Raw genomic sequence first — 57,671 nt, 5'->3', positions numbered from 1 at the left:
TCTCCTGCGCCGCAGCCCGGTCATTATCGGACCCGGACACCACCAAAGCGATCAATCCCGCATCGTTCAGCACTTTGCCGCATTAGAAATTAAGGAATTGTCCACGACTGCTCTCATTGATTAAATATTTGATAATTCGTTTCACTACATAATTTGCAGCTTCCTCGATTGAAAACTTGCTTATATCGACTTCGATTTCCGGGTTCCCAGGCGTTTCATTTGTGCCCGGGCTGCCTGCAAGCGGTCTGTTTACATAAACTTCAATATATTCTTTGCCAATGATGTCGCGCGCGGTTTCTCGGTCGTTTTCGGTAGGGGAATCATTCGATACCAATGCAATAAGTCCAGCATCATTCATCAATTTTGCAACCTCTGCTAACCGCTGCAACGATTCTCCCCGGCCATTCTCGAGTAACATGGTATGGTGGCCTGTCGATACCAAACGTTTTTCAACTTCCTTCGCAAGGGTCGATTTATCCGAAACCGAACCGGTGAACCAGAGCGTTAACGGATTCTGCCCTTTTTGCTGAGCACGAACATCTCTCGTCACTTCCGCTTCCAGCCTTACCAAGTTGGCAGAGCCTTGAAGAGCTTCGTCGATGACACCGCAAGCGGAGGTCATATTCGTTACGCGATCGATCAGAATAAATCCGCCAATGCTTTTATATTGATCAAAAGAATCAATAACAATGTTGTCCGATAAAGAAAATTCACATTTTGCCACTTCATTTTTGACGATATGATCGGCTGGAACTGTCTTTCCAGTATTAATATCGATTTTATGCGTAATTGCCGTTACAGTACCAGGCAGAACTTTCGTTCCTACTTTGACCAAATAATTTTTGCCCGGCGTCAGCACGGAGTCATCCATCCATAGAATCGTGGCGGTGAAACTGTCAGCCTCTTTGATTTTATCGTCTTTGGTAAAGACGCAGCCGCGCGATACGTCAACTTCACGATCCAATTGAATCGTTACAGGCTGTCCGGCGTAAGCCACATCGCGATCTTGGTCCGTCACCAAAATCCGCTTCACTTTCGCTTTCTCATGACTTGGCAGCGTCGTCAGCTCATCGCCGACTGCGATGCTTCCGGCCTCAATCTGGCCTTGGAAACCGCGGAACGTATGGTCCGGCCGGGATACACGCTGAATGGGCATCATGAATTGTTTCGTGTCGTCGGTTTGATGAACATCTACCTGTTCCAAATACGGCAACAAAGCAAGATCTTCATACCAAGGTGTGTTTGGCGACTTTTTGGTAATGTTATCCCCTTCTGTTGCAGAAACAGGGATCACTTGGATGGTTTGAAAGTTGAATTCAGCGGTCATGCGGGAGAAATCCTCTCTGATCTCTTCAAATCTCTTCCGGTCAAAACCGACCAAATCCATTTTATTCACAGCTAATACAATATGTTTAATCCCCATGAGTGCGCAAATCCGGGAATGGCGCTTGGTTTGGGTAATGATCCCTTTGGTCGCGTCCACGAGAATGATGGCAAGATCCGCGAAGGATGCACCAACAGCCATGTTCCGTGTATATTCTTCATGCCCCGGCGTATCCGCTACGATGAACGAACGGTGATCCGTCGTAAAATACCGGTAGGCCACATCAATCGTGATCCCCTGTTCGCGTTCGGCCAGCAATCCGTCAAGAAGCAACGAATAGTCGATCTTGCCGCCGCGGCTGCCAAGTCGGCTGTCCAGCTCCAACGCTTTCTCTTGGTCAGCGAACAAAAGCTTCGCATCATAAAGCATATGTCCAATTAATGTGGACTTCCCGTCGTCTACACTTCCGCAAGTGATAAATTTAAGCAGACTTTTCATCTTAGAAATAGCCCTCCCGTTTACGTCTTTCCATACTTCCAGCCGCCTCTTGGTCGATAACCCGGGTTGTCCGTTCGGATGAAACCGCACCAAGCGTCTCTTCGATAATGGTATCCAGCGTATCCGCTTCCGACTCGGCTCCGCCCGTAAGAGGATAGCAGCCTAAGGTGCGGAACCGCATCTTCTTCATTTCAATTTTCTCATGCGGCTCGAGCTTCATCCGGTCATCATCCACCAGGATGAGATGTCCATCGCGTTCAATGACGGGTCTTTCCTTTGCAAAATAGAGAGGCACAATATCAATATTTTCTCTGCGAATGTATTGCCAGATATCCTTCTCCGTCCAGTTGGAGATTGGGAATACGCGGATGCTTTCGCCTTTGTTGATTCTAGTGTTGAAAAGCTTCCACATTTCCGGGCGTTGATTTTTCGGATCCCAGGCATGGTTCTTATTCCGGAACGAGAAAATCCGCTCTTTCGCACGCGACTTCTCCTCATCACGTCTTCCGCCCCCGAACGCAGCTGTGAATCCGTATTTGTCCAATCCCTGTTTCAGCGCTTGAGTTTTCATAATATCGGTATAAGCGGCACCATGATCGAATGGGTTGATCCCCTGCTCAATACCTTCTTGATTCGAGTGAACGATCATTTCGATCCCGAACTCTTTCGCTTTGCGATCGCGGAACTCGATCATCTCTTTGAACTTCCACGTTGTATCAATGTGCATGAAAGGAAACGGCGGCTTCTCCGGATAGAAAGCCTTCAGCGCCAAATGCAGCATCACGGAGCTATCCTTTCCGATCGAATACAGCATTACGGGATTTTCACATTCCGCCGCCACTTCTCTTATAATATAAATCGCTTCAGCCTCGAGTTGGTCCAGATGCGTCATTTCATGTATAGAATCAAGCATCGGTTTTTGCATGGAAAGGTGCCTCCTTTTAATCCTCACTAAATCTATCGGTATTTCTTATATACTATCAGATTCTAGCTTTTATGCAAAGTGGAAGAAAGTAAAAAATCTAATTTTCTGTGCTTTTCGTTGAATCTAACCGAAAATTACCTATCTTATAGGAACAAATTGGGTTTGTTTTATAATGAAAATTGGGGACGCGATGGTTCGCGGCCCTGGGGAGTTGCATATTTTGTTAGCTTTAATTCAATATTGGTGTAAGTTGTGAATAAATTCCTCATCGTTCTGGAATTATGAATAGGATTAGGCATTCAAAGATCCGGATTAAACCTCATGCTCTCCAGTAAAGCTTGAAACTCCTGAATCGATCCTTTATATGTAACTTCGTAGGAAGAATTCCGTATGCTGTAAAATTGAGATCCTGACTTGAATATGATCAGAGTATCAATTCTTTTGTCCCAATCATGTCTATTTACATACGTTAATTGAATAGCATCCAATCCAAACAACTGCACTTGTTTTTCATCAAGAAAATTAAAAGAGATATGGCGGCTTTTGGATACTTGAAAAAAAACCGCAGAAAAGGAGCCCTCCCTTCTCTGCGGTCTTTCTATCGATAGGTGGATTCGAGCTATCCAACAACGGCCAAATTTGCCAACGGCTGCACATACTGACGGCTGTCATAAAGCGGAATTCTGACCTCAAAGGCGCTTCCGACCCCCAGCTCGCTTCGCACGCGAATGCTTCCATTGTGAAGCTCGACAAGCTCTCGCACAATGGCGAGCCCCAAACCGGATGAGCCTTTATGCTTCACGGGTCTGCCTCTCTCCACTTTGAAGAAGCGCTCCCAGATGAGCCCTTGATCCTCCGGTGATATACCGATTCCCGTATCGGTTACCGTGATGAGGACACACCCTTCCGACGGAACCGCCATCGCCTTCAATTCTATCGTCCCGTTCTCGGTGAACTTAACTGCATTTTTGATCAAATTATTAAAAATTTGTTCCAGTCGATCCGGATCGGCGTGAGCCTGTGGCGAATTTTCATCCACAAGGCAGTGAATAACCGTCCCGCGGAGTTCTGCTTCCGGTTGGAATTTAAAAGTCAGCTTGGACAGCATCGCCTGAACATCGACCGCCAACAACACAAGATCGATTTCCTTATTTTCCAGCTTCATTAAATCGGTAATATCATCGACCAGCCGGTTCATATGAAGGGTTTCGTTATACATGATCTCGTAATATCTTTCCCGCGCTCCTTCTTCGATCAAACCATCCTGAAGCGCCTCCAAAAAACCCTGCATCGCCGTAAGCGGCGTTCGCAGCTCATGGGAAACATTAGCCAAAAAGTCATGCCGCAGCTGATTCAGCTGTCTCTTTTCCAGATCAACGCGCGCAAGCTGCTCCACCATGTGATTAATGGTTGTCGCCAGCTCACCAATCTCGTCTTTGGAATCTATTTGAATTCTCTCGCTGTAATCACCGATGGCAATCTTGGCTGCCGCCTTGTCGATCTGTTGGATGGGTCGGGTAATGGACCAGGATAAATAGGAGGATACACCAAATGAAAAGAATATACCGAGCAAGGTAACCCAAAGAATGGTTTCTCTAAGCTGAGCGATGGTCTCATTCATCCCTTTAAGAGGCGAATGCAGTACAATACCACCGTATACGTCGTTGTCTTTTCCCCATGGGACGGCAATCGAAAGCATGCCTTCCTTAAACCCTTCGGATAGATTCCATATGGCGGGTTCACCATTCAGGACTTGGTTTACAACTTCGGTGCTGACGATCTTGCCTACGTTCACCTCATCCTTTGAAGATGTAGTAACGATGTTTCCGTTCAAGTCAAATATCCAAATACGCGAATCAAAGGCTTCATCGAAAAAGCGCAGCTGCTCCTTAAACCCCTCACTCGGTTCAGTCTGATTTTGAATGGCGAGATTAACCTGCTTGGCTTGCCGGATCATCTCTTTACTTTTGGAGTTGACGATATAATCCTTGGCAAACAACGAAATAACGAGCCCCACCGCACATAGCCCAAGAAGCACCGTAACGATGGAGCTGGTCAACATTTTGCGGAGAATGCTTTTATTTGGATTTAGGAACATGCTGCTACCTCAAATTTATAGCCCACTCCCCAGACCGTATGAATGCAAACATGCTGACACGGGCTTAGCTTTTCACGAAGTTTTTTAATATGAACGTCCACCGTTCTCATATCGCCTAAAAAGTTATATCCCCACACCTGCTCCAGCAGCTGTTCTCTTGTAAACACGCTGCCCGGAGATTTCGCAAAAAATGCGAGCAGTTCAAACTCCTTGGGGCGCATGTCAATTTTCAAACTCCCCGCGAGCACCTCTCGGCGGGTCACATGTATGACTAAATTATCAAACTCATATTGGACAGGTGCATCCACCTCAATAATCGACTGTCCCTTCTGCATTCTGCGAAAAATCGCTTTAATGCGCGCCACCAGCTCTCTCGGACTGAAGGGCTTGGTCATATAATCGTCGGCGCCCAGCTCAAGGCCCAGCACCCGATCAAACTCATCGTTCTTCGCCGTCAGCATAATGACCGGCACATCATAACGCTTGGTAATCTCCCGGCACGTTTCATAACCGTCGAGCCCGGGCATCATCACATCTAGTATCACGATATCAGGCTTAACTTCCGCTAACATGGTCAGGGCCGAGACGCCGTCAGGGGCCTCGATTAATTCGATGAGCTGCTGACGGAAATAGAGCCGGATGATTTCTCTCACATTCGGATCATCATCCACAATCAACACTTTCCAAGGCACAAGCGGTTCACACCTTTCTATGATCCTCTCATAGACTTCTGAAATCATTTCCATTTTAAGGGGGTATTCGAAGTTGTATGATTTATATTGCATAGTAGAAATCACATAACAACCTTTAAGAAATGTGTCAAAAAGCCGCTTTGGAAAGCGCGTTGAATGCCGTCAGACCCCGCGTCATACAAGGAATTTTCCGCTTATCTCTCAAAAAAAAGCCCTCTATAAAAATAGAGGGCTTTACCTTCTGAACAAATGTGAATGAAAAGTGACTCGCTGAGGCTAGATGCTTTGAATGTTTCGGAAAGAAAGGAGTTATTTTCACCACGAGGATAGTGCCGTTCTTTTCCATGTATTAGGTGCCACACAAACATATACATACCCGTCATCCCATGCCATCTCCCCCACTTCTCCGGGGGCAGTAGACGAAGCCGGCGTCATAGATTTCCGGATGCGAATGCTGTCATCACTGACGTCCAGCTTGGTCTTGGCGTCCGAGTTTCCAATACCGATATTGCCGTTGCCGCGGTTAATAGTTAACGGATTGTCCAGTGCTTTACCGTCATCCGAATAACGGATAATTTGCAGATTGGAGCCGGCATTTCCTCCTGTTTCCTCGGAAGTATCTGCACGCATCGCCCAGCGAGGCGTCGTCACATTCCCATCATCCGATTTGGCCCAAGTCAGATCACGATTGACGCCACCGGTTCCGGCAATCCGTAAAATCCCGTCCATCACATTGAAATTAGAGGAATGCGTGCGAATTTCGGCCACATCCTGGTCGAACGGAATTTCCAGACGCGTAAACAGCTCATTTGCGTTTTTGCCGTCAGGTGCCATCGTCGTTTCGAACGACATATGGTTATGATCGTGCTGCTCCGGGTTATTCGCTTTGGCATGCGCGATGATAGCCGCCTTGTCCTTTCCATTCTCATCCAGCCAAGCGATAGCCGGCTTCGCTCGGTCTTTCGTCCACTGCAGCCGAATGAGATCCGACAAATGACCTTCCGAGGAGATCCACTGCTTATCGGTAGAAAGATGAATCCGATCATTATGAGGGACTTCAAGTCCTCCTCCCGGTAAAGACGATTCCTGAAAGGTTCCAGCCGTCTCATGGCCGCTTGCGAAAACAAAAGCCACTCCTGAGACACCGAGCGCCGCACCAGCCAACAGAGTGATCACCAAACCCGTTTTTTTCATTTTGCATCCTCCTCCTTCTTGTTCATCGAACCCGTTCAACGATTAGCGTTCAATAGTTCGATCCATCTCACGTAATCATGGACAGCGATGCCGATATAGCTCGGATAAGGGGAGAGGCTTTCCTTGACCTGTTTCAATTCCGACTCCATAATCGAAGCGTCCGACTTATAAAAGGTCGTATAATCGGCTTCCGTACTGGGCAACGTATCCACTGCAATGACCGCCTGTTTCTTCAGCGTAGCTGCTTCTAAAATGATGGATTTGGCTCTGGCAATGATGCCGTTGTTGCCGAGTGCCGTATTACGATAAGCCATAATGACGACACTATCCGCCTTTTCCAGCAGCCAAGCGCTAAAGGAGTAGCTGGATCCCGGAACGGTACAGCTGTTGATCCAAAAGGGAATATCGTAGGCCATCGTCATGCTGCGATCAGAGCTTTTCACTTCCGATTCAATGAATCTGATTGTATCCATCCACCGTTCGAGCACCCAGGTCTGATTGCTCTTCCACATGTCCAATGTATAGGGCTCAATATCAAAGTGAAAGCCTTGGAAGCGTTCTAGCGCACCTGCCGAAGCGTTATATTGCGTAACCGCTGCAATCCATTGCCGGATATAAATATGGTTGCCTTCATATATCCAATCCGATTTGCCGGCCAGCGCCTCAACCTTGATGCCCTGACCACTCGCTCTGCGGATGAAATTCCGATAAACGTCTTGACCCGGATACGTTTCATAGCGCAGATAAATGGAAGTCAGTTTTTGGTTCGCCGCAAACTGGAGGATACGGTCACCATCCGTCTCAATCAGCTTGCTGTCCCAGATCCAAGTGGACTTTTGCGCTTTGTCCGCCGAAGTTATCAGTACCAAATTCCGTTCTCCCACCCAATCGACATCGGCTCCGAGGCTCTCACTAACAGCTCTCAGCGGAACCATGGTTCGATCATTTTTAAGGACAGCCGGAGAGTCTAATTCCACCTGCTTGCCGTCAACCAAAGCAATCTTCTGGCCAATTGTTAATAATGATGTAGCGTGCTGATTGCGAAAGGTTACCTGTTCCAGGGAATTATCCCATTCCACTTCAGCACCCAGTTTTTCGGCAATTTCTCTAGCCGGCACCATCGTACTACCCGTCTCATCGATGTAAGGCTGGACATCCGTAAAGGCTATCTTTTCCCCGTTGACCACCACCCCAAGCTCAGTGATAAGAGAGTATGCCGGGAGAAATAAAGGAACACTTGTTAAAATTTGCAAAAGGACCAAGCATACAATTGTCTTTCTCATAGGGACTAACGGATTAAACCATGCTATATTCAAGCTCTTCCTTTACCACCTCTACAATGCCTTCAATATAACCGGACAACTCCCTTTCATCCGGTCCTTCCGCCATCACACGCACCAGTGATTCCGTGCCCGAAGGCCGCACCAATACACGGCCGCGACCGGCCATCTCACTTTCCACCCGACGGATTGCGGCATCAATTCGGCGATTGCCTTCCAGCTTGTATTTATTCATCACTCGTACATTAACCACCAGCTGTGGGTATTTGACGACAGGGGACACGAGTTCCGACAGAGGCTTCCCTTCTTGAAGCATGACCTGCAGCAGCTGAACAGCCGATAACAGGCCATCCCCTGTCGTCGATTCATCCAGTAAAATGATATGTCCGGAAGACTCACCGCCCAAGTTGTACCCGCCAATCCGCATCGCTTCCATGACATGCCGGTCTCCGACCTTGCTCTTTAACGAGTCGAGACCGATGGTTTGCAGCGCTTGATGAAAGCCAAGATTGCTCATGACGGTAGAAACGACGGTGTTTTGCCTCAGCCGTCCCTGCTTGGCCAGACGAGCGGCAAGGATATAGAGGATGTGATCCCCGTCCAGAATTTCGCCCCGTTCATCAACCGCAATCAGCCGGTCCGCATCACCGTCGAACGAGAGTCCCGCATGGGCTTGATAGTCCAGCACAGCTTTACGCAGATGTTCCGGATGCGTTGACCCGCAATCCTGATTAATATTTAAACCGTCCGGCTGATGATACAAAAGAATGGTCTCTGCACCCAATTCTGCGAATAGCTGCGGAGCTAGCAAGGAAGCCGCCCCGTTCGCGCAATCAAGCACGATCTTGCAGCCTGACAGCGGCGCCGCAGCCGTCGACTTCAAGTAGCTCACATAGTCCTGCGCACCCTGCGGATCATCACGCAGGGTGCCAATTCCCGCTCCCGTAGGGCGGGAAATCCAATGTTCGTCACCCTCCAGGCGGCTCTCTACCTCCGCTTCCCACGCATCCGGCATTTTGAATCCGTCCCTGCCAAAAAATTTAATCCCGTTGTCCTCCACCGGATTATGAGATGCCGAGATCATCACCCCTGCATCCATACCTGAGTGCCGTGTGACATAAGCCACACCCGGCGTCGGTAGTACGCCCAGCCTTACGACATCCGCTCCAGTGGATAACAACCCGGCAGCCAAAGCTGCTTCCAGCATGTGCCCGGAGATGCGGGTATCCCGTCCGATGACGACGGTAGGCCGAGTACTTTCACGGCTGCGGGATAGCATGTAGCCAACAATAAGCCCTAATTCAAAAGCCAGCTCTGGTGTTAACTCGCGGTTGGCAACCCCTCTGACGCCATCCGTACCGAAAATAGCTCCCATATCTGCTTTCCTCCCTATGACTTATTATGCAAAAATCCCCATGTGTTCATAAAAGGCACGATTCGCCTCCTCCAATTGTTCAGGAGTGTTAATCCCCATCACCTCTGTCGGATCCCCGAGGATCATCGCCTCAAATCGCTTTTGGCCGCCGGAAATACCGGTCTGTCGCATCACCTTCACGACATCGGTCAAGTAGTACTCCTGCTGTGCATTATCATTGGCAATGCCAGGGAGCGCTTGAAACAAGCTTTCATTATCGAAACAGAAAATCCCCGTGTTAATTTCGTTAATCCATTTCTGCTCAGGCGTTGCGTCCTTCTCTTCAATGATATCGACAACTTCGCCGCTCGAAGGATCCCGGATAATTCTTCCGTAACCGGTTGGATCCTGAACGATCGCGGTCAATACCACACCAGCGCTTGTGTTTGCCCGCTGGGCCGCCAGCAGCCGTTCGATGGTAGATTGCCTGATAAGAGGCGTATCGCCCGTAAGCACCAAGGTCGATCCGCTGCGGTTACTGAGCAGACGCTCAGTCTGATGAACGGCGTGTGCCGTTCCAAGCTGATTCTCCTGCTGTACGTAGGTAACCCGCGTTCCCAAGCACTTCTTTACCAGCTCTCCCCGATGCCCGATCACTGCCAAAATCCGAGCGATAGGCATCGCTTCCAGCTTGCTCACCAAACGGCTGATCATCGGTACGCCTCCGACGGGATGAAGCACTTTGGGCAGCTCCGACTTCATCCGTGTGCCTTTCCCTGCAGCTAACAAAATAGCGAATGCTTCCATGTGGTGGTTCAGCTCCCATCCGGATGGTTATTCAACCGTCACGCTTTTGGCCAAATTGCGCGGTTTATCAATATCGTTCTCCAGAGCCAGGGAGGCGTAATAGGAGATTAACTGAAGCGGCACGACGGCCAATATCGGTGCCAAAAGCTGAAGGGATGGCGGGATGAAGCAGATTTCATCGACCGCATTAAGCAGCCCCACATTGCCTTCTACCGTAATCCCCATGACATGTGCTCCGCGGGCCTTGACTTCTTTAATATTGCTAACTGTTTTTTCGTATAGATCCATTTGTGTAGCCAGCGCAATCACCGGCGTATCCTTCTCGATCAGCGCCAATGTGCCGTGCTTTAGCTCACCGGCTGCATAAGCCTCCGAGTGGATATAAGAGATTTCCTTCAATTTGAGAGAGCCCTCAAGCGCAACGGCGTAGTCCAAGCCCCTTCCGATAAAGAATAAGCTGTCCGCATCTTTGATCGATTCTGCATACAGCTTCACTTCGTTGGCGTTTTCCAGCACCTTCTCCACCTGAACGGGAAGTGACTTCAAGCCTTTGACCAGCTCCGTATGAAGCTCGGAAGACAGCGTCTGTCTTTCCTGGGCCAAGTAAATGCTGAACAAATAGAAAGCGAGCAACTGAGCGGTATACGCTTTAGTCGATGCCACTGCAATTTCCGGACCTGCCTTCGTTGCGATGACATAGTCCGCATCTCGCGCAATTGAACTGGTTGGCACATTCGTAATGGCTAATACTTTAGCGCCTTGCCTTCTGCTCTCTTGCAGGGCAGCAAGCGTATCCGCCGTTTCCCCAGATTGGCTCACGACGATGACGAGCGTCCGGTCCGTGATGATCGGATCACGATATCTGAATTCCGATGCGATATCGCACTGCACCGGGATTCGCGTTAGCTTCTCAAGGACCGTGCTGCCGACAAGTCCGGCATGATAGGCGGTGCCGCAAGCCACGATAAAGATTTTATCCACATGTTGGAACGTGCCTGCTGCGTGCGCCAATTCCGGGAAACTCACTTCGTCCTGGTCATTGATGCGCCCGAGCATCGTACCCCGCAGCGTTAACGGCTGTTCGTGAATTTCCTTCAGCATGAAGTGCTCAAACGGCCCCTTCTCCACCTGATCTGCGCTCCAATCGATATGCAGCAGCTTACACGCCGCCGGCTCCCCTGTCTCGACCTTCGTGATGGAGACACCCTCCTGTGTAATGACGGCCAAATCGCCATCTTCCAAAATATATACCTCACGGGTATGCTCAATAAGAGCAGAGATGTCCGACGCAATGAAGTATTCTCCCTGACCCGCACCAATAACGAGCGGACTCGATTGTCTGACTGCGATAAGCTTATCCGGCTCATACTCCGTCATGACACCAAGGGAATAAGCCCCTTGCAGTCTCTGAATGACCGCAAGCATGGCGGTGAAGATGTCGCCTTCGTAATGCTCGGCCAGCAAGTGAGCAATCACCTCGGTGTCGGTCTCGGAAGTAAAGGTGACGCCGTTATCCTCCAGCTCTTTCTTCAGCTCCATGTAGTTTTCCACGATGCCGTTATGTACGACAGTGAATTTACCCGACATATCCGTATGGGGATGGGAGTTGACATCCGACGGTCTGCCGTGAGTAGCCCAGCGCGTATGCCCGATACCAATCGATCCTATCAACGGTTGCTTATCCAGCTGAACCGATAAGTTGGCCAGACGTCCTTCCGCCTTGCTAATCTTGACCTGATCCTGCACCAGCACCGCGATCCCCGCGGAATCATACCCTCTATACTCCAGCTTGCTTAATCCGTTCAACAGAATTGGCTGTACGTCTCGCCTTCCAATATACCCTACAATGCCACACATCGTTGTTTTCTCCTCTCTCTTCTAGGATGAGTTTAAACGCCTACAGCAAGCCTCACTTCTTGCTTGCGAATACCCGTACCCAATTTATAAATATTGTCACCTTGAATATCTACAAAAGCGTTGCGCGTATCGATGATCGGCACGCCCAGCTCCGCGAGTTCACGGTTATTGAAGATGCGGTGATTCGTGATCAGAACCATGCAGTCATATTCGGTAAAAGCGGACAGATCATAGTTCACAGATTGTACCGTATCCTCTTCTTTATCGAGGAAGGAAACGGCATGCGGATCATAATAGTCCACATGTGCTCCGCTCTCCCGAAGAAGCTCGTACAGCTCCAGCCCCGGCGATTCACGGAGATCATCCACATCCGGCTTATACGCCATGCCTAGAATAAGAATCTTCGAATTGCGGATGGATTTCGCATACATATTGAGAACCTGCGAAGCTTTATACCGGACATACTCCGGCATATTATCATTGATGGATTGCGCCAGCTCGATAAACTTGCTGTAGAAGCGGAATTCCTTTGCTTTCCACGATAAATACATCGGATCCAGCGGGATGCAGTGACCGCCGATGCCAGGTCCCGGATGAAATGGCATAAAGCCGAACGGCTTTGTCGACGCAGCCTTAATGACCTCCCAGACGTCAATGTCCATTTTGTCGCACATCATGGCCATTTCGTTAATGAACGCAATGTTAATACTGCGAAACGTATTCTCCAGCAGCTTGGACATCTCCGCTACTTTCGGCGAGGAGACAGGTACGACGTCCTTCACTACATGGCTGTATAAGGTTACGCCGAGGTCGATGCACGCTTCCGTCGTACCGCCGATAACCTTTGGCGTATTAAAGGTGTTGAATTTGGGATTACCAGGATCGACCCGCTCCGGCGAGAAGCAGAGGAAGAAATCCTTGCCTACCTTGAGTCCTTGCGCTTCCAGCTCGAACTGGATGAGCTCCTCCGTCGTTCCCGGATAGGTGGTGCTCTCCAGGATGATCAAAGCTCCTCGCTTGAGATTTTTCTTGATTTCCCGGACTACACTCTGAATATAAGAGGTATCCGGATCTTGGTTTTCACTGAGTGGAGTCGGTACGCAGATGCTGATCGCATCCAGCCTTTGAACCGTATGGTAGTCGTCAGTCGGAATAAACCGGCCGGACTCGATCGCTTTCACCACTTCTTCGTTCGGAACGTCTTGAATATACGATTGGCCGCTTTGAAGTGACTCTACCTTCCGGAAATCGAGATCGATGCCGTATACCGTAAACCCGCCCTTCGCCATCTCCATGCATAGAGGCAGCCCTACATAGCCGAGGCCGACGACCCCGATCTCGGCTGTTTTTGTCTGAAATTTATGTTTTAAATTGTTATATGCGTTCATTATGATTCTATCCTCCTATGTTTTACACGTTTATTAGCCCAGACGGGAAATCAGCTTTTTAATTCTCCACTCCAGCTCCGAAATGGAGAAGGGCTTCGTCACATAATCGGATGCGCCCAATTCAAAGGCACGGTCCATACTTTTCGGCAGCTGCTTATCCGTAAGAACGATTACTTGTCCTTCGCTGGCATAATCCCTCTTGATTTTGTCGATCAACTGGTACCCGTCAAGAATCGGCAGGTTCAGCTCCGTGATCACCAAGTTCGGCATTGTTTTCTCAAATTTCTCGAGCGCTTCACCGCCGTCCTTGGCCTCTTCTACCTTGTAACCGTTGATCTCAAGCCGCAGCTTGACAAACTCTCTGCTCACCTCGTCCGGATCGGCAATGAGAATCGATGTAATTCCCTGCTGAAGCCCATGATTCATGAACAGGTGAATATCTCTGCTCTCCCCTTTCCCTTGCAGCGACGTATGGAGCAGCTGTGACATCGACTGTTCCGTCAGTTCTCCACTCTCCGGGAAGCTGGCGACTACCATCTGGCCTTCGAGCAAGTCTTGCTGTTCCAGGAACTCTTTGAGCACGAGCGATGTATAATGGGTATTGATGAGCTTTTGCCCAGACAGAACGACTCCGAGAAGCCCGCTTTGATCCAAGTAGAAGCAATGAAGCGGTATTTCCGGCTCAAAGCCGCTCATATAGGACTGCATTTTTTCCAGCACCTTCTGGCCCACCGCTGCGCATGGCGCAAGAATCATCCCGCATTGAGCACCCTTTTCATAGGAAGCCTGAACTCTTTCTGCTAATTGCAACACTGCTTCTTGAATCGGATCATGAACTAATACCGCCATCTTCTCCACTCCTCTTGTCTTTGTTTAGGATTGCTATTTATTAAAATTGGTACGGACCATCGTTCCCCACGAGTTGTTATTACGCAGGAATTGGACATGTCCGCTTAACCTCCACCAAACACCAATTTGCCGATACCCTACAAACATTAAGAGAGAATACAAGATCATTTTGTTCAGGTCACCCAGCTTGGGATATCGGCTGAAGGCCGTCTCTTCAATAAACAAGGCCCCCAGGCTTAAGGCAAAGCAGGAGAATAAATTGACTAACGAAAAGATAACAACGGTGTACCAATCCGTCATATTCAGCATCCAGTAGCCCAATATCGCCAACAGGCCGCTGAGGCGGAAATACGGGTTCAGTGTTTCAAACACAATGTTATAGGGAAGTGTCAGCATCCCGAATATTTTGTATTTCGGGCGCAGCACCATGTGAATCCCTTCCTCAATCATATTCTTCAGATTTCCCCGCCCCCAGCGCTTGCGCTGGCTGCTCAAGATCCGGTACGAATCAGGGGCTTGTGTCCAGCAAACGGCATCCGGGCAAAACGCTACCCGGTATGGGATTTTATTCTCCAAGCAGTGACGGTGAAGCTTAATCACAATGTTCATATCTTCACCGGGGTAGCCCCCGCGGTAACCGCCGACGGCGATGATCATCTTCTTTTGAAACACGCCGAAGGCTCCCGAGATAATAATGAGACCATTGACGGCGCTCCAGCCGATCCTGCCGCCGAGGAAGGCTTTCGTATATTCGACATGTTGCAGTGCCGGCAGCAGCTTACGAGGAAATTGAACATCCTTCACAATGCCGTCTTCCACCGTGCAGCTGTTCACGATTCGAACATTGCCCCCAACGGCGACCGTCTCCTCGGGGTTCTCCATGTATACCCGGGCAATCCTTGTTAAGGCGTCCTTTTCAAGCAAAGAGTCCGCATCAATCGTGGAGATCAACGCATAGTGGGAAAGGTTAATGCCTGCGTTTAACGAATCCGCCTTCCCTCCATTTTCTTTATCAACTAAATATAGATTGGGATACTCGGGATTATGGTACACTCCTCTAATTTTTCCGGTCTTAATGCTGCTGGAATGCACCGGATGAATCAGCTCCAGCTTGAATTCTTCAAGCATGCACTTCAAGGTCTGGTCCTGAGAACCGTCATTGACGACGATCACCTCATATTCCGCATAATTGAGCGCCAGCAGCGACCTTACGTTCTCAATAATCGTTAACTCCTCGTTATAGGCCGGTACCAACAGGGAAACCGGCGGGAGCTGACTGGAACTGGATAGCTTATTGATCCGATTGTACTGGATTCCCCGCTTGATTGAGAAAATATGCCGAATCGAAAATCCGAAAATAAAATAATAGAGCAGTGTGACGAGAACAACGTAAAAGAGCGCAACGAAGCTGTAATAGAGCAAAAACTCCCTTAGTCCTTTCAGGAATGAATCCAACACCACTTGATATCCAAAAACCCACATGTCTACACAACCCTCCTATACGACACGATATATACGTTTAGACCTGCGAAATATTTTGTCATAGGTGTACATCAGTGTGTTATATTGCATGAGCTTATCCCAGTTGTGCAGCTGCATAGACAGATGCTTGATCTCATCATCAATCAGCTGCTGCATGAACTGCCCGCGTTCCGTACCTTGAACCGCTGCTGCATGATCACAAAGCGCCACCATACCTTCTTCTCCCATACGGAGCAACCCTTTGGCCGACGCATACACGATTCGCTGATCGGTGTCGCTCAGACTGGTTCTCATCAGCTCAACGTAAGCCGTATTTTTGATGTCGGCCAAAGCCTCTATCGTCAATCGGCGAATGTTGAGATTTGGATGACTCAGCAGCTTGCTAACGACGTTTCTAGGCAGCAGACGGGAGCTTTTCAGGTACAAATCCACCGCTTTGATTTGAATGTCTTCATGCTCGGAATCCATGAGACGATAGACCGCAGAGGCCGCTGCCGGATCGGTGTAGACATGGAGCCCGATCAGCCCAATCCGAACGTAAGCCGGATTCTCATGACTCACATAGCCCGTGTATAAGGAACCGGCATCCACTTCCGAATCGGCTATCATATTCACAATCAGCTCGTAGCATTTCTTGTTGTGCTGAAGTAGAATCTGAACCATTGCTTCGAGCTCCTGCTGGCTGCGGGCACACTTGGCGACCGCTCGGGCTACGACAAACAGAGCCGAATTGAGCGGATGCTCCTTTAGCATGTTCAGTAAAGCCGGCACCGCCTCCTTCACCCGCATGCATCCCAAATGATAAGCGGCATCTAGCTTCACCCGATAAGATCGGCTGTTAAAGCGCTCCAGATGGTGCTGCACGAGCCCCAGATCTATGCAAAGTCGCACCAGCTTACGCCGCTGTTCGTCCGAGAAGCATTCCATCATATCATTCAGCTTCTCCTGCATCGCCTCCCTTTCCACCATGTTCATCGTCCAGGGAGGGACCCTTAACGGCTCCATCCCATCCAGATTGGCTTGAACATAAGTCAGGTAATCCTTGAACTTCGTTTGGAATCGGTCGTTCAGTTTTCTCCTTCTAATACTTCTCAACTTGATGACATAAATGATGACCACACAAACCAGATTAAAAGCCAAAATGAGATATAAAGCTTGTATGGCTGCATTAAGATTGGTGTACACTCCTGCACTCTCCTCTGCTTCAGCTGCCCGATTGACCGGTACTGGTAACGGGACCGTTAATCTTATGCAACGCCTCTTTCATCATGTAGTAGCTTTGTTTCGGCCGTTCCACGTAATCAACCTTATCCTCCCAGCGCTGCCATGTGTATAACGGCATAGCGGACACCTGCACCGGCTGCGCCGCGGCCGAGTTGTCCTGGCCAACGACTTGATCATTCTTCACAATCCACGGAACAAGGCGAACTCCTTTCACTTGCGTCACTTCAAATTTATTCTTGCTCGGCGGGTTATAGTTGATAACGCTCAGAGAGCTTGGATCGCTGAATCCCAGAAGCATCCACGGTATACGCATTTCGAGCACCTGCCCTTGAACCTGCCACATCGCCTTCGAATTGTATTCAGGACGCGACGGATCGCTGTAACCTCTCTCTAATATGCCAACCTCTACATCCCCGAAGGGGTGGTTCACCCGGGAGTCCGGATATTCCAGCAGATAATTGACAGCCATCTTCCAAGGCTTGAAAATCCCCGAGTCATCCTGCTTCTCCTTCGGATCGATGTCCGGCAGTCCGGAACGCTCATACAAGCGGGCATGAACATCGTAATTGGAAGCGATCGTCATCCGTCCTTTATTTTCATCCGACAGCTCAATTAATGTTTCCAATCCTTCATCAAGTGTCGTGCCGTGAAGTTCCGGTCCGTGACGATTGCCACCGGGAAGCGTATCCGCCCCGAAATAGATGCTTTCCTTTGACGGGTCAAATGGCTCGGTTAGCTTGGCCATCAAGTAAAGGTAGCCTTCGTCATGCGTGGCCCAAATCTCCTCAAAGCCGGGAACCTGCACATCGAGCTTCTTCTTTTCCTCCAGCTTGTTCCAATCCGTGGCGTCCCCATCGATGTGAATATCATCGTCTTTGCCTGGGAACATCCCGAGTACCCCGAAGAAAGACTCATTCGTCAGCGTGTTATACCAGTACGATCGGCGATCCGCTTCATCGTAACGTTGGGTGTTCCACGTCTTCTTAAACCATTCGTCCTGCCACGTGAACAAAACCGCTCCGGAGTAGCCGGACCCGTGGATCTGCTGAAGCAATTCCGCATCGATCTCTCCCTGCTGCTTCTCGTTATGACCGCCTTGATTGCGGCCGAGCGTGCCCAAGTGGGCTACGCCCAAGGAAGCCGGCACACCATATTCCGTAATCATGACCGGCAGATTGGGATGCGCTTCTTTTAATTTATTCAGATAGGTGTAGTAACTATCGATTTGTCCTTTGCTGTTGGTCATTTCCTGAAACGACTTATCAAATGTAAAGAAATCCGGATAATACGGATACACATGATACGAGGCAAAATAGCCCGCCTCCCAATCCGCCGCCTCAATATGCGTTGGATCGACGCTAACCAAATCCTCTTCAACGAGCGGCTCGCCCGGATGCTTGAGCGGGTCCGTCGTCACCCAATTGGCGAAGGCCACGGGATGCTGCCAGCCATACTGAATTTCCGTTTGCGCCGCCGTGTCGACCATCAAGGCCAGCCACTTCTCAAAAGCGTTCGCTCCCGGTTTATTGCGGAAATATTTCCCCGCATAGTCTGGGGTGTCCGCGTGCAAATCATTGGTCCCCTTCACCATCTTCGGATCCCATTCCGTCCCGACAATCCAGCCCATGAGATAAGGACCTGCATTATATTTATAAGCACCTCCTGCTTTTCCCGAGTGCGGCTCGGGCGTGAGTGTCGTTTGTCCATAAACCGCCGCAACCGCGTCTTTAATCTCTTGCTCGAATTTCTGCTTGATCTTGGGATCGAAGGCATCTTGCCCTTCAATCAGCTGTTCCTCGGGGCTCCAAATGCCCTGAAGGAAGAAAAGCGGATTTTTCTGATGTTTCATGTTGTATTTGGAAAGCGCCTCATAAAACTCAGGCATCATGATCGTATACACACGGATCACATTCGCCCCCATGTCCTGAATCATGCCGAACCATCTCTCGTATTCGTCCTCCGAAATGGCAAGTTCACCGGGAAAATGCCCGGGGATCGTCGCCCCCATATTAATCCCTTTGGCGAAATAGGGCTGCCAGGCTTGATTCGTGTACTCTTCTACATTCGTTCCTACGGTCCTAAACTTGACATGTATGCCGCTAGCCAACGTCGTGCTTTCGATTCTGACCAAAAGCGGACGCAGCCAATAATAAAACGCACCGGCTACAATCGCAATGACAAGACCTATCTTTACCAACAATTTGAGCCACCGGCGCATTCTATTCACCTTCGATAATTTGCTGTGAGTTGTGCTGTCTATTGTCATGTTACGACAGGAAAGTACAGTTTGTCTGTTTTCAAAGTGTTAAACATTATGATCATTTCAAAATCATTGTGTTCCTTATTTGAATTTTGTTATCAAAGATTTAAAAGATTGTGAGAAAATCGTTAAAATATGATAATTTTACTTAAATAGAATAGTTACAGAAAAATATAAGGAGTAAATTTAGCGGATATTGCGTTAACGCTTTTGGCAGGATTGCATGGTGGTTATTATTTTGACAGGGGGCGAAAATATTGGGGGAAGTATTCTATGAGAACGCCTAGCTAAAAAGCAAAAACACCTGATTTGGGCATCAGGATTGGCAATTTCATTATCAGAACCTCTTTTAATGTATACCTTCATATATATCACACGAATGAAAAAATAAAAAAGCCAAAGATGAAGGTTAAATTCCTCTTCTCTGGCTGTTCAAATTAAATTCATTAAAAGCCGGGCTGTGCGCGCATTACCATCAGAAAATGGATGGATATAAACATGAAATTCCGCGGCTAGTTCAACCGGGTGCAATTTATTTTCAATATACCATTGAACCAATTGTTCTATTTTTCCCATTAAATAAAAGCCTCACGCTAAGTAGAATATAAATCCATTTAACTACCTGTACGTAACTTGGAACATATAGAAAAGGTTAAAAAGCAGGCCGGCTTAATTACTCGCTTTGTGTAGTTAAGCTTTTAGCTTATTCTCGAGTATCCCCTTCTCCAGTCTCAAATGAAGCAGCTCCGTCTCCAGGTCCTGCCCGATCGTATGCACCGCGGTGACAATGTCCTCTGCCGTGAGGATGTGAATCGAATCTGCTTTATGAGTGATATATTCTAATATGATGTCGATGAATTCTTTGCAGAGGCTGATTCTTTGGGTTAGGATGGCTTCTTCTTGCAGGGCTTCATCGTATTTGGTTTGGGTTTGTTGCATGAACGTCACCTCATATTTTATACGCATATGCGTACCAGTTTAAGGAATATTATATGGTACGTTATCGCGTATAGTCAACAATTGATCTGATCGAAGGGTGACCAATCATGGGAAAAAAGGTAGTTGTTAAAATATCCGAACTTATTAGGAAACACAACATCTCTTTGCGGGAGCTTTCCAGGCTATCCGATGTCAGACATGCCGCGCTAAGCGAATTGGCGAATGGGAAACGGGAGAATATTAATTTTAGCCATATTGTTAGGATTGCTGAGGCTTTGGAGATTCAGGATATTCGGGAGATAGTGGATTTGGTTGAGGATGAGGGGTAATGACGGAATATTAAGATTTTGGCTCCACTGTTGACTTTGACTAAAAATAATTATATGGTTCACTTTGTAAGTTACCTTGTGCATTAAAGAATCTTTATAAAGCATAATCCTATAAATACTGATAGTAACATTAGGAGGCAAATCATGAAAAAGCTCGTAAAAGTAGTTGCAGCAATTATAGAAAATAACCAAGAAGAAATTCTGTGTGCCTTAAGATCCCCTGAAATGGCGATTCCAAATATGTGGGAATTCCCTGGCGGTAAAGTTGAAGCAAATGAAGACATATACTCCGCCCTTGAAAGAGAAATTGCAGAAGAGTTAGATTGTAGAATTGAGACATCCAAAGAAGTATTTAATGAGAACGTACATGAATACGAAAAATTCATTATAAATCTAATATCAATTAAATGTAGAGTCGTCGAAGGAACTCCAGTCCCCAGTGAGCATTCCAAGCTAATCTGGCTAAAGAGGGAGAATTTAGCATCCCTTAAGTGGGCTCCGGCAGACATTCCAGCCGTTGAGCAACTGATAAATGAAGAGTAGTCCTCTCGAAATGAGAAGACTACTCTTCTTATTATACTCTCTTAGTAAACTCGGTAAATAAGGTTGAGGGTATTTCGTTATCTAGCTTGATTTTAACTGTAATTGGTTTTTCTCCTTCATGGTGAACAGCATCCCCTGTTCCAATATAAATAAAAGGCTCGTTCTTTCCGTCGATTTCTCTGTACTTCCTTACAAACAAATGAAGTTTAATCCCGCGGCGTTTATTATTAATAATATTTTGACCTCTATCCGTGTTCTGAGAGGTGGTATTTGGAGTCTGCCACTGAAAATAGCGCTCATCTATAAACTTATCCTTATAATTTATGCTTTCTTTAATGTCATCTTCCTTGTGAAGATCTATGAATAAGAAATAATCGTTTCCATTTGTAAGAAGCCCTGATCCCCTATATGAACTATGGATTTTACGAAAATTAGAAAGTAATGCAGCATCGACCATTGGGTATTGTTCATAAAGCTTAAAATGTGGGACACCGTAGTATTCTTTTTTATATTCTTTCTCATATCGAAAAATTCCGTAAGAAACAATATCCTCTATGTATTTTCGGTACTCCTCATTAACTAATAACTCTTTAAAAAGCAGGCTCCTAACAAGACTTCCATCGTTGTATTGAACTAATTTCGGCTTGCTCTTTGATTGAACACTATCATAGTAATCTTGATTCAAGCATTCAAATGCATGTAGAATGCTATCGTCATCGACGTCATTAACCATCTTAAGAATCTGGTGCTTTGCAATTTCCAGACTAATTTCCTCGTGGTCTAATAAATATCGAATAATAACAAATTCATAAATCCTTTTAAGCGGCAGTTTACTAGATAGTTCCTTTAAAGTTCCTTCAAATGTTTCACTTTGTAAAAGTTCCTTTAAAGATTCATCTTTCTCTACACTGGCCACGAATTGCAAGTACGTTTTATCGCGATCAATGAACTTAACTGGATCTGGTGCACCATCGAATTTCATAAAATCCATTAATAAATAAGGAACTCTTCCTTGATTTAGCTTTTTAAATTCAAAATACTCTTCCTTTAAATATTTCAATGAATTGAAGTTTTCCTTATCTATCTGCGCCAAAATTCTTTCCTGAGATATCTTATCCATCTGGATATGTGTACACCCCGGTATATTAGCAAACCCAGTAGCTATTGCCACCTTTAAGCTTTCTTTATCATAGTAGCGACTTCCATTCAATGCCAAAGCAATAAGAAAGGTTTTATTATGGTTGCCGATAAAATCAAGAACAGTTAAAAAACTTTATTCTGCATGTTTCCGCAATCCTCTCCCTAGTTGCTGAATAAACACAATCGGTGAATTAGTTGGCCTTAACATAAGTACAGAATTAATTGATGGAATGTCGACCCCTTCATTAAATATATCAACCGTAAAAATAAATTCTAAATCATCATGGTCGCATTCTAATTGATTTATATATTGCTCACGTGTTGCCGGCGAGTCAGAACCAAGCAAACAAACACTTTTATAGCCCCGTTTATTAAACTCACTAGCCATATATTGAGCATGCTCAATACCTGCGCAGAAACCAAGACCTTTTCTTTTTTCTCCATCATGTCCATAGAAATTCATTTTTTCAATAATAAAATCGACTCGTTCATTAACCTTTAACCTTTTTGTGATTTCGGCAATGTCGTCTATATTCACATCACTTAAATCAATACCTTCATAATCGGTTATTCCAAAGTAATGGAATGGAACAACCAGTTCGTCCTCTAAAGCCTCATGCAAGCGGACTTCTATAGCAACATTATTATCAAAGAGATCAAAAACGTTGTAACCATCACTCCGCTCAGGAGTAGCTGTCATCCCCAAAGTAAACTGTGGCTTAAAATAATTCAAGACAGCACGATAAGTCTGACTAGTAGCATGGTGGGCTTCATCAATAATTATATACTCAAATTCGTCCTGCTCAAACTCTTGAAAACATTTAGAGATAGTCTGAATAGTTGCAAACACATAATCCACATTTTTTTGCTTATGATTTCCTGTAAGTAGACCAAATGTAAGACCCTCATTAGGAAGGAGCCATTCAAAAGTATCCTTTGCCTTCTTCAGAATCTCTTCTCTGTGTACAATGAATAGAAGTTTCTTAGGCTTTACGTTTTTTACATCAAACGCTGACATATACGTTTTTCCAGTACCAGTAGCAGCAATAACAAGTGCCTTTTTCTCCCCAAAGCTTCTTAGTCTTTCTAAATTCTCTGTAGCACGCTTTTGCATCCTATTTTGAACAATATATTGTTTATTTTCAAAGAATAATGAGTGATTCTTTTGTGTTTTCTTGAGACTTTTTATAAACTCTTCATACCGCTGAATAAAATCTTTGTCAGCCACTGCGCACCTGTTCCACAGATAGTCATATTCTTTTAACACATCTTGAATAAAGCGTCCATTTTCTTTTGTAATTATCTCGACATTCCACTCAATATTACTTTTAAGTGCACTTTGAGTGATATTTGAAGAACCAATAATTACCTTGTAGTTATCTTTGTTTTCAAATATGTAAGCTTTCGTATGAAAGCCAATCTCTTTATCTGTAACAAAAACCTTTAGATCAACATTATTAAATTCTCTTAGCTTTTCTAGTGCCTTCGCATCAGTAAAATTGAGATAAGTTGAAGTAATAATTCTACCTTTAATCCCCTTTTTCTCCGCTTCCTTTAACGGATCAAGAAGAAGCTGTAACCCACTGTAATTAATAAAAGCAACACTAAAATAAAACCGCTCACACTCATTCATCGATCTTACTAGCTCTTTTAATAAATTACCTTTATCGGAATTAACAATTAGCTTTTCTTTTATGGCTTCCATATAGTTTGCTCCTGCCTCTGTATGCTGTCTTAATTTTATGTAGTTAAATACTTTCGTAAATAATCAATCAGATGTGTTCCCCCGCCGCTCAAAATGAGCATGCAACCTATACTCACAAATCTCCCTCGTCCAAGAATACAGAATCTCCATATCCTCCGGTAAAACATCAAAATTCAATGTAAAAACACCATTCTCAAAAGTGATAAGTCCCTTTGAACTCCCGCTCCACTTGCTCATAGGCATAGTTGCAACAAGCTTCGCCACTCTGTTCTCATCGTAATTCCAAAGCTTTGTGCTCTCTGAATCAGAAAAGTCGATACGTTTACGGTATTCTTTCTCCATATAAAAATGATGAAAGTAAGGCGCAACCTCCACTGAGGTTACAGGCTTCATCCATTCTGTAACGCCACGTTCAAGCATGTAGAGTAAAACCGTCATCTTATAGCTCTTGGTCATGACCGTACTTTCTGCTTCCTTCAGCCAATGCTCGTAACGGAGGAACACCTCCTTTTCCTGAGCATCGAGTTCGTCTGCCCAAGATAGAAAGCCCACGTATGAGCGAAACTCTTGCCAGTACTCGCGGCTTGGTTCTTTGCCTTGCAGATGCAGCTCAAGGTAAGTCGGTCGTCTCCCTAATTCATGTTTCAAATCAAAATAGGCTGCGCGCAGCTTATCCTTACGGGGTTGCTTTTTCCGGGATAACTCCTCCAATAAATTAATTACATTCAAATCGATATGGAGCTCACAATCAACGGGAACCTCGGGGATCACTTTTGATTTACCCTTTTCAACTTCACCACGGCCCGTATCAAAAAGACTCAGCTTAATATCCGCATTCCGATAATTACCTATAAGGTCAATAATCGTGCAGTACTCCTTACCTGCATGCAGCCGTAAACCACGACCAATTTGTTGTGTAAATATCGTAAGAGACTCTGTCGGACGTACAAACAAAAGCGTGTCAACCGCCGGAATATCTACGCCCTCATTAAAAAGATCGACTGTGAAAATGACTTCCAGACTGCCCTTCGTAAGCTTGTCGATCGCCTCACTCCGGCTCATCTCAGAGGTTCGCGAGTGAAGGCTAATACAAGGTATACCCTGGCGTATGAAATAGCTAGCTAGAAAATTAGCCTGTCTTATAGAAGAGCAGAATGCAATCGTTCTGGTCTGTCTATGCTGCTGCCATGCATGATAAATGTTTTCCGCCATCTCATCACGAAGCTGAACCGCAAGCAATTCTTCTTCGTCGTAACGCGAACCGAGCCACGGAATAGCCGAATAGTCAGTTTGATCATACACGCCATAATAACGAAACGGACAAAGCCACTGACGTTGAATAGCCTCTAGAAAATGCAGCTGGACAGCCACATTACCATCACAGAGTGCGAAGACATCTTTACCATCCATCCTGTCAGGAGTAGCCGTTATGCCGAGCATGAAGGCCGGTCGAAAATACTCTAAAATAGACTGATATGTCTTAGCCGCGGCATGATGAAACTCATCGACAACGATAAGGTCAAAGCTGTCTGGCGCAAACCGTTCCCGATGCTTTTTCATGCCAAGTGTATAAATGGAGGCGAAAATGGAATCCGATGTCAGCTCCTTTTCTACACCATTGTAGAGTCCTACAGTTCTCTCCGGCATAACATCTTGAAAACTTTTCTGCGCTTGATGCAAAATCTCCTCACGATGAGCAACAAAAAGTACCCTTCTATACTTTTGAGCAAAAAAAGCCGCTAAGTACGTTTTACCAAGCCCGGTCGCCATGACAACCATAGCTTTGTCATACTGTTCTTCTAGCGTTTTCTCTAATGCCTCCAAAGCTTGCTTTTGCGCTGGGCGCGGTTCAAGAATATGTATATGTGCCTGCTTTTCATCATGTTGATCAGCGACCTGTAATTTTTTATGAGGAAGCATCAACTCTGATTCTTCTATCTCTGTAACGGTTCGGACCAACTCGGGATTCTTCTGTTTATGGGCTTGGTAATCTTTTTCATATAAAGCGATCGACTCTTGATGTAGAGTAACTGTGCACTCATCGTAAAAGTGGTTCATGAACTTATCCATGGCCACCTGGAACGTATATGGCTCCGCTTCGGCATTCATCGCTAAGTTCCACTCAACCCCCATACGAAATGCCGAGCGCGATAGATTGGACGAGCCAACAACCAGTAATCCTTCTCCATTCTCATAGTCCATTAAATATGCTTTTGGATGAAAGGATGCACCTCTGCTATGCCACAGCCTTGCCTCTATTCGATCATCGATATCGACCAAAGCCCGCAGTCCTTCTGGTTGAGTGATAAATAAATAGTCACCGCACAGGATTTTAATATCCGCTCCTCGATCCGCAGCAGCTTTCAAATAAGGGGCAAGAATTTGTACCCCTGACTTCATTACAAAAGAGGTCATGATGTAAATGCCCGTTGCCCGCTCAATCCCAGGGATTAATTCATCCACTAAATTTTCCGTAATCAGTTTAATGTCAGGCATCTTGAACGTCGATAAGGAAAATCTTTTCCTTAAACCCTCCACGTTTCTCTGCTTTATTTGCTCGTATGGACTCGAGTTGTTCCACTGTTGATCCGTGGATAGACGTTAATGCATGGAGAAGCTCAAGAATATCTGCCAGTTCTTCCATGGCGTTTTTATCGTCAGTGGCTTCGAGGTATTCGTTCATTTCCTCGGCTAACTTAGTTCGGAGTTCCGTCTTGTATTCGGCTTCGTCAAGGATTCGGGTGTTAGAGACACTCCCATTCCTCGAGATGATTTCCGGGATTCGGTCGCGGACTAGTTTGTTGTAGATTGGCATATTAAAATTTTCCTTTCGTCTGAAGGTTCATAAGAGGAGGATTATGACTCTAGAAAGAATTCCGAAACATGACTGCGAAGTTACCACGGTTCTATATAAAGTCTTTCATTAGTTTTACCACGGGTAAATTGTACCATGACTTCTGTCTTATCTGGTAGGATTTTGTAAGATGCAAGGAAAGAAAAACAAGTGCATTTGTTTAGATCGCACTTGTTTTTTGGGATATATAAACGATTTAATTTGTAAAAACGCTACCGATCCAACATGCACCGTATGCGGGAACAGATTGGATTCGGATCTGGTCTGTTGTAATCCGCAAAAGCCTTGATTTGACGGGATTTTTGGTAATTGGCTTCCGTTCTGTTTGGGTGCATTCCGATGGTTTCTGTTGATGTTTTACATCAATTTTACATCAACTACAATCCCGTTGAAGTCCTTGTGTTAAAGGTTTCATCAGCTTTTTTTTGACATCGGAAATTGGTCTAGAGACTACAAGCTCAAACCTCGATACCTCATTATCTGATAGCCCTCATCAGCATTCGGACTTGCAAATCTATGTAATCGTAGATCTGTACATCTTGTTTATTTGGGCGATAAGGTGCGCACTAAAAATAATGTACCCAGCCTCGCATCGTCGAAGTTCTCGCCAATTAATTCAAAAAATCGAAAAATCACGAAATCGCCGCCGAGCTTTGAATAGCTAATCGCCTCTGCAAATACGCCTTCAAATGAGGGTCTACGCAGTAAATGAAGCATCCCTTCGTGCCCCAGGTCATTAACGTCCTGTAGGTGTTCCGTATAATTTGATCGGCCACTCGGAGCGCCTCGTCCTTATCCTTCTTATACAAGCTCTTGAAGCCTGAAAGAGACTTGTCCGTTTTCGCACGTCTGAACGGGTCGGTAACAATACGCTATATCTTCGCCAATGATGACCCCGACATAATCAAACTCTAGCCCCTGCGAGGTATGTATATGCAGCCGACGATCCCCAGGTTGTCGTATTGCTAAGGTTCCAGCTCATAAAAAATTGATAACGATCCAATTGAATATCGTGAACGCCAGGGTTGTTTTTTCCATCCTCTTCCAATCCCAGCAGTATCCAGCCAGCATTCTTGCCTTATTATTCATCTGATTCTTGCTAAAGATCTCATCTCGCAATTCATTCGGGTCATCATAGAGTCGAATTTCATAATCGAAATCGAATCCATCCGCATTGAGGGTACAACCGCAACAAACGGCTATTAAGTTAGTCATCGTTGGACAGATACCAGCCGTGTTCACGATGTCTTGCTTTTGCGTTCGGATGCTCCTTTTCGTATTTTTCATTCGACCGTCTAACCATTTCATCGTTTAATCTTTCCATTTCATTGGTTCTGTCGCCGCCACCATCTTTTAGCCATTCTAACCTTCTTGTTTCATACTCATCTGCAAGTTCTTCATCTGACGCTGTGTCAAGCAAGTTTTCGAAACCGCTTTTGAAAAGGTCACCAAATAATCCCATAATATTCTCCTCCATAATACTTTATTGTCTGCAAAAACAAATATGTTGTTGTGACTATATCAGCAAATTATCCCTGTCGCTTTATAAATTCCGCAACAGCCTCAACAATCTCCGGATGCCAGAGATCCGGCCGGTATACCGGGCACCTGTAAAAAGTATATTTCATACCTTCTTTTCCAGTGAGCCAGCCGTTCCCGGTTTTTGTGAGGACGCCCATCTTCTATAAGATCAGATTGAGGCGGCGAACATTTTAAGGTCACAATTTGCCCAATACAGCTTAATCTTCATAGGCACCCCTCCTTGACTTGAGATAATGCTATAAGCTCACAATAGTTTAACCCATGCTGGCTTCAGAGCTTTTTAACTTTTTTTCTAGGATCGATTGAAGTTTTTTAATTCTATCTTCTGTGTCAATGCTTTTATCGCTTTGTGCGATTTCTATTCTTTCGACTTCCACATTTGTAATAGTGTTTTTTACAACAAGCAAGCCTTGGAGAAGAAGCCGTTATTCGACATCCTTAAGCACCTCAAGATACCCACCTAATTGACTGAACCACCGATCCTGCTATTGGTCTGTCCATTTCCATCGCTTTGTCTATGAAACTGCAACAGTCGAGTTATTTACCTAAACTCTCTTTAAATTCAAAGATGGCATTTCCGATCTTATCACCCAACTCATTCACTTTGCCCATAAGTTCATCCAGCTGATCAGTCGTATAAGAAGTATTATGTTCAAAATCCATCATCTCTTTAGCTTCCCCAATAAGATTTTCCATGATATCTACATCAGCTCCAATTGGGGCTCCTGCAATAACTAATGATTTTGCTACACTAAGCATTATCAAGTTTGCTATAAGAATATCTTTATAATTATCGTAGACTTTAAGCAGTTTCATTCGAAGCTCATGTGTAACTTTATCGATTCTACCGTTTCTAACCCATTCACCATATGATTTCGGAAAATATATCTTTGCCACTGCTTCTCCATCTACTGAGCTTAAAAGTACCTGTTCGATATTGCCACTATGATATCCCTGATAATCTCTCAATTTTTTGAGTTCTACAAACTTCCTACCATAAGCATTTAGAGTACTTGATTGAATTGTCGAACAGAAACTCATAAACCCATCGCATTCATAGTAGAGAGTTCTATCAATAATGTCACGTTCATCCCCCTTACCAACAGCGCGGCCGTCTCCATCACGCGCATTTGCAAAATGCTTGCAGCTAATGAGCCATTTAGTTATTGATGCACCTTGTGAATCCGTTGCTAATATGTGATGTACCTCTTGACCAAATGGTTGAACTAACTCTTTCTGTTCGCCATCTTTAATTATTTCTGCTTCGGCAAGCAAGTCTCTCCCTTGATCTGGTCCACGATCCGGGCCATCGATTACTCTCAAACCTATTAAGGGGAGAAAGGCACATGCAAATTTTTCAAATGCTTCTCCGTCTGGAATTTCAGTAAAGTCAAGAATCCCCATGTCTTCACCATCCACGAAAAATTTTCTAAATGAATAATTGTAACTTTTGATAAAAACTTTTTCGTCCAACCTCGAGTTATTTAGCCTTGGTAAAATGTGTTCGAAATCACGACTTAATACTCTTTTAAGTGAATAATTCAGGGAATCAGCCATTCCTAATTCTTAGGCTATGAATACGCGATACTTCTAGAGCAGCGTCGGTACAATTTAATAAACGTTTTAAGTATTGCTGCTGTATTAGCATTGTGTCGGCAACCAGCAGCTATTGCCTCCTAATACATTAAATAATCACGCTCGGCTTCAAACTGACGCTTGTAATTTACCTGCGCAGTTTGCGGCCGGTCGTGATTGTCAATCTTGTGTGCACCATCTGAGCTTTTGTCCCAATTTCACCACTTTGGTTTCCAATCAAAAAACTAACAAGCCATTCCATCCAGAAGTTCTTAGGAATTCGAAGCTGTTCTTGCTACTTAAAGATAAACCGCATCCTTCTCTGTCCATCCGTTTCTTTACAATAACCTGTCCCACCATCTGCAACATCGAATTTATAAAGTAACGTATACAATTGGAGTAATCGATCACCTCACATGGGGGGGTCACATTATGGATATATTTTTTCCCCAACAATCTCAACGTTTCCCTCTCCATACCCGGAAACACTTCAACCTTAATGTATTCCGCACCTGCGGTCGTAAACAGCAGGTACCTCAATGCCTGATTTTGTGTTTCTACATATTCCATATACAACTCATCTTGGCTGCGATGCACCATTTCATCTAAAAAGAGCGCAGTACAAATGGCACCGTATCGAATATTTTCTTAAATAGCTTCCTGACTTCGCCATAAAAATGACTAATAGGAATCAGTATATAATTCGCTCAAATAGTTGTTGAAAAAGCTCCTTAGCTGAACCGGTAGCTCATTGCCTTCCAGTGCTGCAAGTAGTTCCAGGCGATCAGGCATTTTGTCGCTTACACCGTCAACACGTCCCATATGGGATACGAAAAACCTGCCGATAGGCGAATTGGCATAACGATTGTTTTCTCAAAGGAATTCAACAAGCTTGTGCCGACTGTCGTTATGATTACACGCCTCATAGAAGCTTCTCCTTTCGCTACATCAGTACACTTTTCAACGTCGTCATCCCATAAATCTCCTTGAGAATTTCTTTCGGACAATTCTCCAAGAAATAGCTTGCGCAGGCCGGATTGTACACAATGACGTGCACTTGACCGGTATGATATTGGAACGACATATCATCAGGAACCCGCCATTCCCTTTCATGGGTCCAATCAATAATATCCCAAGTAGAATTTTTGGCGTAGTCTAGATTTACAATTCTCCACCACTCGTTTTTCTCAAGAAAGCGCTTTGCAACCTCCGTTTTCTCATACAAGACGGGGCGGCCACCATATGCAGAATAAATATCTGGTTTGATAAAGGACAAGCCGACACCGCAGTAGCGAAGCTTCTCTTTCGGATTCTGTTCTCTACGCTGACGCTCCAATTCAACATTCTGAGCAATTGCGTACAACGGAGCATCCTGGAAGCAGACCGCTTTCGTTCCTCCTACGATATAACCGGAATGTGTCGTGCTTCCATAAATTCTCTTCTCCTTTAGAATAGCGATCAATGCATCAACGGCTCTCAGATTAAGTTCGTCAAAGGAAAGGCCGGTCAGATCGATCCCTTTTGGCTTGGTCAGGTGTGTAAGCCTTCCTGTAAGATCAGATCTGCCCGCAATCCGTTTCTCCCAGTCCGCTTTCGTAATCCCCATTTTGTCTCCTTTTCTGTAGCCCCATGTTTACTCTTCCGCGAGCGAGCGGCAATGCGTACAATCCTGGCAGCTATCTGCATTGTTACAGTTACCGCAGTGCGGACAGATCACCCACATAGATCCGAAATGACTCCGAGATTCACAGAGCGGTGAAAGCATATCACGTCCAAGCAGATTTTCCATCGTGATGGCCGTCCGCTTGTAATCCCCCGGGGAAATCGCCTCCTCCAGATTCAGGCCCGCTACCAGCTTCGGAACTGGCCTGCCGCATCCCGAGCAAAGGCGCATGCCCCAGGATGAATGGCAGTTTTTACAGGTGCTGTCCCCGTCCTCTCGGTGTATATTCTCTGAACTGCACACCGGGCATTCGGTTAGTGGTAGTAGCTGCGCATTGTTCCAAATCGTGTCGAACTGCCTTCTGTCCCTTTCAGCTATCAGACTGACTAGCTTGTTGTACACCGCGCTTCGGGTTCCCGAGGGTCCCGAGGAGAGGATGGAAGATCGGTTCTGCCGCACAAACTGTTTAAGCTCCTGAATATTCGGGTAGGCAAGGAAATGAATGAATGAGAGTAGTGCATCGGCACGATCCATCAGCATCAACTGTTCTCCAGTTGTATGTAATAGCAAAACCCTTCCGAGACGTTCAATTGAGTTGGCGTCCCAAGGAGACAGGGCAAATAGGCCGAGCCTTCCGCCGCCGTACAGGTCATACTCCCGTCTGGACATGAAATTATCTCCAAGCGTCGAACTCAGCCTCACGTATGACGGATCCAGATTATCAGGTAACGCATCAAGGCTGCTTAGGTGGACAATATACCGAACCACCCCGTCCCGTAAATCGGAAGCCCCGTAAAGCGAATCAATCCAATCGCGAGCTTCATTTTCGTACTTGGGAAGCATAGATGCGACGGCCAACAACTCGATTGTTTTATCAGGGATACCGAACGAGTTCTGGATACGAATCCGAATCAGGGGCATTCTTCGTTCTTCCCGTACGGATATGGTTACTTTCCAGTTTCCTTTCATAGCGGTCAATTCTGCCTCGCCCTTGAAGGTTTCGGACCATAAGTCAATCGCGTCATGACCGTTTAGTGGTACGTAATCCAGCTGTTTGAGCGCAAAGAGGATAGCCATGAGGCAGAAATTGAAATAGGCGATTGCCTGCCCCTCCCCGCTGGACTTTTGCTGTTCCTTCTCCATATCCGCATATGATTCGAAATGCTCCCACAGTTGGGCGATTTTCGAGTAATTCGGATCGAAAATAAAAAGGTTAGTCGCTTTTAATGGAGAAGAAATGTCCTGAGCTCTTGACAGCTTCCTATAAAGAGGACTATAGATCGTCTGGATAATCTGATCACGAAGCGCACCAATCCTCTCATTCAGTGCTTTTATCTCGTCTATAGTTGATTTAAGATCGTCATTGCGCTTCCAAAGCTCATGGAGCCTTTGCAGACGACGGAAGTTAAGGAACTCTGTCGCGAAATGCTCGGCTTCAAGCTGACGAACCAGATCAATTTCAATCTTCTCTAGGGCCTCAAGCTTCCTTGACACATAATGAAAAACGCGGTTTACCAGCGTAACCAGCACACAATTCTCATAGATGTCGTATTTTTCCTCGTACACCTCGCTTAACAGCCTCTTCGGCTTCACACCGGTGACTGTACGAGTGAGCCAGTGCTCACTGTGGCTGGACAAATGATGAAGCGTAGATGGCGTTACCCGCTTGACAGCTTCAACTGGTAGCAGCGCATCCTGGGTCATGAGATGCCGCCGAGGGCGATGGCAAATATATAAGATACTTGGCATAGCATCGGCGATTATATCATCCAGCTCGGTCCATTCGGCTGTGGAGCTCAACTCCCTTGAGGCAAAGAAGGAGATGTTTTCGAGTCCTGACCATCGAAACCGGTGCTCCGCGCATTGATTTTTCAGCCGACGGTTAAAGTCACCGATGAAAGCAGCCAGCTCGGTTGGGAGTGCACTCCCCTCCGGCTGCGTCAATTCCCAGGAATGGCGAGTACCCGTCCTATCGAAGCATTGCAGTTCAAACCGCCCCTGAGGATCTGGAAAGACAGGAAGCTCGATAACATCTTCTACGCTCTCAGGAAGCGGAAGGTTAACGTCGTTGTAGACGAGCTTCGAAAGCCCATTATTTCCGGGAATAACCTGCAACAACCATCGCCCCTGTTGAAGCAGGCCTTCGATTTGATCGGAAGAATATGTATGTCCATTTATTCGATCGACGAAAAGCAGTTTCATACTGAGCCACCCAGACGCCTGATCTCCTGTTCGATGACCATCCGGCAATGAACCGGCTTCTCCTTCCATACCCACAGCTGGGATAAACTTTCTAATAGCTTCTTCAACTGCTCAATCCGGTTCGGACGGTATTCGATCTTCCTCAGTACCTTTCGGGCGAGAAGCCAGTCCAGCGGAACGCCTTCGCTGGCCGATCCGGATGCGGTAAACACGGGCACATAGCTTGCAGCCTGCTCGAGGAATCGATTACCAAAGGCCACTTGCATAGATTGCTTCAACTCTTTGCCGAACTGCTCTATGAATGCGGCAGCCTCTTTGGATAATCCCGTATTGGCCGCTTCTTCGAAGGTAAGCTGGAGCGCATTGACATCAATGTCGAGCGGATTAAGCTTGCGCTCAGGTCGGAACGGTTCGTTGATCCCATCAAACTGTAAAATTTGCGCCCGATCGTATACCTTATCGCTGATGGGGAACGTCGACTCGTCTCTGTTAGCCGTACAGATGAACCAAACATTTGTTGGTATCGGAAGAATCCGGCCGTCCCGTAATAAGGACGGCCCCTTGTCAGCCGTCGGGTTGTGCGGCATGAGCTCGACCTGCCAATTTTCCTGATTATTGTCTCGCTCCATCTCCGACAGAATATCAGCGAAATAATACTCCACCTGTGAAATATTGAATTCGTCCAACACGATAAAGAACGCACGGTTACGGTAACGCGGGAGACCGGCCGTATACAACGCCTGTAAAAAGCTTCGCTCCGTATATTTTTTTGTGAAGTCGTTGTAATAACCGAATAGATCGTTTCTATCCCGCCAGTTCGACTGTACCGGAATAACCATCTCATGGCCTCCAATGGCCTTGGCGAAAAAACGCGGGAGACTTGTTTTCCCTGTTCCCGAAAGACCTTGTAGAATTAAGAGCCGTGAAGATGCCATTCCGGCGACAAAAGCTTGAATCACTTCGGGCTCATAGTAGCGTGGCTTGGGCTCTATCTGGGCCATGATCGTCCTTGTCTGTGAGACCAGCGCATGCAGATCGATCGGATGCGTTCTGACCCTGGCTTCCGTCCGAATCTGGTTATCCTCATTATCATCCAATTGTGACAAGGACGGATAGGCACGTTCTACATTGCCTTTCATCAACTCTGTGTTGAGGTTGATTTCTTCGCGCAGTTGCTTGTTAATGATCTCCATGGCTTCCTTCTGTGCCTTGAGGGAGGACATCTCCGTAAGATGAATAGTCTGATTACCAATCAAGCTACGCATCCGGTAAATCTCGGATTGCAAATCCTGGTTCTGCGCCCGAAGAACCGACAGATCACGTGCGGCTTCCCTGAGGCGTGCGGCTTCCTGCAGAGAAGGCAGATTGGACACCTCATCCATCAACTCGCTGTTTCTGGTGCGCAAATCCAGCATTTCTTCAAATACAGATTCAGTGGAGCGACCGCCTAGTAGACGGGAGGATTCGCGCAACTTATTCAGTTCTTCGGACAGCAAACGATTCATCTTTTGCTGCTCCTGCAGCCTCTGCTCCGCAACTGACAACTCCAACTGAAGTCTTTCCACCTCGGCTGGTGACAGCCGCATCTCCCGTTCCTTCAGTGATTGCTTGCTCTCCTCGATCAGACTACGCTCATTATCCAGGTCCTCTTGCATCAACAAAATTCTCTGTTTCTGCTTCTCCAGCACTTGCTTCTCCTTCTCAATCAGCAATTGCTCACGTTCAAATGACTGACGCTCTTCCATCAGCCGCTGGAATTCCTGCTGATGGAGCCTGGTCAATTCCTGCTTCTGCTTCGTAATATCGTCATACCCCTGTGTGATCACCTTCAGCTTCTCATCCTCCGCCTGCTGGAGAAGAATCAACTTTTCCTTCAAGACTTCTTCCTTGATTTTTGAGGCTTCTGACTGTGCCTTCTGCTTCAGCGATTCGGCTTCCTTCTCCGCTTTGGCCACTAGCTTACCAGCACTAATCTCATGGGTGGCGCGTTCTTTCTCTAAGGCCGCCGCAGCCTTTTTGTTTAGTTCCTCCATTTCGACCTTCATGGCTGCAAGCTGTTCTGATTGCTCTTGAAAGTAGCGCTCGTGTTCACGTTCAGCTGCAGCCTTAAGATCGCTCTTAATCAGTTCAAGCTCCGTCATTGCAACAAGAAGCTGGTCCTCCAGAACTCGAACCATTTCACTGTCTTTCGAATCGATAATGGAAACTGCCTCGTCTGACACTATAGCTGCGGCTGCAGCTGTCTGGGCCGTTGCGCGGTTCTGAGCTTGTTGTGCTGACACCCTTCTAGATTTATCTCGATTCTTCGCCATGTTGTTCCTCCGCCAGATTAAATATATTAAATAAGGCCAGTCTGATGATATGATAGACCTTTGCAATAAACGCGGCCGACAATTCCAATATCTGTTCCTTTCCGTATAGGCTCTGTACCTGTTCATCACTGGCGTGAGATTCAGTGTTACGCGCTTCGCAAACGTCCGCGATCTTCCGTAGCAGATCCGGATCCAGCTGGATCATCCGAAACATCGGATGTTCGGGGCTTCGCGATCCCGCAGCATGCAGGATTAGCGCGGTGATTCGGGGAGCCAACGAAACTTTACCGTTGCCCGTTGCCGCGTGGCTGACAGCTCCCGGTCGGGGCGTTCCGAAGCATACAGGAACAGTCGCTGCACCGAGACTGGTTCCATCCTGATCTATAACTCTGATGCGGGTCTCGACATCTTCGGGAAGTCTTCGGATGGTATGACGCCGAAGCTGCAGTGACTTGATCATCTCGTTGAACAACCGCTCAAGCACCTTCTGCCCTCGCGAGACCAAACTGTCGTACTGCTCAAACCCGTTATGAAGATGGATCATATCTGTTTCCATTCGAACCAGATCTTTATGGAGCCGATCGTCATAGTCCTTAATTGAAGCTCCCAAGCTCAGCTCTACCTGATGCTCAGCCATGCTAGTGATAGTCACAGCATCAGTCTTGTCCCGGTTCCTGTCGTTGAACAGGCGTATCGCATCCGTCCGGAACTCCGACCATATCCACTCGACATCCTCACGCTCCCTGGCATACCGCTCGAGCACCTTACGGAAGCGGAAGCCGCCTGCCATACCGAACGGACTTTGAACGAATGGCTCACCCGGCGACGATTGCTCTGCAAACATCTGGAAAATAAGGGCTACAGGCTCGGGCTCTGAAGGTAGAATTAACACTCGGTTGATGTTCATCAAATTCGTGATGTCGGCTCCCATGTGGCTATGTTCGTTTTCTTCCTCCGAGTGCCTCCAATTCTCGGTGTCCTCGATATCCACCGTATAGTCGTACTCCGCTTGCTCACTCGCTACCATCATTTCTGTCAGCTTGAACAATTGTCTGTATCTCCGGATTGATTCCAACACAGGCGTCGGCTCCGGCGGCTTCGGAGGACGCACATAGGCGCTTCCCGGAGGCAGGTGGGATACAATATCTTTAAGCTGGTAATGTCTCGCAAAAGGAAGCTCCCCGATATGAAAGCAAGGAAGCACATCTCCCGAGATGCGGCATGTAAACATCCAGCCCATCTGGCTATCGCTGGTTAGTTCATCGGCTTCTACATCCGCACGGAGCAGCGATTCCCCATCTGTCGTAAGCTTGACATTCTTGTCTATGAGATCGTCGACCTGCAAACCGGCCAGAATGTTCTTGATCAACTTATGATCTATGCCTGTCAAAAACGCGATGCGGACCGCATCTGAGCAGCCGGCTCTGATCAGTTTTAGTACCATCATTTGAAGTGGATCGTACGGATTGTTCCTCGGTGCCGGTGCCATAATCCGCCATGCGAAGGCTGGCCAAGTGAGCGTCATCCTGTGAAGCGCGGAAGCGGGCGGCTGACCAAAGCTAAGGACCGATCCTTCTGGTTTATAATCTAGCGCGACGTTCAAAATAGCCGTCCTCCCCTCTGCATAGGGAATAAAACTTATGAAGAGAAGGAATGAGTACTTCGTCACCCATGCCGGCGACGGTTTCCGCATCCCCGAAAACCACAAGCAGCTTTTGCGCGCGGGAGAATGCTACGCAGAGCCGATTTCTAAGTTCAAGGAAGCCGACCCTTCTCCTAATGTCCTTATGCGGATTCGAACGTACCGTGGACAGTAACACGGCACTGAATTCCCGTCCCTGGAAGGCATCCACCGTTCCAATTTTGATTCGATTCAGCCAATGCTCAGGGAAGACTCGTTTGTCCAGTTCTTCCAACAACTCTTTGACCTGATTTTTGTAGAACGTTATGACCCCGACAGTGAATAACTGAGCGTTCTCGTTAGTTTCACGCAGGATACGCTCCAGGTGTTCGAAGAGCACATGTACTTCCACCTTCCGCCGGTAACTCTGCCGACCTTCCTCTACACCAAGCGTACGGGGGAGGTCGACCCAGGCGATCGGCTTGCCTCCATACATAGGGAGTCCGTGTGATTTCTCTCCGTCGTCAACTTCGCTAAAAATCTCATAATCGTAGAATTGGTCAGCAACAAATTGACCGATCGCCTTATTCATCCGATACTGTGTATTCAGGCGCGCCGTTCTCCGGATTCCCGTAGTCTTCTCGAGCTCAGCAAAGTGCTCAAACAACCGTTCAAACAAGCTTACGCTGATAACATCCTGCGTGGCACCTTCCGACTTCGTCAGCTCACGCTCAATATTCCGTTCTAGCACATGCGGAAGCTGAGCCTGGTCACCGACCAGAATCACTTTCCTGCCTTTCACCATCGGAATGAACAAATCGAGTGGATTCGCGCGGGCAGCCTCGTCAATGATGACCACGTCGAAGGATTGGCGCTCCTTCTCGATATCTTGTTGCGCCGACTGCTGACAGGTTGCCGCGGCTACGGTCGAATAGCGGCGAAGCATGTTCCTAGTTCCCTCAGGATCGGACTTTAACGTCGCAATGAAATCATCTAGAGCTTCGCTAATCCCCACTGTCGTCCGGCTAAGCTGATCCTTCAATTCGTCCAGCATACTGACACAGAACTGCTCGACGAGCGGATGAGGTACGTCGGCCTGTCCTAGATTGATCTCCTGAATCGGCGACTGGGCCCTTTTTCTCAATTGCTCGACGACCATTACGTATTCCTCAAAGCCTTCCTTATTCTCGGATACAGGCACGTCCTCCCATGACGCGGCCGCTTCAACCGCACCAATCAGTCCCGACGGAAAAGCGTCCTTCCAGGACGACAGAAAACGAGATAGTCGGGAGGCCGCGAAAGCACCGTCGTCATCGAAGGCCTTCGCCGTCGTGCGCTGAATGGAGAGAAGCTCCGTCAGTCGTGCTCTTTCCGACTCCGTCATTGCCGGACCCGCATCGTGGTGCAGCATTCCGAATGAAGACAGGCTGCCGAGAAGAGCCTGAATCTTCTCCGGCCAGTGACCCCCAAGATGAAGGACACAGAATTCCTCCAGCTTAAGGAGAAATCTTCGCGTACCCGAAACTCCTCCTGGAGATACGCGCCAGTGACCGAACAACTGCTTCAGCTCACGAAACACCTTCGCCAGCTCATTCTCGCGATAATGGCCCGAGGTCAATGCGAGATCGCGGGATTTGTCTGCAATCCATCGGCCGATATCGTCTTGAAAGTCCTGGGTCATCCCCCTTCGTCCGCCGAAACGTACAGCCGGCATCCCAGCTACAACCAAACCGTCAACGGCATTATCTACTGCATCGTGTTGATAGGATGAAATCAAGACACCGAACTGTGGATTATCCTTATTGATCTCGTATAATCGCTTTACAATGGCCTTTATCACTCGGGTTTTTCCTGTGCCCGGCGGACCTTGAATAATCGCAATATCGGGTGAATTCAACGCGGCATCAAGCGCCTCAACTTGCCCCTGATTCGGCTTCAAAGAAGCGGCAAGCTGCGCATCAAGCGGTTCTTGCCGCCTCGGCTGAATTACCCGAAAATCCGTCATTTCGAGTAGGTTCATCAGGTAAGGAATTTCCGCCTTCCTGTTCAAGATAAGATCCCGTGCAATCGAGCGTCTCCTGATTCGAGGCCGATCCCCCATGACAGAGAGCTGCAAATAACCTTCATGAGGAATATGATCGGCCTCCCCGTCGAGCTCCACAATGATGGTATCTCGTTTGACGGATATCACCGCGCCGATTGGCACAGGTGGCACTTCATAACGGGCAAAGGGATCATCCGACAGCTTTTCCATCATCGGAAGTGCCTCCACATCAAAGAGCTCGCCCTCGATCCAGGCATCGGACGCCTCACCTTCAAGTCCGAAAGCTATTCGCTTCCCTTCGCTTCCTGGAACATTGCGCACCGAACGGTAACGAATTCTCCCCAGATGTGCGAAGCGGTCTTTGATGAAGGTTTCTTCCAAGGTATTGTAATTATCCCAAATAGACAGGTATCCGTTAGCTTCCTTCACGATCTGGTCTAACTGCGAGGTATTGAACACAGCATTCTGCGATGCTTCCGATTCTACCGTAAAGGTGAAGCCAGGTTTGACAAGCGTAATTGCATCCTGGTTCCGGTTATGAGCCTTCAACTCACGCATCTTCGTCACACGCCACGTATTGTTATAATGCTTCTCCACATGAAGCATATAGCCGGCTCCCATGACCGTAAAAGCGCCAGTACTCTTCACATCTTTGCCGTACAGACTGCAGAACGACAAGTTCCCGAATACGAACCGTTCACGAATGAACGTCAGCGGATCCATGTTATGGTCTTTGCGGATATAGGCTAAAGCACGGTCAGTAACCCCGATTTTAATCGATTCCAGCAGGTTAATAGTCGCCGGAAACAGATGACTTTGCACCGTGACTCTATTCTTCTTCTCGTCCAACGATTGAATCCAATGGATGGCTTGATCCGGATAATTGTCAGCATCCTGGACGCTGTAACGGGCGTCAGCGTCCAGGGGTTCAACATAGATATTACCGCTCTTGTGTTGGAAGTAGCACTGCCCGTCCATCATCGTGGTGATACCGATGAAGTCACCAACCTGAAGCTCCGTTAATTGGGCACTGAATTTGCCGATCCGAATTTTACCGAATTGGAGTCTTGCTGCCTCCATACCGTCACTTCCTTTATCTATAAATCATCCAGCACCGAACTGGCTTTTGTGAATGCGGGCCAACCGCCTGGTCATGTGTTGCCCCTCGCCGGGCGCTGGGAACAGCACACGATTTCCGGGTGCGACTGGGACATTCTTCCCCTTAGTCAGACGCTGCCAGCCCTTTCCCCCAAGCACGCGCAGCTCGAGATCTGATACGTTTTCTAGAATAAACTCTTCTGAATCTCGGACGCGATGAATGACGGCGGCCGTCTTATCTCCCCATTCTCCAGAAGCGCCTGGTACACACAGGCGGTACGGAACATAGTTCATTTCATAATCGAGACATAGCGCCCCTACCGTGTCTGTGGCTTTCCACTCGGAACCTTTCTCGCCTTCGACAATTAGACCAGATTGGAAGAGCGCGATAGCCGAACTTTCAAAAGCATAGTCGCACCAAGGACACTCCTTCATGGAGACGGTAACGGCATATTGGGTCGAGTTGCATCGCGGACATCTACACGTCATATAACTAGCCATCCAGAGCGCTTCTTCCCATTCCCCAGGCGTTGGCCGCTTGGTTCGGTCCCTTAATCCATCAACGAAAGCGCGCGTAAAAAGCTGCTGAAGCCTTTTCGATAGAACGATATCGAGGGGAAGACCGGTGGAGAGTTGGTTGCCGGTATCAGTTGGATGGGCGATATAAGGATATTCGCCGAGAAGCGCTTTTTTCTCGAGCTCCGGCGGGCCCTCCTTGACAGCGTCTCCCATCAAGGGATGTTCGAGTGTAAGCAGTTGGAACAGCAGAACCGCCAGCGAATAACCGTCTGAAAGGGAATCCGCCAGATGACTACCCACAAGCAGTTCCGGCGCTATGTACCAAGGTGTACCGATCGCCATATATTTAGCTGCTCCCGGTATGGTCAGGTTGTCGCAATCGATCAGGCAGATCGTCGACTTGTTGGTTTCCTTTGAGATGAGTACATTGTTAGGAGAAATATCGCAATAGGCGAGCCCCGAATACTGAATGTCCGAGAAGGCCCTCGCAATCTTGGCGCCCAGGACAAGCCTTCTTCTCAAGCCTCCTGTCAATCCGTTGTACCATTCATCTAGGCCCTGACTCCCGTCGTAATAGGACAATTCCTTCAGTGCTGTGTGCTTCTTGATCAGCGGCATCACATAACCGATATAAGGTGGGGCGAGTACTGCCTCCGGTTTGACAAGGCTGTCTGGGAGAGTTTTCCGATAGGCCATAGCCTGAAAACGCTGCTGAAATTCGGCCTGTGCCGCAGGATCCTTGCCGGTGTAAATCTTGATCGCAAGCCGATTATTCGCCTCACGAAACACCATTCCTTGTCCGCCTCTTCCGATGACTTCTCCCAGCTTATAGGCACGCCCCTCTACGTCGGTTACAACGTCTCCCGCTTTCGGATGTAAGGTCATAATCACTCTTCCTTTCTGGCGATCCGAAACAGGATAGCCAACGATTTGTCGTCACTGTGGCCTTCCGTCGGCCAGTCACGTAGCCATTCCTGCAGTCGGGCGTTCAGCACCTCAGCTCCGTCTCGGCAAAGATCGTCGTATAACTGATTCAGGAATTCGCTTATCATCTCGGGATCCAGATCATCCGAAATGCCGTCAGTTGCGAGAAAAACCAAAAGCGGAATGTCACCTGCATCGAATATGGACCAGCTCCACTTATCCACCGCATTGGTATCGGATAACGATTCAGTGATGTTGGAGAAAGTGGTCCTCGGTTTACCGACGATACGGTAGTCTCGATCCTCCATTAGTGCGACGGCTAGTCCGTCACCGAGCTGCCCGACGCATACCATTCGGCCGTCTGATCCGGCAACCAAACAGGTACTGGAATAGTCCTTAAGTTCATTCGGCTGAAGCCCGCACCATGCTCGCCACTGTGTCACAATACTAATTGATGCCGCTGAGATCCCAAACCCGATGTTCCAAAGTTCGTTCGTCTCCTTGTCAATTTCCATGATCCTCCTAAAATGCTTACCCAACTGCTCGCAGGCAACCCTCACAGCGAAGGCGGAGCCGATATCAGAGGACATACACGTTCCCAGACCGTCCGCTACCGAAATGGCTAGCCCTTGTACCATGTCATCGTCAATTGGAAGGACGCAGACCGCATCCTGGTTGGGCATGCCGTCATGAACATGCCCAGGGCCGATCTGGGACACAGTGATGGCGCACCAACGGTATGGGGCCACAGGACTAGAGTAAATTACCGAATCACCGTTCATGCCTGCCCCCTAGAATTCGAACTTTGTGTCGTCCCGATCATCGAAAGCAAAGATCGGTTCATCCGGATTCTGGCTGGCAGTTCGTGAGGTTACGGATAGCGTGACCCATTGGAAGAACTCCTTGATCGATCTCGCATCCCTTGCTTTGAACACTCCGATCTTCTCGTCATTAACGAAGGCCTTCAATACGGAATAATCCGCGTCATCGCCGATTCCCATAGCAAGCCGAACCGTTTTCTGGCCGCGAGGGGATCCCATCAATTCGTCCAAAGGCATTCTCCATTCGTCGGTCGGTCGCCCGTCACCGACCAACACAATTGTCGGAATATAAGCCCGCGGCGGAATTTGCTCTGTATCGTTCAAGATCGAATTGAGCAACCCAATAGCCGCCCCGAGGCTTGTCCTGCCATCTGCCTCCAGGGCGGGCATCTGTATGTCCTTTGCCGGGGTCATCGTAATGAATTGGCTCGCTTGAGTCGCAAAGGTTATGACACTTACGTGAATCTCGCCGCGCGCATCGGCAACGGCGCAGAAAGACGAAATCATATCGCGAACGGCAGCATTTAATGATTCGATCTTTTCCCCATCCATGCTGCCGCTGACATCGAGAAGAAGGATCACCGGTAGTGGTCTGGGTTTACTCATCACAAATTTGTTAAAAGACATGCTATACACCTCTGTCTAATGGATATTGGCGAAGCTGTTCCCGATTCTCAGCAAAAAAAAAACATACGAAACGACTGCATTCAACTGCAGCCTGACGTATGCGCATGTGCGAATTTACCAACAAGCTGATTCACCGATACTAATCATGTAGGGATACTCCTATGAATGACTAATTAAAAATGGAGCAGGTAGTACTTTATTCCTAATATTCGACGTAAAGAGACCGTTTCCTCCTAAATTACGATCTTTCAGGTACACTTTTGCTTGTTTTAACTTGATAGAACGTGATCTACAAAAGTAAGTCATGAAAACGCCCCTTTTCAAGTACCTGTAGGATGAAATTAAGGCTGGCGCGCTATTTCAAATAACCTCTGTATGATATTTTAGCCTAATAAGAGATTACAACAATCCTTATAGCAGATACTTTTCTATAAGCGACTTGATCGCCACAGAATCGATACTTCCGTTAATATCATCATATGACACAATCAAGTTTTCACCTTCGATAATGCCGTGTTTTTTGTAAACGGCTTTCTTATCTTCCCATCGTTTTCTATATTGACTATCCGCCATCATCCCGCAATGCTCCCAGTAATACAGCATGCCGCTTTCAGCATCATCAATCGTAAAGTCTGGGATTTTCAACCCATCCTCTTTGAGGTCAAGTTCTTTCTCGTACTCGTAAGCAATTCCGGATTCTTGAAGCATGTTGGCGATAATCACTTCCGATTTTGAACGTACCAACTCACCTTTCAGCGTTTTGTGAATCAGTGAAGCTTCATAATACCGCTTCTTATATTCAACGATTTGGGGCTTTTCAAACAGGCAGGTAAAGCGTCGCGCGATGTCCGAATATACTTTCGAAGAATAGTTTCTCAAATGATAAGCTTCATCGTTATACAAGATAACAAGTCGGTCCGTTTGCCGAGTAATCGCGGTGTAGATCAGCTCCTTAGACAACAAGCCGCACGGTTCTCCAAGAACAAGAATGACCTTCCGGAACTCACTCCCTTGAGCCTTATGAACAGTAAGCGCATAGGCGAGTTCCAGGTCGGATCCGCCTTCGTCACTTACCACAGATGACCAATTGTAATTATGATTAGGTTGTGAACTGAACCGGACTTGATGTGTGTTTTTCTTGTCCTTAGGCTTTTGCCAAATCCGTTCTACGATTCCAACTTCGCCATTGGCGACGAAGTTTTGGCAGTTATCCTCCGGATACCCAGTCAGTTTTTGATTGCGAATGTTAATTACCTTGTCACCATAAACAATACCGTCTGTGCCAAGTACATTTTTCGTACCGCGCTTTTTGAATTCACCCATTGATATTGCTTCCTTTGAACGGTACTGCCCGTGAATATATCTGTTAATCGTAGCTGTTCCGATCGAAGCGTTGTTGCGGTACGCGGATAAGATTTGCCAATCGTCCACCTTTTGCGGTTGTGCACCGAAGTTCATCCATCCATTAGTGATGACACCGCCCAATGACTGATCGAAACCCTTGACATCGTCGACGTCAGACATTCCAGTTTCTTGTGTAATCGTCTCAAGTACGAGTTTTTCCAATTCTTCAGTCGTCTTCCACGTCTTGAATGTAATGTTACTTCCGCACTGATTCCCCTGTAGACGTACGAAGATTTCATCCTCAAGCTCTGCGTTCGTATCAGCGAACCACTCGGACAACAAAGTGTCAGCCCGTTCCACTCCATCTTCATTCTGTTGCCGACGGGTTACTGTTAATTCACCATAACTTTTCCCGACACGAGGAAAATCCTGAATGTCTTTTTTTAAGTGGCGGACAAGATCCACAAAAGGTCTTCCAGCGCCTATAGGAGGCAACTGGTTAGGATCTCCTACGAAAATGATGCGTTGAGCCCTTCGCAAGGCTTGCATAAGCGCGCCGAACATTTCTTCCGTCAGCATCGAGCATTCGTCAATAATAACTGTGAGAGGAACGTCTGTCGCTTCGACATCCGACAACTTATATTGCATGGCATTATAGTCAAATCTGCTGTTCTGGATGAGAAACTGAGCAACAGTCTTGGCATTAAAATGGACACCTTGCTTATGCATGGCTTGGCTCATTCTGACACGAGCTTTTCCCGTAGGCGCCAGCAACAGTACCCCTCCGTCACGAATTTGCGGTGATTTGCACAACAACGACAACAACGTTGTTTTACCGGTGCCCGCGCCTCCAACAAGCACGGAAAGACGAGCTTCGGCAAGCTCTTTTAAAATAGCGGTCTTTTCCTCCCGTGCGCGTCTTTCAGAATCCGTGAGTTCAGATGACTCAAATGCATCGTCAACAATACGCTTCCAATCTATTGAAACCTCATGTCTCTTGGCATTAACTCGCTTATCAACAGCTTTTCGGATCACGTCGTCAAATTGCGCTAGTCGGCTAAGTTGATAAGCGATGCTACCGTCCGCGCATTCGACAATTGTAAGCTCATCAAATAGAAAGCCGTGTATGCTGTTGAAGACATCGCTTGTAACCCGACACCCTGGATCAATCGGCAATTCGTTCATTTCAATAATCAGATTGCTTTGCGGATAAATCGTATGCCCGGATTCGGCTTGTTTTTCAAGGACGCTGACGGCAATTGCGCGTATTCTGCGTTTGTCATTCTCAGAGTCCAATGCTGTAGGGTACGACAGCGGACAGCGATCACGTATTTCTTTGGGTGGGAATATTGCCATATCCACTTTTCGAATCGCAATCTTGTTATTGTCAGCACATTTTCTTGTGCGTTCATAGAGTAGGTATGGATTTTCAATGACCTCTGTGTCGGAACAATCAATCCCTGCTTTCTGGCGGTATTCGGGGTTAAACAGGACATTGGCTTGTTCAACACTTAAGGATAACCGTGACAGCAGCCAGAAAAGGTTTTTTCGTTCAGCTAAGAGGTTAAGGAATGCGCTTTGTTCCGTTTTCCCGATTGAAGCGGGAATATTCCCGCCAAAGTAATCTTTCGGAGCGCGAAGTGCTTCATAAACGTACTCTTCATAGGATACGTTAGTGCCGATCTTGTTTTTGATTTCATTGGCCATTACAAATCCCAACTTGAAGCCCATGGCGCGAAGCATTGCTCCCAATCCGGGGAATGACCCACGATCGAGCCAAACTTCATTTAAGCGATTGTAAGCCCAATCGATGCACTCCTGCCAATTTCCAGGTATGCAGTCTTTTATGATTCCTAAAGCCTTGATGGTTTGCAGCAGAATACTGATAACCGCATCATATGACACATGCTCCGTTGCATATGAAAATTCTTCAAAATAATCATCTTCCGCAAATACAGTTATGGTCCGAATGTCGAAATCGGGATGGGTTATGGCGTATTCCATCATCTCGCGATAGGGAAAAAGGAAACCATTCCTGCGATCATTGCGTATGGAGTGCCCAATCATCGTTTCCCAAAGAATTGAACGTAGATTGCCATCCTCAGTATGATTGTGCTCTGGCGGCTCGGTAACGGAATTCACAAACCCGATGCCCATCACGACGCGTTTGGCATCATCAATGAAAGGAACTTGTTTCGCATAGACGACCACCAGTGATTTGTCTGGGATCACGTCCTGGTAAAAGGATTTAAAAATCGCCCTTTGATTGACGGCGTCCTGTACCCAGTTGGTCGTGAAAGGTAAATTGGGTTCTCTCTTGAGATCATAATCAATGTTGTGTCTTTCTGCCAAACGCTGAATATTCTCGTCGTTCTTATCGTTCCCTTTGCGAAGCATCGTCCAGGCGAATGGACGAGCCGGTAAAGAGTATGGGTGAAAGACCAACTCCGTGTCACGAAAATGTCCGTGTGTGGAAGAGTTAGATTCTTTATATGGGTGAATTGATGTTCTAGAATGCGTGTTTTCTGACATAAAAACACTGCCTTCGGAAACGCAGGGAATGACTTGTTCATGCCCGGCAATTGGAAGTCCAGCAAGCTTTGTTTCAAATTCGTCGTCGCGGCTGTCGGCAATATTCTTCAATCTTAGACAAGCATTGTTATAACAAGGTTTATCGCAAACCAACCCGTGATAGCCGTTATCTTTCCACGGAATACGGATTGAAAGATGTTGTGCCATTTCATTAACCTCCCAAATTATCTCTTTTCTCCGCTTCAATCAATCCTTAATTTCGCCCAAGAACAGCATATACCTTCCAAAATACATCTTGGATTTTATTACGCTCATTGAAGTAATGATTTGGCTTTTTCTCTCGCTACATGACAAACTCGTGTAGAATTTGAGATCACCTTTAACGCTTCAACTTGGAGCCCCTTTTCCGCTATCCAAAATCCAAATCTTTTGCCATTTCCCGTCTCCTTTCGTCATACTGTTGTTTATGGCTTGCACTTGCCACATTTCTTAAATTCATAATGTGGATAGTTATTTTTCGACCATAAAAATGCCTCATCAACGATCGTGAAATCATACCAGCCACCATCGCCTCTGATTTCTCGAATTCCTTTTAGGCTCGTTTCCTCTTGAAGAATATGGCCACAAGTAGGTTTATGAGCTGTACACAGCTTATCGGGGAAATGAACGTTTACCCAAATCATTGTTTTACCCTCCAGGCAAAATCATATTTTCAACCTATAAATTGCTTTATTTTCCAAACCACGAATAACCGATGTCCATTCTTCGTTATCCGCAGTTGTTTGAAGCATGTCCTCTACCATCTGCAGTTTAGCATCCATCGCATCGATATAGTGAAGAGCCACAGCTTCCGGTAATTGCGGTTGAATTGGGCTCACCCATTCACCCAAATTATGATGAGACAGAATCAAATGTTATAGTGCCATTATGACATTCGACTCTAAATCGATGCCAAGTTTTATTGCAGCTTCTGTAATCCAATTGGTAGCCATACTGATATGTCCTACCAATTTGCCCTGGTTACCGTAATCAATGACTATACCGTATTCCGAAATCATTTCTGCTGGTTTTGCTATATCGTGCAAGATTATGCCTGCCTTAATCAAATCCGAATTGAGAAACGGCCGTTGCCGGCAAATAAATTCACCTAATTCAAGCATTCGAACAATATGGTAAGCCAAACCACCGAAATAAGCATGATGATGGGATTTGGCCGCGGGCGCGGACTGTATTGTGTCTTTAACTTTCTCAAAACAAAAAGTAACAATCGCTCGAATATCGTTATTTGTTATGCTACTGACAGCTTGATGAATGACCGGGAGAAGTTCCTCTGCTCCTATAGGAGCAGAACGGATAAAATTAGTAATGGATACCCCGTTCTGCTCCACTGTTTTCCGAATTCGGAGCACTTTATCTTGTAATTTATCACGATATACTTGAACTACACCCTGTACCTTGACAAGACACATAGGAAAGAATGTTTCAATATCGGTTTTGCTTGCATTCCAAAACTTGGCTGAAATATGTCCGCTGGAATCAGCAAGCACAAGGTCCAAATAATCTTTTTTCACCGAACTATTTGTCTGCTTCGCTTCTATTTCTTTTATCAGGTAAAAACCGACAAACTCGTCGCCGTCTTTAAAGCCTTTAATTAATGCGGTCACATTTTCACCTCTATCAAATCTTCCTCTGACACAACTTCCACTTCTTCGTCAAACTCAGCGTCGTAGTCAAAATCTTCTTTATTACCGGTAATATATTTCGATAATGAGCTCAGTACACGCATCGTATACGGAAAAATGGTGTGCTTATCATAAGTCAACCCTAATCGTCTTAGATGATCCGCTAGAAGAGCAAGTTCATCCGACTCGCTTTCATTCTCTGCTCCTAACGGAATGTATTCCACAGCCCGTTGTTGGAGCAATAATTTGGATGGCGATGAAAACTTGGTTGCATCGTTAGCGATTCCTTTCCATGCATTTGGTCTTCCGCCCACACCGTAATAAATACCTACAGGGTCCTTAAAAACTCCTAATGCTTTAGTAAACCTGTTCATCTCATCATCAATAATGATTCGATATTGAGGAATGTCATCCGTCGCGTTAATGCGGATGAACCTTAATCGTGTCTCATTGGCCAAGCTCTCATTAAGATAAGGAACACGATCGCATTGTATTTTTGAATTACCGATAGCCCCCAACCAACCGTTTCTTAATTTAGCGTTGATAAGCACAATGACTTGCCCCGAACTTCGTTCTAGTTCACTGTGAATCTCAGCTGTAATAAATGCTTTAAACACTTCGCTGCTTTTATTTTCTCTTCGAGGATTAACAAGAAATTTAGATTCATCCATTTTCAGTGCCGCTTCTGACAAAGTCATCCACCTATCATTACCTAACAGCTTAACACTGAGATCCGTACCGTCTAATCTTGAAATGGCAGGTAAATATTTACTTCCAGCTTTTATGACAGATACAGATAACAACGTGCCAGACGCATTGACCTTATTGACGTTATCACTAAATAGACCATAATCGTTGAAAAGGTCTACTACAGCATTCAGAATGCGGGATAAATCTCCTTTCTCATCACCTGTTAGTGGGTGAATAAATTGCGATAGTCGCCCTGTCATCTTCAATCCTTCTCGGATAGCTTTCTTTGGATCGGCTCCATCTCTCCATTTACCCTTTTCTTCTATTTCTATAAGAGCTAATACCGAGTGGCTCGGTGATTCAACTTTGGAAAGTTGCTTCACAATTTGATTAATGCGTTTTTCTTGAGCGATCGAGTTATCCTTATATCTATCAATCTCTAGTTCCGATGTTATGATGTCTGAATTACAATGGACAAGTTCAATAATGAATTCTTTATCCGAATTTAATCTAAAGACGGAGTCAGAAATCTCCTCAAGAATAGTTACGTTATCAATTGACTTTTGCGCTGTAGATAGTTCCTTTTTTACTGCTTCAAACATCTCGGGAGAACTATAAATCTCGATAGTTATTCGCTCATTCTTAGGAACAACGATTGGAAAGCGATTGTCATTCATACCTCTAAGAGAAATATCAGGAATAAGTTGAAGTTCTCTTGCACCATAATCCGTTAAGAACCCTTTGGCCAAGTTATACAAACCGCTTTTCTCTGGAAGGCCGATTCCCGCTTTCACACTATTTCCAGTAAATAGATTGTTGTTCACGACATAAGCCGTGATTTCTCCATCCCCATCGGAATAGACCTTGGGATTCACAAGCAACGAATCTGCCTCGAAAGACTCCCCATTCAGCACATCCCAATACAATTCGTCTAATGCGCTCTCCCATGATGTATATGAAGAGTTTCGAGGACGTCTTTCAAATTTCAATTGGGAAAATGAACGATCTAAGCTCGTAACATATGGATTTTGAACAGATACCAAAACCGAACAGGAATGCCCAGACCTCATGTAGCACTTGCCTTCTTTGATTTGTACATCGCTCAAATACCTTCTTGTCCCCAAGGAAACCGTTAGTATGGCTCGATCAGCATCTCCCCCACGAGTCTTCAATGCAAATCGAATGACATAAGAAAATGGATCATGACGAAGAGATTTTCGAATCGGATTAGAAATGCATTCGTGTTTATCATTAAAGATAACATGATAGAATTTCAGCTCTTCACGTAGCTCATTACCTAAATCAAGAAACTTTGATTCCTGGCAGAACTTGACTGCTGCCATGCCGGGAACCCACTGGTAGTTATCAACGAATTCGTGAACATCACCAAACGTAGAAGAAGCCCAAACAAGCTCCGAATCTCTTACGTCTTGCGGTAAATCAGGAATCGAATAATCCTTTAAATGTGCTAGCCATCCAAGCGTCAAATGTTTTATATACGATGAATGAATAGGTTTTGTGGAAACTAGCCAAGGCTGATCATCGAGCAACACCTTGTTGTTTGAACATACGCTTACGATTTCAGGAAAAATACTTTTAAGCTTCTTTCCTAGAGGTTCTACTTTAAATGCAAGCTTAAAGCGATCTGTACGCTCTCTATTAAAGAAGTTTCTCCAGCTCTCCGGCATTTTCATATAATAGATAGTTTCGTTATAAAACAGCGTTTCATCAATCTCCAGTGCAAACAGTTCCATCTTCTTCATCGCAATATCCCTCCAGAATGATATTATTTATTCCGTCGATAAATGGTCCGTACAAACTCAAAAACAAAGGATCCCTTTTGTGCTTCTGCATAATCGCTGCCCAACTATCCAACATGGACATCCCTTCTGGTTTACCAGCAGGCTTTGCATTGAACTTTGAATCGCAGAAAAATACCCTGGCATTTTTACCGCCGCGCAGCAATCGTCCAATCATTTGCCAAATCGGGATAAACGTATACCACGCCATAACTTCTCTTTCAGAATCGTTAAGAATCGACCAGTAGTCAGGCTTTTTATACATCGCTTCGAACTTACCGCTGCTAATTTGGCGTAATTTAGAAACAGCTTTTTCGTAATGAATTCCTTGTCCTGTTATTCGTTGTAAATATTGAGTCAAGTAGGAGTGGAGCGCTTGAACCAAGTAATTCATGTCATTCGGAATAGGATAAGGACGAATGAGGAAAAAGACTGATCCAAACAACGACTCTCCATTTTGATCCAAGATATTGTAACCTCTACCTACAGAGAGAAGCGGTACAATCAATACTTCAGCCTCTTCTTTACGAAAGGATTCAATAATTGTTCTAGGGAATTGATCTGGTTCATAACTTCTTTCCCTTGATAGAACTTTATAACGTCCTTGCCAACTCTGATCACCACGAAAAGCCCTGGCGACTGTGGCAACATCATCATACGAATTTACCACTAAGAGTACCCTTCGCGGATTTCCTCTACTACTCCAAAAATTCAATTCATAAAGAATATCAGATTTAAGTTGTTGAACCATCTCATATAAATTGCTGTTTCTAACCTCTTCATCGCCTATCCCTGAGACTTCAAGAAATTTATTATGGCGAGCGTCAAGAATGGGTTTGAATGTTATTTGAACTTCCGGAGATGTTCGATCTGCTTTGAGCAACCATTTGGATCCCGTGTTCAAATGATAATGCGCGGATTCAGGTGCATGGCTTGTGCCTGAAAGAAAGATAACTGCCGGCCCTTGTTTCTGATCAGAATCTTCATATACACAATGCCAGTCATGCAACAATAATCTGCCTACCCCTGTATATTCGACTAATTTAAATGTCCCTGTTGTTTCCCCATCCTTTAAATCGTATTTATATCCGATCATCGTGCCCGTCATGGCCTCTTTCATGAATGCTTGATAATCTTTCTGCATAGTGAATAACGGAGTAAAATCTGCTGTCATTCCTAGCTTGGCTTGAATCATAGTAAAGGAAGTCAGAATGAACTTGATACATTCTTCCGCTCGGCATAAATAAACAAAAAACTCCAATTGCGCATAAAATAAATCTCTGTTTACACGCGGCCGAATTGTTCCTTTAAGCAGTTTCTCTGTAATCTGAATCAGCAGCTTCTGCTTTTCATCGTGATTTTCTTTTTCTACTAACTCATCAACAATGCTAGATAACATGGAATCTTGATAAGGCTCATTTGCATAATCCAATAAATATTTACGGATTTTCTTTTGCGATTCATCGTCGAAAGTGATCTTCTCGCTTAATGAATCGGCTAGTGCTGCCACTCTAATCAGATTACGACTGATATTCTTACGCAACGTTAGAGAACGATCTAGCTTTTTATATATGCTCCAGATCATATGATCCAATTGGCGAAGCTTATCTTTCCACTCCGTAACTACAGGATCACCTGCTAAATGATACCGTCCATTCGTTAATTGATTGGATTCGTTAGACAGCCGTTCAAAAATATCCTCAACGCTTCCAAAGACATTATATTCCGATAAGAACGTCTCATCGAATTGCTTTTGGACTTCGTCAGCTTCGTCCACGAATACGACATCCATAAGGTCGTACATCGCTTCATAAATAGTCCTCTCTAACGGATCAATCATCGCTGGAATCCTTGTCTTGAGTACACTTGCAGACGTAGCCACCCAAACATCTGCTTCTGCAAGTCGGGAGAAATCACGGTAAATTCCACATTGATCCGCTAATGGACATTTCACAGACTTATTTTCTTGTTTTAGCTGAGTACACGGATAACTACTATTTCGTTCGTAATCTTCAGACAACGCTTTAATAACACATAAGTCCGACAAATGCTTTAGATCTTGAAATTCGTTGTTCGTCCAATCACTAAGCTCGATAATCCCGCCGGCATTTGCAAATAAATAATTCTCTTGATGCGTCTTTCTGGATGACTTGCCGATGATTGGAACAGCATGAATACCCAACTCACGTAGAATTTTGATACGCTCTATCACTTGGGAAACGCTGCCTTCAATAAATCCGACTCTGGCACCTTCCTGCTTCACGAGACGATACGTCTCCATGAGCATGAAAGTAGATTTCCCTGCTCCCAATGCACCGCCTATATGCTGGTTTCCTTTGTAAACAAACTCTATATCCCAATCTATTGACTCGAGTACAACTGCAGTTGCTCTGTTCGCCCAAGATGAAGATTTCCCGGCTATTTCATCCATTTCTTTGCCCAACGAAAGCCCATTGAAGGGCAACACTAGACTAAGTTTCTTCTTCTCACGATAAGAAGGTAATAAACGCTTTTCTTTTACTGCTAAAGCTTCCGGGATGTTGCCATGAAAGCTTTGAATAAATCCTCCTCTTACGATTCTGGAGTATTCGAATTTCCTCTGAGTCGCAAAAGTAGTTGTATTGCTTTGTCTGGGAATCGGTTTTTTAAGTATCTGTTCGTAATTGTTTATTCTATTAGTCAAAAATCGCGGAACCAGTTGGTTAAGCTTTCCCTTTTCATCGATATCAAACAAACGATATTTCATATCAAGAGCTCGATAGGCTTCAATCCGTCTAGCCAGTATTTTCTTACTCCTTAACTCAGGGAATAAAATTCTAAGTCGGACTACGATATCCTTATGTTCGATGTACTTTAAGATCGGCTCATTATAACCGACCAATAACGACCAACCTTGATCAATATGAAGCATCGAGTCAATCAAATGACAGCCCGTCATAAATAGCTCCAGGCTTATTATTGTTGATATGTCGGCTTTGGGCAGTTCTAGCGAGAAAAACTCTTTGTTTATTTCTTCAGTTAAATCCCAATATGTTTTTCTCACCAGAGCACCTTCTTCAACGTTTTTTCCAATTCATTCTCCATAATGATTTTTATGAGTTTCCTTCTGTCTTCTTTTAAAAGTGTTGTTGCTCTCATACCATAATATGGATATAGATCATTTCGGTATTTGGGAATAACAACATACACCTGTTGACCATACTTCTCCAAATACGATAATGATTTTTGATTAAAGAAATTCGCCAGCGTTCTTGGATCCTTGAAATCTTTTACATCCAAAAACATCTTACTTTCACTTTCATTATGTGAAATTGCAAGATCATACTCATCAATATGAGGATATAACTCTACTCCGTACCCTTGCTGTTTTAACCATTCAGCAATTTTCATTTCAGAAATCCCAGGTAACAGCACATACCTCTGTATACCGGGAAGCAGCCGGAAGACTCGTTCATCTTTATAGTTGAACAAATCAAATTTCTCGAAATCAGCTAACGAATGACAGATATTTTCTTTGTTACATCGCCATCGATCATGCTTGTATGTTAATGTCCATCCACAATGAGGGCATTTACGATAGTTATCCATTTGTAAAGTTGCCTCTTCATAACACTGACGCACTAACGTGCTTAATTCACGGTCTCGAATGGACTCAGCAAATTGCGCGAGTTGAAGCGCAGACAATACTGCATTCTGAGGCAAGGACAAGAATGTACGAATTTGAGTATATTCTGCCTGCAAACTCTGGTTTCCATCTCTGCAGAATTGTAAAATAGCCAGCATATTCTTCTGCTGCGCTTCATCAGGGGATGTATAAGTATTAATGAAATCCTCTGCATCAGGTGTTATCCCAATAAACTCTTCAATAAGAGAGGATTCGCCAGGATAATATTCAATAAGCCCTTGAATCCCCCATTCAGAAGATGGTTTATGCAAGATATGAAGAAGCCGGTGCAAATCCGTAGGAATCTCAGCCCCTGACCTTCCGGCTTCTTGTATGAACATAAGCATGCCCTTATAAAGCTCATCTGGGATATGATCATAGTTTTTTGTCCATTGTTGTAATCCGGTGATAAGGTAATAAATCATATCTTGTAGTCTATTCAATGGAACACGCTCCTCGAAAGTGCTAACACTAATTGTAACTTGAGTTTTGGACAACGACCTGTCACCGAATGTATGTTCTATATGCAAAGAACGTGTATTAACCTGGCTTATATGATTTTGCCAAATTAGTACACGTTCTTTATCAATTCGTTCTCTTGGTCAGAATTTGATCAGATATTATCTCGGCCAATTTGTTTGTTAACTCATGACCACTGTCCCCTGGCTTCAACCAGTAAGCCCCCATCTGATATTGCTGACGATACTCATCACCAAACAAGTGAGCGTTTTCCTTCCCAGGTGCCGGTGTAATAATAAAAACTTCCTCAACCACCCTGTTACGATTCGTTTTGCTAACGATTCCGTCACGGTACTTGTGCATCTCTCCAAGCGCCATCGGGAGGTTATGATCAAGACGATATTTGGGATCGAAAATATATAATTTCCCATCTGCCTCGAGTACAATATCGGGCTTCATTCCGTGAGTATAGGTAACGAAATCCTGAGTTGCACTTGTAAACCATCGTTGGTATGCAAGTGTTGCACCGCCGACCATTTTAATCCGGCTCTCTTTCTTTTCGGACAAATTCAAGACTAGACCATCCTGCTCCAGAGCAAATAGATCAGAAGTATCAAGAACAGCGCCGTTTTCCCGGAGTATCTTAACGATTTGCATGAATACCCAAATTTCATAAAGCTGATATGTATCCTTAAGTGGAATCGGACTTTTAAAGCCGATTGAATACTCGTTAAACTGATAAAGTTCATGGAACCAGGAAAACCAATTACGATAGACCGGATGCTTCCGAAAGGCTTGCGAAATAACAACTGGACCAATGTGAGGTTGTATTTGCTGCAGAAATGATGATCGAAGCCAGTAATGGACGCGATCAACATACTGTTCGGCCTTCGAACGTATTGCATCAATCGATATCGTTTGGTATTCACGGAGAAGTCGAAGTAAATCACGCAATTGCCGTAACAGAACCTGGTTTTCAAATACGTTAAAGGTTTCTTCACGCACACCAGACCAAATGAGCTCTGGAACAGGAATCCCCTCGCTCATTCCATGGCCTGCATGTCGTTCTGACCAAGCAAGAAGCGCCGGCGTCACATGCTTCACATTTTCTCTGCGAATCCACTGTTCAGACGCTCTTAGTTTGCGAAGCGGTTCGGCTTGAATTTGACGAAAAATTCGATGTAACCGATGAAAATTCCGATCAATATAGTCCCATTGAGCCAAGGATACTTTTCGTACAAAGCCATTATTGTCAAACTTCAAATGCGCCCCGCAATGCTGAAAACATGCCGCGGCTTCTGAAAGAATATCAACTATCATGTGACTGAAATCGGTTTCCGTTAACTTCCGATTGTCCGAATACAGATAAGTTTGTACGGTTACTCGCTCGTCATGCTCAATCGAAAATGTTAACATGCCGGACTGAAAAGGCGCCATCCACTCGCCTTCCCAGCCAATTTCCGTACGAACCATCGATAATGGTATTTCATTCAATAGAAATTTGAAAGGGGCATTGAACGACGATCTCCAACGATATGTTCTCGCTTCCTCAAAACGCATTTTATCAATAGGAGTCCATGTCCCTGTATCCGGGCAATAAAATTCAAGATTATCTCCAGAACTGGGTAGCGCCATATCGATCCAGTTCCCCTTTCATGCGAAGAAGATGATAGAGCGATTCCGATCCGTCGCCAAACAATGCGCTTGTCCAATCAATCAAATCAATGAGCAAAGCATCAATGCGCTCATCCCCGCGAATTTTAGGCATCACTTTCTCGGCAATAACACGGTCAACCGCTTCCTTCTTCTCC

At 45.9% G+C, this 57,671-nt stretch carries 41 protein-coding genes and 2 pseudogenes (2 of these 43 running past the window's edge); 2 read left to right on the top strand and 41 right to left on the bottom strand.

Annotated features, from left to right (window positions below; translation table 11 throughout):
- The 17 genes from PUT07_RS30985 to PUT07_RS30905 form a co-directional block, all read right to left on the bottom strand.
- A protein-coding gene (locus PUT07_RS30985; protein ID WP_274472642.1) for a hypothetical protein crosses the window boundary here: on the bottom strand, positions 1–73 show its start. It extends 101 nt beyond the left edge of the window; 73 of the gene's 174 nt are visible here — the first part of the coding sequence; it begins with the start codon at positions 71–73; its stop codon lies off the left edge, out of view.
- Positions 74–82: 9 nt separating this feature from the next.
- Positions 83–1,822 carry a GTP-binding protein gene (locus PUT07_RS30980; protein ID WP_274472641.1) on the bottom strand — a complete coding sequence of 580 codons (1,740 nt, stop codon included), beginning with the start codon at positions 1,820–1,822 and terminating at the stop codon, positions 83–85.
- A gap of 1 nt (position 1,823) precedes the next feature.
- Complete coding sequence (cysD, locus tag PUT07_RS30975; protein ID WP_274472640.1) at positions 1,824–2,747, bottom strand: sulfate adenylyltransferase subunit CysD; 924 nt, start codon at positions 2,745–2,747, stop codon at positions 1,824–1,826.
- 619 nt (positions 2,748–3,366) lie between these two features.
- Complete coding sequence (locus tag PUT07_RS30970) at positions 3,367–4,845, bottom strand: sensor histidine kinase (RefSeq protein WP_274472639.1); 1,479 nt, start codon at positions 4,843–4,845, stop codon at positions 3,367–3,369.
- Complete coding sequence (locus PUT07_RS30965; RefSeq protein WP_274472688.1) at positions 4,836–5,585, bottom strand: response regulator transcription factor; 750 nt, start codon at positions 5,583–5,585, stop codon at positions 4,836–4,838. The genes PUT07_RS30970 and PUT07_RS30965 overlap by 10 nt, the downstream gene beginning before the upstream one ends.
- Before the next feature lie 267 nt (positions 5,586–5,852).
- Positions 5,853–6,731, bottom strand: a complete 879-nt coding sequence (locus PUT07_RS30960) for a hypothetical protein (protein ID WP_274472638.1) — start codon at positions 6,729–6,731, stop codon at positions 5,853–5,855.
- A gap of 35 nt (positions 6,732–6,766) precedes the next feature.
- Positions 6,767–7,918 carry a copper amine oxidase N-terminal domain-containing protein gene (locus tag PUT07_RS30955; RefSeq protein WP_274472637.1) on the bottom strand — a complete coding sequence of 384 codons (1,152 nt, stop codon included), beginning with the start codon at positions 7,916–7,918 and terminating at the stop codon, positions 6,767–6,769.
- A 109-nt stretch (positions 7,919–8,027) separates the two neighbouring features.
- Positions 8,028–9,386 (bottom strand): phosphoglucosamine mutase, encoded by a 1,359-nt coding sequence (gene glmM / locus PUT07_RS30950; RefSeq protein ID WP_274472636.1) that lies wholly within the window; start codon positions 9,384–9,386, stop codon positions 8,028–8,030.
- Between the two features lie 24 nt (positions 9,387–9,410).
- Positions 9,411–10,172 (bottom strand): NTP transferase domain-containing protein, encoded by a 762-nt coding sequence (locus tag PUT07_RS30945; RefSeq protein WP_274472635.1) that lies wholly within the window; start codon positions 10,170–10,172, stop codon positions 9,411–9,413.
- Positions 10,173–10,199: 27 nt separating this feature from the next.
- Positions 10,200–12,029: a glutamine--fructose-6-phosphate transaminase (isomerizing) gene (glmS, locus tag PUT07_RS30940; protein WP_274472634.1), complete on the bottom strand. Its 1,830-nt coding sequence runs from the start codon at positions 12,027–12,029 to the stop codon at positions 10,200–10,202.
- Positions 12,030–12,061: 32 nt separating this feature from the next.
- Positions 12,062–13,417, bottom strand: a complete 1,356-nt coding sequence (locus tag PUT07_RS30935) for a nucleotide sugar dehydrogenase (protein ID WP_274472633.1) — start codon at positions 13,415–13,417, stop codon at positions 12,062–12,064.
- Positions 13,418–13,450: 33 nt separating this feature from the next.
- Positions 13,451–14,266, bottom strand: coding sequence for a response regulator (locus tag PUT07_RS30930; RefSeq protein WP_274472632.1), 816 nt, complete (start codon positions 14,264–14,266; stop codon positions 13,451–13,453).
- Between the two features lie 33 nt (positions 14,267–14,299).
- Entirely contained in the window at positions 14,300–15,748 is a 1,449-nt protein-coding gene (locus PUT07_RS30925; RefSeq protein WP_274472631.1) for a glycosyltransferase family 2 protein, read from the bottom strand.
- Between the two features lie 15 nt (positions 15,749–15,763).
- Entirely contained in the window at positions 15,764–16,933 is a 1,170-nt protein-coding gene (locus PUT07_RS30920) for a HEAT repeat domain-containing protein (protein ID WP_274472630.1), read from the bottom strand.
- Between the two features lie 19 nt (positions 16,934–16,952).
- A complete protein-coding gene (locus PUT07_RS30915) occupies positions 16,953–19,190 on the bottom strand; it encodes a hypothetical protein (protein WP_274472629.1) in 2,238 nt (745 codons plus the stop codon).
- Positions 19,191–19,664: 474 nt separating this feature from the next.
- Positions 19,665–19,808, bottom strand: coding sequence for a Fic family protein (locus PUT07_RS30910; RefSeq protein WP_379241031.1), 144 nt, complete (start codon positions 19,806–19,808; stop codon positions 19,665–19,667).
- Positions 19,809–19,922: 114 nt separating this feature from the next.
- Complete coding sequence (locus PUT07_RS30905) at positions 19,923–20,171, bottom strand: hypothetical protein (protein ID WP_274472628.1); 249 nt, start codon at positions 20,169–20,171, stop codon at positions 19,923–19,925.
- Positions 20,172–20,278: 107 nt separating this feature from the next.
- Here PUT07_RS30905 and PUT07_RS30900 point away from each other — a divergent pair, with 107 nt between their 5' ends.
- Complete coding sequence (locus PUT07_RS30900) at positions 20,279–20,500, top strand: helix-turn-helix domain-containing protein (RefSeq protein ID WP_274472627.1); 222 nt, start codon at positions 20,279–20,281, stop codon at positions 20,498–20,500.
- Positions 20,501–20,644: 144 nt separating this feature from the next.
- Positions 20,645–21,043 (top strand): (deoxy)nucleoside triphosphate pyrophosphohydrolase, encoded by a 399-nt coding sequence (locus tag PUT07_RS30895; protein ID WP_274472626.1) that lies wholly within the window; start codon positions 20,645–20,647, stop codon positions 21,041–21,043.
- A 31-nt stretch (positions 21,044–21,074) separates the two neighbouring features.
- On the opposite strand, the gene PUT07_RS30890 is transcribed toward PUT07_RS30895, so the two are convergent.
- The 24 genes and pseudogenes from PUT07_RS30890 to PUT07_RS30780 form a co-directional block, all read right to left on the bottom strand.
- A complete protein-coding gene (locus PUT07_RS30890) occupies positions 21,075–22,214 on the bottom strand; it encodes a DUF3427 domain-containing protein (protein WP_274472625.1) in 1,140 nt (379 codons plus the stop codon).
- A 102-nt stretch (positions 22,215–22,316) separates the two neighbouring features.
- Entirely contained in the window at positions 22,317–23,888 is a 1,572-nt protein-coding gene (locus PUT07_RS30885) for a DEAD/DEAH box helicase family protein (protein WP_274472624.1), read from the bottom strand.
- Positions 23,889–23,951: 63 nt separating this feature from the next.
- Positions 23,952–26,384: a DEAD/DEAH box helicase family protein gene (locus tag PUT07_RS30880; RefSeq protein WP_274472623.1), complete on the bottom strand. Its 2,433-nt coding sequence runs from the start codon at positions 26,382–26,384 to the stop codon at positions 23,952–23,954.
- A complete protein-coding gene (locus tag PUT07_RS30875; protein WP_274472622.1) occupies positions 26,377–26,703 on the bottom strand; it encodes a nucleoside triphosphate pyrophosphohydrolase in 327 nt (108 codons plus the stop codon). The genes PUT07_RS30880 and PUT07_RS30875 overlap by 8 nt, the downstream gene beginning before the upstream one ends.
- Positions 26,704–27,285: 582 nt before the next feature.
- The gene (locus tag PUT07_RS30870; RefSeq protein ID WP_274472691.1) at positions 27,286–27,459 is read right to left on the bottom strand and encodes a hypothetical protein; all 174 of its coding nucleotides are present in this window, start codon (positions 27,457–27,459) and stop codon (positions 27,286–27,288) included.
- 84 nt (positions 27,460–27,543) lie between these two features.
- Positions 27,544–27,957 (bottom strand): annotated as a pseudogene (locus PUT07_RS35695) (DNA/RNA helicase domain-containing protein).
- On the bottom strand, positions 27,950–28,204 hold the full coding sequence (locus PUT07_RS30865) for a hypothetical protein (RefSeq protein ID WP_274472621.1): 255 nt from the start codon (positions 28,202–28,204) through the stop codon (positions 27,950–27,952). The pseudogene PUT07_RS35695 and the gene PUT07_RS30865 overlap by 8 nt, the downstream one beginning before the upstream one ends.
- 617 nt (positions 28,205–28,821) lie before the next feature.
- Positions 28,822–29,688, bottom strand: a complete 867-nt coding sequence (locus PUT07_RS30860; protein WP_274472620.1) for a hypothetical protein — start codon at positions 29,686–29,688, stop codon at positions 28,822–28,824.
- 1,114 nt (positions 29,689–30,802) lie between these two features.
- Positions 30,803–31,465 (bottom strand): DUF2971 domain-containing protein, encoded by a 663-nt coding sequence (locus tag PUT07_RS30855; protein WP_274472619.1) that lies wholly within the window; start codon positions 31,463–31,465, stop codon positions 30,803–30,805.
- Between the two features lie 27 nt (positions 31,466–31,492).
- A complete protein-coding gene (locus PUT07_RS30850) occupies positions 31,493–33,724 on the bottom strand; it encodes a DUF2357 domain-containing protein (protein ID WP_274472618.1) in 2,232 nt (743 codons plus the stop codon).
- Positions 33,721–36,036: an AAA family ATPase gene (locus PUT07_RS30845; protein ID WP_274472617.1), complete on the bottom strand. Its 2,316-nt coding sequence runs from the start codon at positions 36,034–36,036 to the stop codon at positions 33,721–33,723. The genes PUT07_RS30850 and PUT07_RS30845 overlap by 4 nt, the downstream gene beginning before the upstream one ends.
- Complete coding sequence (locus PUT07_RS30840) at positions 36,017–37,639, bottom strand: hypothetical protein (protein ID WP_274472616.1); 1,623 nt, start codon at positions 37,637–37,639, stop codon at positions 36,017–36,019. The genes PUT07_RS30845 and PUT07_RS30840 overlap by 20 nt, the downstream gene beginning before the upstream one ends.
- Positions 37,617–40,781: a DEAD/DEAH box helicase gene (locus PUT07_RS30835; protein ID WP_274472615.1), complete on the bottom strand. Its 3,165-nt coding sequence runs from the start codon at positions 40,779–40,781 to the stop codon at positions 37,617–37,619. Before PUT07_RS30835 ends, PUT07_RS30840 begins: the two co-directional genes overlap by 23 nt.
- 24 nt (positions 40,782–40,805) lie before the next feature.
- On the bottom strand, positions 40,806–42,203 hold the full coding sequence (locus PUT07_RS30830) for a protein kinase domain-containing protein (protein WP_274472687.1): 1,398 nt from the start codon (positions 42,201–42,203) through the stop codon (positions 40,806–40,808).
- Between the two features lie 2 nt (positions 42,204–42,205).
- On the bottom strand, positions 42,206–42,961 hold the full coding sequence (locus tag PUT07_RS30825) for a PP2C family serine/threonine-protein phosphatase (RefSeq protein ID WP_274472614.1): 756 nt from the start codon (positions 42,959–42,961) through the stop codon (positions 42,206–42,208).
- 72 nt (positions 42,962–43,033) lie between these two features.
- Positions 43,034–43,690 (bottom strand): vWA domain-containing protein, encoded by a 657-nt coding sequence (locus tag PUT07_RS30820; protein ID WP_274472613.1) that lies wholly within the window; start codon positions 43,688–43,690, stop codon positions 43,034–43,036.
- Positions 43,691–44,101: 411 nt separating this feature from the next.
- A complete protein-coding gene (locus tag PUT07_RS30815; RefSeq protein WP_274472612.1) occupies positions 44,102–47,773 on the bottom strand; it encodes an ATP-dependent DNA helicase in 3,672 nt (1,223 codons plus the stop codon).
- 257 nt (positions 47,774–48,030) lie between these two features.
- Entirely contained in the window at positions 48,031–48,249 is a 219-nt protein-coding gene (locus PUT07_RS30810) for a hypothetical protein (RefSeq protein ID WP_274472611.1), read from the bottom strand.
- Positions 48,250–48,270: 21 nt separating this feature from the next.
- Positions 48,271–49,230 (bottom strand): annotated as a pseudogene (locus tag PUT07_RS30805) (3'-5' exoribonuclease YhaM family protein).
- The gene (locus tag PUT07_RS30800; RefSeq protein WP_274472610.1) at positions 49,227–51,701 is read right to left on the bottom strand and encodes a pPIWI_RE module domain-containing protein; all 2,475 of its coding nucleotides are present in this window, start codon (positions 51,699–51,701) and stop codon (positions 49,227–49,229) included. The pseudogene PUT07_RS30805 and the gene PUT07_RS30800 overlap by 4 nt, the downstream one beginning before the upstream one ends.
- Positions 51,667–54,780: a hypothetical protein gene (locus PUT07_RS30795; RefSeq protein ID WP_274472609.1), complete on the bottom strand. Its 3,114-nt coding sequence runs from the start codon at positions 54,778–54,780 to the stop codon at positions 51,667–51,669. The genes PUT07_RS30800 and PUT07_RS30795 overlap by 35 nt, the downstream gene beginning before the upstream one ends.
- A complete protein-coding gene (locus tag PUT07_RS30790) occupies positions 54,777–55,844 on the bottom strand; it encodes a restriction endonuclease-related protein (RefSeq protein ID WP_274472608.1) in 1,068 nt (355 codons plus the stop codon). Before PUT07_RS30790 ends, PUT07_RS30795 begins: the two co-directional genes overlap by 4 nt.
- A 142-nt stretch (positions 55,845–55,986) precedes the next feature.
- On the bottom strand, positions 55,987–57,495 hold the full coding sequence (locus PUT07_RS30785; RefSeq protein WP_274472607.1) for a DUF2357 domain-containing protein: 1,509 nt from the start codon (positions 57,493–57,495) through the stop codon (positions 55,987–55,989).
- A protein-coding gene (locus PUT07_RS30780) for an McrB family protein (protein ID WP_274472606.1) crosses the window boundary here: on the bottom strand, positions 57,470–57,671 show its 3' end. Its footprint extends 2,057 nt past the window's final position; only the last 202 of its 2,259 coding nucleotides appear in the window; its start codon lies off the right edge, out of view; the stop codon is at positions 57,470–57,472. The genes PUT07_RS30785 and PUT07_RS30780 overlap by 26 nt, the downstream gene beginning before the upstream one ends.

Origin of the sequence: Paenibacillus sp. MAHUQ-63, assembly GCF_028765165.1 — a bacterium.
Lineage (GTDB): Bacteria > Bacillota > Bacilli > Paenibacillales > NBRC-103111 > Paenibacillus_E.
The sequence above is the reverse complement of the archived record's forward strand: the minus strand, read 5'-3'. Positions and strand labels throughout refer to the sequence as shown.

Bases quoted from the DNA above. Each gene is read 5' to 3' on its own strand.
- PUT07_RS30980 (WP_274472641.1), bottom strand. From the start codon at position 1,822: ATGAAAAGTCTGCTTAAATTTATCACTTGCGGAAGTGTAGACGACGGG.
- cysD (WP_274472640.1), bottom strand. From the start codon at position 2,747: ATGCAAAAACCGATGCTTGATTCTATACATGAAATGACGCATCTGGAC.
- PUT07_RS30970 (WP_274472639.1), bottom strand. From the start codon at position 4,845: ATGTTCCTAAATCCAAATAAAAGCATTCTCCGCAAAATGTTGACCAGC.
- PUT07_RS30965 (WP_274472688.1), bottom strand. From the start codon at position 5,585: ATGATTTCAGAAGTCTATGAGAGGATCATAGAAAGGTGTGAACCGCTT.
- PUT07_RS30960 (WP_274472638.1), bottom strand. From the start codon at position 6,731: ATGAAAAAAACGGGTTTGGTGATCACTCTGTTGGCTGGTGCGGCGCTC.
- glmM (WP_274472636.1), bottom strand. From the start codon at position 9,386: ATGGGAGCTATTTTCGGTACGGATGGCGTCAGAGGGGTTGCCAACCGC.
- PUT07_RS30945 (WP_274472635.1), bottom strand. From the start codon at position 10,172: ATGGAAGCATTCGCTATTTTGTTAGCTGCAGGGAAAGGCACACGGATG.
- glmS (WP_274472634.1), bottom strand. From the start codon at position 12,029: ATGTGTGGCATTGTAGGGTATATTGGAAGGCGAGACGTACAGCCAATT.
- PUT07_RS30935 (WP_274472633.1), bottom strand. From the start codon at position 13,417: ATGAACGCATATAACAATTTAAAACATAAATTTCAGACAAAAACAGCC.
- PUT07_RS30930 (WP_274472632.1), bottom strand. From the start codon at position 14,266: ATGGCGGTATTAGTTCATGATCCGATTCAAGAAGCAGTGTTGCAATTA.
- PUT07_RS30925 (WP_274472631.1), bottom strand. From the start codon at position 15,748: ATGTGGGTTTTTGGATATCAAGTGGTGTTGGATTCATTCCTGAAAGGA.
- PUT07_RS30915 (WP_274472629.1), bottom strand. From the start codon at position 19,190: ATGCGCCGGTGGCTCAAATTGTTGGTAAAGATAGGTCTTGTCATTGCG.
- PUT07_RS30910 (WP_379241031.1), bottom strand. From the start codon at position 19,808: ATGGGAAAAATAGAACAATTGGTTCAATGGTATATTGAAAATAAATTG.
- PUT07_RS30905 (WP_274472628.1), bottom strand. From the start codon at position 20,171: ATGCAACAAACCCAAACCAAATACGATGAAGCCCTGCAAGAAGAAGCC.
- PUT07_RS30900 (WP_274472627.1), top strand. From the start codon at position 20,279: ATGGGAAAAAAGGTAGTTGTTAAAATATCCGAACTTATTAGGAAACAC.
- PUT07_RS30895 (WP_274472626.1), top strand. From the start codon at position 20,645: ATGAAAAAGCTCGTAAAAGTAGTTGCAGCAATTATAGAAAATAACCAA.
- PUT07_RS30885 (WP_274472624.1), bottom strand. From the start codon at position 23,888: ATGGAAGCCATAAAAGAAAAGCTAATTGTTAATTCCGATAAAGGTAAT.
- PUT07_RS30880 (WP_274472623.1), bottom strand. From the start codon at position 26,384: ATGCCTGACATTAAACTGATTACGGAAAATTTAGTGGATGAATTAATC.
- PUT07_RS30875 (WP_274472622.1), bottom strand. From the start codon at position 26,703: ATGCCAATCTACAACAAACTAGTCCGCGACCGAATCCCGGAAATCATC.
- PUT07_RS30870 (WP_274472691.1), bottom strand. From the start codon at position 27,459: ATGCTTCATTTACTGCGTAGACCCTCATTTGAAGGCGTATTTGCAGAG.
- PUT07_RS30865 (WP_274472621.1), bottom strand. From the start codon at position 28,204: ATGGGATTATTTGGTGACCTTTTCAAAAGCGGTTTCGAAAACTTGCTT.
- PUT07_RS30860 (WP_274472620.1), bottom strand. From the start codon at position 29,688: ATGGGGATTCTTGACTTTACTGAAATTCCAGACGGAGAAGCATTTGAA.
- PUT07_RS30855 (WP_274472619.1), bottom strand. From the start codon at position 31,465: ATGGGGATTACGAAAGCGGACTGGGAGAAACGGATTGCGGGCAGATCT.
- PUT07_RS30850 (WP_274472618.1), bottom strand. From the start codon at position 33,724: ATGAAACTGCTTTTCGTCGATCGAATAAATGGACATACATATTCTTCC.
- PUT07_RS30845 (WP_274472617.1), bottom strand. From the start codon at position 36,036: ATGGCGAAGAATCGAGATAAATCTAGAAGGGTGTCAGCACAACAAGCT.
- PUT07_RS30835 (WP_274472615.1), bottom strand. From the start codon at position 40,781: ATGGAGGCAGCAAGACTCCAATTCGGTAAAATTCGGATCGGCAAATTC.
- PUT07_RS30830 (WP_274472687.1), bottom strand. From the start codon at position 42,203: ATGACCTTACATCCGAAAGCGGGAGACGTTGTAACCGACGTAGAGGGG.
- PUT07_RS30820 (WP_274472613.1), bottom strand. From the start codon at position 43,690: ATGTCTTTTAACAAATTTGTGATGAGTAAACCCAGACCACTACCGGTG.
- PUT07_RS30815 (WP_274472612.1), bottom strand. From the start codon at position 47,773: ATGGCACAACATCTTTCAATCCGTATTCCGTGGAAAGATAACGGCTAT.
- PUT07_RS30810 (WP_274472611.1), bottom strand. From the start codon at position 48,249: ATGATTTGGGTAAACGTTCATTTCCCCGATAAGCTGTGTACAGCTCAT.
- PUT07_RS30800 (WP_274472610.1), bottom strand. From the start codon at position 51,701: ATGAAGAAGATGGAACTGTTTGCACTGGAGATTGATGAAACGCTGTTT.
- PUT07_RS30785 (WP_274472607.1), bottom strand. From the start codon at position 57,495: ATGGCGCTACCCAGTTCTGGAGATAATCTTGAATTTTATTGCCCGGAT.